59 protein-coding genes (2 of these 59 running past the window's edge) are annotated in these 57,671 nt (G+C 38.4%); 24 read left to right on the top strand and 35 right to left on the bottom strand.

The annotated features are described in order from the left end of the window. The 6 genes from ACN9MR_RS21940 to ACN9MR_RS21915 all read left to right on the top strand — a co-directional run. Positions 1-707 carry the 3' portion of a phosphosulfolactate synthase gene (locus ACN9MR_RS21940; protein ID WP_057930755.1) on the top strand. 61 nt of this gene lie to the left of the window's left edge, so 707 of the gene's 768 nt are visible here — the last part of the coding sequence; the start codon falls outside the window, past its left edge; its stop codon occupies positions 705-707. Positions 708-790: 83 nt separating this feature from the next. Next, positions 791-1,534, top strand: coding sequence for a shikimate dehydrogenase family protein (locus tag ACN9MR_RS21935; RefSeq protein ID WP_426326627.1), 744 nt, complete (start codon positions 791-793; stop codon positions 1,532-1,534). Positions 1,535-1,589: 55 nt separating this feature from the next. Then, positions 1,590-2,177, top strand: coding sequence for a gliding motility lipoprotein GldD (locus tag ACN9MR_RS21930; RefSeq protein ID WP_426326626.1), 588 nt, complete (start codon positions 1,590-1,592; stop codon positions 2,175-2,177). Positions 2,178-2,227: 50 nt separating this feature from the next. Then, a complete protein-coding gene (locus ACN9MR_RS21925) occupies positions 2,228-2,866 on the top strand; it encodes an MBL fold metallo-hydrolase (RefSeq protein ID WP_426326625.1) in 639 nt (212 codons plus the stop codon). An 88-nt stretch (positions 2,867-2,954) separates the two neighbouring features. Continuing rightward, the gene (locus ACN9MR_RS21920; protein ID WP_426326624.1) at positions 2,955-4,190 is read left to right on the top strand and encodes an ABC transporter permease; all 1,236 of its coding nucleotides are present in this window, start codon (positions 2,955-2,957) and stop codon (positions 4,188-4,190) included. A 1-nt stretch (position 4,191) separates the two neighbouring features. After that, positions 4,192-4,572, top strand: coding sequence for a hypothetical protein (locus ACN9MR_RS21915; protein WP_131029427.1), 381 nt, complete (start codon positions 4,192-4,194; stop codon positions 4,570-4,572). A gap of 396 nt (positions 4,573-4,968) precedes the next feature. Here the strand turns inward: ACN9MR_RS21915 and ACN9MR_RS21910 are convergent, their stop codons facing one another. From ACN9MR_RS21910 to ACN9MR_RS21885, 6 genes are all read right to left on the bottom strand, one after another. Continuing rightward, the gene (locus ACN9MR_RS21910) at positions 4,969-5,337 is read right to left on the bottom strand and encodes a transposase (protein WP_426326623.1); all 369 of its coding nucleotides are present in this window, start codon (positions 5,335-5,337) and stop codon (positions 4,969-4,971) included. Positions 5,338-5,340: 3 nt separating this feature from the next. Continuing rightward, positions 5,341-5,967, bottom strand: coding sequence for an IS110 family transposase (locus tag ACN9MR_RS21905; RefSeq protein ID WP_426326622.1), 627 nt, complete (start codon positions 5,965-5,967; stop codon positions 5,341-5,343). A 64-nt stretch (positions 5,968-6,031) separates the two neighbouring features. Then, positions 6,032-6,268: a hypothetical protein gene (locus tag ACN9MR_RS21900; protein WP_426326621.1), complete on the bottom strand. Its 237-nt coding sequence runs from the start codon at positions 6,266-6,268 to the stop codon at positions 6,032-6,034. 143 nt (positions 6,269-6,411) lie between these two features. Then, positions 6,412-8,085, bottom strand: a complete 1,674-nt coding sequence (locus ACN9MR_RS21895; protein ID WP_426326620.1) for a sodium/sugar symporter — start codon at positions 8,083-8,085, stop codon at positions 6,412-6,414. Between the two features lie 283 nt (positions 8,086-8,368). Next, positions 8,369-9,700 (bottom strand): xylose isomerase, encoded by a 1,332-nt coding sequence (xylA, locus tag ACN9MR_RS21890; protein ID WP_426326619.1) that lies wholly within the window; start codon positions 9,698-9,700, stop codon positions 8,369-8,371. A gap of 72 nt (positions 9,701-9,772) precedes the next feature. Continuing rightward, complete coding sequence (locus ACN9MR_RS21885) at positions 9,773-11,257, bottom strand: xylulokinase (RefSeq protein WP_426326618.1); 1,485 nt, start codon at positions 11,255-11,257, stop codon at positions 9,773-9,775. A gap of 192 nt (positions 11,258-11,449) precedes the next feature. On the opposite strand from ACN9MR_RS21885, the gene ACN9MR_RS21880 reads away from it, so the two are divergent. The 5 genes from ACN9MR_RS21880 to ACN9MR_RS21860 all read left to right on the top strand — a co-directional run bounded on the left by ACN9MR_RS21880 (position 11,450) and on the right by ACN9MR_RS21860 (position 14,333). Continuing rightward, positions 11,450-11,785 carry a tRNA-binding protein gene (locus tag ACN9MR_RS21880; protein ID WP_426326617.1) on the top strand — a complete coding sequence of 112 codons (336 nt, stop codon included), beginning with the start codon at positions 11,450-11,452 and terminating at the stop codon, positions 11,783-11,785. 360 nt (positions 11,786-12,145) lie between these two features. Then, a complete protein-coding gene (locus ACN9MR_RS21875; RefSeq protein ID WP_426326616.1) occupies positions 12,146-12,613 on the top strand; it encodes a nucleoside deaminase in 468 nt (155 codons plus the stop codon). Positions 12,614-12,873: 260 nt separating this feature from the next. Beyond that, positions 12,874-13,482, top strand: coding sequence for a superoxide dismutase (locus ACN9MR_RS21870; protein ID WP_293310998.1), 609 nt, complete (start codon positions 12,874-12,876; stop codon positions 13,480-13,482). Positions 13,483-13,580: 98 nt separating this feature from the next. Beyond that, positions 13,581-14,042: a hypothetical protein gene (locus ACN9MR_RS21865; protein ID WP_426326615.1), complete on the top strand. Its 462-nt coding sequence runs from the start codon at positions 13,581-13,583 to the stop codon at positions 14,040-14,042. A gap of 45 nt (positions 14,043-14,087) precedes the next feature. Further along, the gene (locus tag ACN9MR_RS21860) at positions 14,088-14,333 is read left to right on the top strand and encodes a hypothetical protein (protein WP_426326614.1); all 246 of its coding nucleotides are present in this window, start codon (positions 14,088-14,090) and stop codon (positions 14,331-14,333) included. A 178-nt stretch (positions 14,334-14,511) separates the two neighbouring features. Here the strand turns inward: ACN9MR_RS21860 and ACN9MR_RS21855 are convergent, their stop codons facing one another. Further along, entirely contained in the window at positions 14,512-15,444 is a 933-nt protein-coding gene (locus ACN9MR_RS21855) for a LysR substrate-binding domain-containing protein (RefSeq protein WP_426326613.1), read from the bottom strand. A gap of 218 nt (positions 15,445-15,662) precedes the next feature. Here ACN9MR_RS21855 and ACN9MR_RS21850 point away from each other — a divergent pair, with 218 nt between their 5' ends. Then, positions 15,663-16,790 carry a glycoside hydrolase family 130 protein gene (locus ACN9MR_RS21850; RefSeq protein ID WP_426326612.1) on the top strand — a complete coding sequence of 376 codons (1,128 nt, stop codon included), beginning with the start codon at positions 15,663-15,665 and terminating at the stop codon, positions 16,788-16,790. Between the two features lie 173 nt (positions 16,791-16,963). On the opposite strand, the gene fcl is transcribed toward ACN9MR_RS21850, so the two are convergent. Beyond that, the gene (gene fcl / locus ACN9MR_RS21845) at positions 16,964-17,890 is read right to left on the bottom strand and encodes a GDP-L-fucose synthase (protein ID WP_426326611.1); all 927 of its coding nucleotides are present in this window, start codon (positions 17,888-17,890) and stop codon (positions 16,964-16,966) included. A 113-nt stretch (positions 17,891-18,003) separates the two neighbouring features. Between fcl and trmB the strand changes: the two genes are divergently transcribed. Both trmB and ACN9MR_RS21835 read left to right on the top strand, forming a co-directional pair. Next, on the top strand, positions 18,004-18,654 hold the full coding sequence (trmB, locus tag ACN9MR_RS21840; RefSeq protein ID WP_426326610.1) for a tRNA (guanosine(46)-N7)-methyltransferase TrmB: 651 nt from the start codon (positions 18,004-18,006) through the stop codon (positions 18,652-18,654). Next, positions 18,654-18,986: an MGMT family protein gene (locus ACN9MR_RS21835; RefSeq protein WP_426326609.1), complete on the top strand. Its 333-nt coding sequence runs from the start codon at positions 18,654-18,656 to the stop codon at positions 18,984-18,986. Before trmB ends, ACN9MR_RS21835 begins: the two co-directional genes overlap by 1 nt. On the opposite strand, the gene ACN9MR_RS21830 is transcribed toward ACN9MR_RS21835, so the two are convergent. Beyond that, positions 18,976-19,335 carry a hypothetical protein gene (locus ACN9MR_RS21830; RefSeq protein WP_426326608.1) on the bottom strand — a complete coding sequence of 120 codons (360 nt, stop codon included), beginning with the start codon at positions 19,333-19,335 and terminating at the stop codon, positions 18,976-18,978. The two genes, ACN9MR_RS21835 and ACN9MR_RS21830, sit on opposite strands and share 11 nt — an antisense overlap. A gap of 51 nt (positions 19,336-19,386) precedes the next feature. On the opposite strand from ACN9MR_RS21830, the gene ACN9MR_RS21825 reads away from it, so the two are divergent. From ACN9MR_RS21825 to ACN9MR_RS21815, 3 genes are all read left to right on the top strand, one after another. Further along, positions 19,387-19,740, top strand: a complete 354-nt coding sequence (locus ACN9MR_RS21825; RefSeq protein WP_426326607.1) for a carboxymuconolactone decarboxylase family protein — start codon at positions 19,387-19,389, stop codon at positions 19,738-19,740. A 203-nt stretch (positions 19,741-19,943) separates the two neighbouring features. Continuing rightward, a complete protein-coding gene (locus tag ACN9MR_RS21820) occupies positions 19,944-20,507 on the top strand; it encodes a DNA-3-methyladenine glycosylase I (RefSeq protein WP_426326606.1) in 564 nt (187 codons plus the stop codon). After that, the gene (locus ACN9MR_RS21815; RefSeq protein ID WP_426326605.1) at positions 20,507-21,049 is read left to right on the top strand and encodes a GNAT family N-acetyltransferase; all 543 of its coding nucleotides are present in this window, start codon (positions 20,507-20,509) and stop codon (positions 21,047-21,049) included. Before ACN9MR_RS21820 ends, ACN9MR_RS21815 begins: the two co-directional genes overlap by 1 nt. Positions 21,050-21,085: 36 nt before the next feature. On the opposite strand, the gene ACN9MR_RS21810 is transcribed toward ACN9MR_RS21815, so the two are convergent. Together ACN9MR_RS21810 and ACN9MR_RS21805 are read right to left on the bottom strand one after the other, a co-directional pair. Then, entirely contained in the window at positions 21,086-21,766 is a 681-nt protein-coding gene (locus tag ACN9MR_RS21810) for a hypothetical protein (protein WP_426326604.1), read from the bottom strand. Between the two features lie 47 nt (positions 21,767-21,813). Then, positions 21,814-22,584, bottom strand: coding sequence for a hypothetical protein (locus tag ACN9MR_RS21805; protein ID WP_426326603.1), 771 nt, complete (start codon positions 22,582-22,584; stop codon positions 21,814-21,816). Between the two features lie 159 nt (positions 22,585-22,743). Between ACN9MR_RS21805 and polA the strand changes: the two genes are divergently transcribed. Both polA and ACN9MR_RS21795 read left to right on the top strand, forming a co-directional pair. Then, positions 22,744-25,551: a DNA polymerase I gene (gene polA, locus ACN9MR_RS21800; protein ID WP_426326602.1), complete on the top strand. Its 2,808-nt coding sequence runs from the start codon at positions 22,744-22,746 to the stop codon at positions 25,549-25,551. A gap of 150 nt (positions 25,552-25,701) precedes the next feature. After that, positions 25,702-26,046: a hypothetical protein gene (locus ACN9MR_RS21795; protein ID WP_426326601.1), complete on the top strand. Its 345-nt coding sequence runs from the start codon at positions 25,702-25,704 to the stop codon at positions 26,044-26,046. A gap of 108 nt (positions 26,047-26,154) precedes the next feature. On the opposite strand, the gene ACN9MR_RS21790 is transcribed toward ACN9MR_RS21795, so the two are convergent. The 8 genes from ACN9MR_RS21790 to pdhA form a co-directional block, all read right to left on the bottom strand. After that, a complete protein-coding gene (locus tag ACN9MR_RS21790) occupies positions 26,155-26,832 on the bottom strand; it encodes a metal-dependent hydrolase (RefSeq protein WP_426326600.1) in 678 nt (225 codons plus the stop codon). Positions 26,833-26,910: 78 nt separating this feature from the next. After that, positions 26,911-27,216 (bottom strand): YbaB/EbfC family nucleoid-associated protein, encoded by a 306-nt coding sequence (locus ACN9MR_RS21785; protein WP_057930731.1) that lies wholly within the window; start codon positions 27,214-27,216, stop codon positions 26,911-26,913. Positions 27,217-27,240: 24 nt separating this feature from the next. Beyond that, on the bottom strand, positions 27,241-28,224 hold the full coding sequence (locus ACN9MR_RS21780) for a hypothetical protein (protein ID WP_426326599.1): 984 nt from the start codon (positions 28,222-28,224) through the stop codon (positions 27,241-27,243). Positions 28,225-28,228: 4 nt separating this feature from the next. Continuing rightward, the gene (locus tag ACN9MR_RS21775) at positions 28,229-29,461 is read right to left on the bottom strand and encodes a serine hydrolase domain-containing protein (protein ID WP_426326598.1); all 1,233 of its coding nucleotides are present in this window, start codon (positions 29,459-29,461) and stop codon (positions 28,229-28,231) included. A 68-nt stretch (positions 29,462-29,529) separates the two neighbouring features. Beyond that, a complete protein-coding gene (locus ACN9MR_RS21770) occupies positions 29,530-30,081 on the bottom strand; it encodes a cupin domain-containing protein (RefSeq protein ID WP_426326597.1) in 552 nt (183 codons plus the stop codon). A 215-nt stretch (positions 30,082-30,296) separates the two neighbouring features. After that, positions 30,297-32,075: a DUF885 domain-containing protein gene (locus ACN9MR_RS21765; protein WP_426326596.1), complete on the bottom strand. Its 1,779-nt coding sequence runs from the start codon at positions 32,073-32,075 to the stop codon at positions 30,297-30,299. A 145-nt stretch (positions 32,076-32,220) separates the two neighbouring features. Continuing rightward, positions 32,221-33,900: a 2-oxo acid dehydrogenase subunit E2 gene (locus ACN9MR_RS21760; protein ID WP_426326595.1), complete on the bottom strand. Its 1,680-nt coding sequence runs from the start codon at positions 33,898-33,900 to the stop codon at positions 32,221-32,223. 30 nt (positions 33,901-33,930) lie between these two features. Continuing rightward, positions 33,931-34,926 (bottom strand): pyruvate dehydrogenase (acetyl-transferring) E1 component subunit alpha, encoded by a 996-nt coding sequence (pdhA, locus tag ACN9MR_RS21755; RefSeq protein ID WP_029274973.1) that lies wholly within the window; start codon positions 34,924-34,926, stop codon positions 33,931-33,933. Between the two features lie 495 nt (positions 34,927-35,421). On the opposite strand from pdhA, the gene ACN9MR_RS21750 reads away from it, so the two are divergent. From ACN9MR_RS21750 to ACN9MR_RS21740, 3 genes are all read left to right on the top strand, one after another. Continuing rightward, the gene (locus ACN9MR_RS21750; protein ID WP_131029491.1) at positions 35,422-35,979 is read left to right on the top strand and encodes a C40 family peptidase; all 558 of its coding nucleotides are present in this window, start codon (positions 35,422-35,424) and stop codon (positions 35,977-35,979) included. Positions 35,980-36,135: 156 nt separating this feature from the next. After that, a complete protein-coding gene (locus tag ACN9MR_RS21745) occupies positions 36,136-37,233 on the top strand; it encodes a CapA family protein (protein ID WP_426326594.1) in 1,098 nt (365 codons plus the stop codon). 163 nt (positions 37,234-37,396) lie between these two features. After that, positions 37,397-37,579, top strand: a complete 183-nt coding sequence (locus ACN9MR_RS21740; protein WP_426326593.1) for a hypothetical protein — start codon at positions 37,397-37,399, stop codon at positions 37,577-37,579. A 119-nt stretch (positions 37,580-37,698) separates the two neighbouring features. Here the strand turns inward: ACN9MR_RS21740 and ACN9MR_RS21735 are convergent, their stop codons facing one another. Then, positions 37,699-37,884, bottom strand: a complete 186-nt coding sequence (locus tag ACN9MR_RS21735; protein WP_029274977.1) for a hypothetical protein — start codon at positions 37,882-37,884, stop codon at positions 37,699-37,701. Between the two features lie 110 nt (positions 37,885-37,994). Then, entirely contained in the window at positions 37,995-40,037 is a 2,043-nt protein-coding gene (locus ACN9MR_RS21730) for a M13 family metallopeptidase (protein ID WP_426326592.1), read from the bottom strand. An 89-nt stretch (positions 40,038-40,126) separates the two neighbouring features. On the opposite strand from ACN9MR_RS21730, the gene ACN9MR_RS21725 reads away from it, so the two are divergent. Then, positions 40,127-41,068, top strand: coding sequence for an SPFH domain-containing protein (locus tag ACN9MR_RS21725; protein ID WP_057930724.1), 942 nt, complete (start codon positions 40,127-40,129; stop codon positions 41,066-41,068). Between the two features lie 324 nt (positions 41,069-41,392). Here the strand turns inward: ACN9MR_RS21725 and ACN9MR_RS21720 are convergent, their stop codons facing one another. The 9 genes from ACN9MR_RS21720 to ACN9MR_RS21680 form a co-directional block, all read right to left on the bottom strand. Continuing rightward, complete coding sequence (locus ACN9MR_RS21720) at positions 41,393-43,558, bottom strand: carboxy terminal-processing peptidase (protein WP_426326591.1); 2,166 nt, start codon at positions 43,556-43,558, stop codon at positions 41,393-41,395. Between the two features lie 518 nt (positions 43,559-44,076). Next, the gene (locus ACN9MR_RS21715; protein WP_426326590.1) at positions 44,077-44,658 is read right to left on the bottom strand and encodes a hypothetical protein; all 582 of its coding nucleotides are present in this window, start codon (positions 44,656-44,658) and stop codon (positions 44,077-44,079) included. A 182-nt stretch (positions 44,659-44,840) separates the two neighbouring features. Continuing rightward, the gene (locus tag ACN9MR_RS21710; RefSeq protein ID WP_426326589.1) at positions 44,841-45,398 is read right to left on the bottom strand and encodes a hypothetical protein; all 558 of its coding nucleotides are present in this window, start codon (positions 45,396-45,398) and stop codon (positions 44,841-44,843) included. A 1-nt stretch (position 45,399) separates the two neighbouring features. Next, complete coding sequence (locus ACN9MR_RS21705) at positions 45,400-45,585, bottom strand: hypothetical protein (protein ID WP_426326588.1); 186 nt, start codon at positions 45,583-45,585, stop codon at positions 45,400-45,402. 164 nt (positions 45,586-45,749) lie between these two features. Beyond that, positions 45,750-46,313, bottom strand: a complete 564-nt coding sequence (locus ACN9MR_RS21700; RefSeq protein WP_426326587.1) for a hypothetical protein — start codon at positions 46,311-46,313, stop codon at positions 45,750-45,752. Position 46,314: 1 nt separating this feature from the next. Further along, positions 46,315-47,700, bottom strand: coding sequence for a hypothetical protein (locus ACN9MR_RS21695; protein ID WP_426326586.1), 1,386 nt, complete (start codon positions 47,698-47,700; stop codon positions 46,315-46,317). A 106-nt stretch (positions 47,701-47,806) separates the two neighbouring features. Next, positions 47,807-48,487 carry a hypothetical protein gene (locus ACN9MR_RS21690; RefSeq protein WP_426326585.1) on the bottom strand — a complete coding sequence of 227 codons (681 nt, stop codon included), beginning with the start codon at positions 48,485-48,487 and terminating at the stop codon, positions 47,807-47,809. A 29-nt stretch (positions 48,488-48,516) separates the two neighbouring features. Beyond that, positions 48,517-49,359, bottom strand: coding sequence for an isoaspartyl peptidase/L-asparaginase (locus ACN9MR_RS21685; protein WP_426326584.1), 843 nt, complete (start codon positions 49,357-49,359; stop codon positions 48,517-48,519). Positions 49,360-49,434: 75 nt separating this feature from the next. After that, positions 49,435-50,310 (bottom strand): cyanophycinase, encoded by an 876-nt coding sequence (locus tag ACN9MR_RS21680; protein ID WP_426326583.1) that lies wholly within the window; start codon positions 50,308-50,310, stop codon positions 49,435-49,437. Between the two features lie 294 nt (positions 50,311-50,604). On the opposite strand from ACN9MR_RS21680, the gene cphA reads away from it, so the two are divergent. Next, positions 50,605-53,220 (top strand): cyanophycin synthetase, encoded by a 2,616-nt coding sequence (gene cphA, locus ACN9MR_RS21675; RefSeq protein ID WP_426326582.1) that lies wholly within the window; start codon positions 50,605-50,607, stop codon positions 53,218-53,220. A 203-nt stretch (positions 53,221-53,423) separates the two neighbouring features. Here the strand turns inward: cphA and ACN9MR_RS21670 are convergent, their stop codons facing one another. The 5 genes from ACN9MR_RS21670 to ACN9MR_RS21650 form a co-directional block, all read right to left on the bottom strand. Next, positions 53,424-53,879: a PA2169 family four-helix-bundle protein gene (locus tag ACN9MR_RS21670; protein WP_426326581.1), complete on the bottom strand. Its 456-nt coding sequence runs from the start codon at positions 53,877-53,879 to the stop codon at positions 53,424-53,426. 103 nt (positions 53,880-53,982) lie between these two features. Continuing rightward, on the bottom strand, positions 53,983-54,900 hold the full coding sequence (locus tag ACN9MR_RS21665; protein WP_426326580.1) for a sugar transferase: 918 nt from the start codon (positions 54,898-54,900) through the stop codon (positions 53,983-53,985). 186 nt (positions 54,901-55,086) lie between these two features. Beyond that, positions 55,087-55,848: a class I SAM-dependent methyltransferase gene (locus ACN9MR_RS21660; RefSeq protein ID WP_426326579.1), complete on the bottom strand. Its 762-nt coding sequence runs from the start codon at positions 55,846-55,848 to the stop codon at positions 55,087-55,089. A 13-nt stretch (positions 55,849-55,861) separates the two neighbouring features. Further along, entirely contained in the window at positions 55,862-56,509 is a 648-nt protein-coding gene (locus tag ACN9MR_RS21655; protein WP_426326578.1) for an FkbM family methyltransferase, read from the bottom strand. After that, positions 56,506-57,671, bottom strand: the 3' portion of a protein-coding gene (locus ACN9MR_RS21650; protein ID WP_426326577.1) for a flippase. The gene runs 154 nt beyond the window's last position; 1,166 of the gene's 1,320 nt are visible here — the last part of the coding sequence; its start codon lies beyond the right edge, outside the window; the stop codon is at positions 56,506-56,508. The genes ACN9MR_RS21655 and ACN9MR_RS21650 overlap by 4 nt, the downstream gene beginning before the upstream one ends.

Here is a 57,671-nt window from a genome sequence, read left to right as displayed (position 1 = left end):
CAATGGTTATGGATAAGGGATTGAGCCTACGCCAGGTTGAAGATTTTATTGAAGTTGCCGGCGTACATACAGATATCGTAAAATTAGGTTGGGCAACATCACACGTAACGCCAAACCTTAAAGAAAAATTAGCTTTATATAAAAGTGCTGGCATTCCTACCTATTTCGGAGGAACGTTATTTGAAGCCTTTATCATTCGTAACCAGTTTTCAGATTACCAACGTGTTTTAGACCAGTATGGAATGGAGTATGCAGAAGTTTCTGATGGTTCCATCGAAATTGAGCACGATAAAAAATGTGAGTTTATCCGCGAACTTTCTAAACAGGTAACCGTAATTTCGGAGGTTGGAAGTAAAGATGCCGCTAAAATATTTGCCCCATATAAGTGGATTAAATTAATGCAGGCCGAAATTGAGGCAGGATCGTGGAAAGTAATTGCCGAGGCCCGCGAAGGTGGTAATGTAGGTATTTACCGTGGAAGCGGTGAAGTCCGTGAAGGATTGGTTGATGAAATTTTAACCCAGATTCCCGAAGAAACCATTATTTGGGAAGCACCTCAAAAAGAACAGCAAGTTTGGTTTATTAAATTAATCGGTAGCAATGTAAACCTTGGTAATATTGCTCCCGCAGAAGTAATTCCTTTAGAAACCATTCGTTTAGGTTTACGGGGAGATACTTTTGATTATTTCCTGAATCAAACTAAATAACTCAACCCGCTATTGCGGGGTGCATAGTTAAATAAACCTTGCAGGTTTCAAAAACCTGTAAGGTTTGCTTTTTTATATAAATAATGAAAACATACGGCTTAATCGGATATCCACTTTCTCATTCTTTCTCGAAAAAATATTTCACGGAAAAATTTCAAAATGAGGGCATAGCCGATCATCGGTACGAGCTTTTCCCTATTGCCGATATTAAATCACTGCCCGATCTGCTGACTGAAAATCCATCACTTTGTGGGCTTAATGTTACGATTCCGCATAAAGTTAACGTGCTTTGCTATTTAAACGAGGTAGATGAAGCTGCAGAAAAAATTGGGGCCGTAAATTGTATTTCGATCAAAAGTTTTGAAGATAAAAATTACTTAAAAGGCTACAATACAGATGCATATGGCTTTGAAGAATCGCTAAAGCCATTATTGGGACCTCAACACACAAAGGCACTTGTTTTTGGCGATGGTGGGGCGGCGAAAGCGGTAAAGTACGTTTTAGAAAAATTAAATATCCAATATCAGGTTGTGGTACGAACGGCTGTTCAGGGTGCTATTCTATATTCAGAAATTACACCAGAGATTTTAGCCTCGCACCAGTTATTGATCAATACCACGCCCTTGGGGATGTCGCCAAATGTAGATACCTTTCCCGAAATTGATTACAGTTTAGTTGGGCCAGGGTATTTAGCTTACGATTTAGTGTACAATCCGCTAGAGACCGTGTTTTTGGCTAAAGCTGCTGAGCGCGGTGCAGCAATTAAAAACGGTTTGGAAATGCTGTACAAACAAGCAGAAAAAGCTTGGGCAATCTGGAATAAATAATTTAACCTATCGTCAAAGCAAGGAGGAACGACGACGCAATCTTTGATAAAATGTTATGAAACTAAAACAACTGATCTGCCTTCCCTTTGTACTGCTTTTGTTTATAACAGCTTGTCAGAACCACGATTATAGTCCAAAGCCAAAAGCTTATTACAGGATCGTATTCCCTAAAAAAGATTATACTGCATTTACCAAGCCTGTCCCCTTTACTTTCAAATATCCAACTTATGCGGCGGTCGAACAAGATCAAAGCCGCGATGCCCAAAAGAACTGGTACAATTTGCACTTTAAACAGTTTAATGGCTTTTTGCATTTAACGTATTACGATGTTTCGGGTAAAGGCGAATATGATGAAATGGTAGAAGATGCCCGAAAATTGGCTTTTAAACATACGATAAAAGCCAGTGCAATTGATCAAAAGCTCATCAATTACCCCGATCATAAAGTTTACGGCATTTATTACGCCATTGAAGGGAATACCGCGTCATCAGTCCAGTTTTTTTTAACCGATAGTGCTAAACATTACTTTAGAGGGGCTTTATATTTTAATGAGCGCCCACAATACGACTCTATTGAACCCGTTGTTAAATTTATTAAAAAGGATATCGATACCTTGATTTCTACCTTTAGGTGGAAAAATTAATTTATTATTTTGTTATCCTGTTTTTGTAAACAGGATTTTTTTGAAATTTTATGATTACAATAAAAACCTTCACATTTAACGCCTACAGCGAAAATACCTATGTGCTTTATGATGAAACCAAAGAATGTGCCATTATCGATCCGGGCATGTATGAAGGTTTTGAGCAAAATGAATTGGTAGCTTTCATTAAAAATGAAGGGTTAAAACCGGTCTTATTGCTCAATACACATTGTCATCTCGATCATGTTTTCGGCAATAAATTTGTGTTCGAAACCTATGGCTTAAAACCACAGTTTCATGCAGGCGAATTGCCAATTTTAAATGCAGTTCCTGGTTATGCACCATCAATGGGTTTTACCCGTTATGATGTATCTCCGCTGCCCGATACCTTTTTGCCCGAAACAGGAACAATTTCTTTTGGTAATAGTACACTAGCCTTAATTTTTGCTCCGGGGCATTCGCCGGCACACCTGTGTTTTTACAGCGCGGCCGATCATATTTTAATAGGTGGTGATGTGCTTTTTTATGGAAGTATTGGCCGTACCGATCTGCCTGGAGGTAATCATCAGCAATTAATCCAAAACATTTCCGATAAACTTTTTGTCTTACCTGATGAAACCAAAGTTTATCCTGGCCATGGACCAGCCACGAGCATTGGTTTTGAAAAACAACATAACCCATTTTTTTAGCAGGATTAAAGGTTCATAATTGTTAAAGGGTTTACAACCTTAAGCCTTTTACCTTTAAACCCCCAACCTTTTATTTATCTTTGCCGCTGTGAATACATCGTTTTATATTGCCAAAAGGTATCTTTTTGCCAAAAAATCTACCAATGCCATTAACCTGATATCGGGCATATCGATGGTAGGCGTAATGGTTGGTAGTGCTGCATTGATTATTATCCTTTCGGTATTTAACGGTTTAGAAACAGTGGTGTTGAATATGTTCGATACCATTACACCACAAATTGCCATTACACCAGCTAAGGGGAAAACTTTTGATCCGAATACAAGCTATTTTAATCAGCTCAGAAAAGATAAAGATGTTGCCGCTTTTACCGAAGTGCTGCAGGAAAATGCTTTATTAAAATACAACAACAAACAAGCTGTTGGAATGGTTAAAGGTGTAAGTTTAGATTATTTAAAAAACACCAGATTAGATAGCACTATAAAAGAGGGCCATTTTATACTCCACAACAGAAGCGGCGATAATGCGGTAATTGGTTCTGCCTTACAAAGTTATTTAGCCGTAAATACTGTCGATCCCTTTACAGAATTGGAAATCTATTCGCCAAAGAAAGATATCGCGGCAAATAGCTTAAACCCTGCCGACGATTTTGTGGTAAAGAACATTCGGGTAAGTGGTGTTTTTGAAGTACAACAAGATTTCGATAATGGCATTATTGTGCCATTGAATTTTGCCCGCGAACTTTTAGGCGAAGAGAAAAATGTGTCTGCTATAGAGATCAATCTCCAGCCTGGTGTTGATGTAGACGATTTTCAAAAAGAGGTAATCGAAAAAGCTGGTAAAGATTATGAAGTCAGAAATCAGGCCGAGCAAAATAAATCACTCTACCACATTTTAAATACCGAAAAATGGGCGGTATATATTATTCTTACTTTTATCCTGATTATTGCTATATTTAATATCATAGGGTCGTTAACCATGTTAGTAATCGATAAAGTGAAGGATGTAGCCATTCTGAGCAGTTTAGGCGCAGGAAAGAAATTAATCAAACGGATATTTTTATTTGAAGGAATGATGATCACGATGTCTGGCTGTGTGCTGGGCTTAATTATCGGCCTCATATTTTATTATTTTCAGCACACTTATGGTTTTATCAAAATGGGTGATGAAGTAAATAAAACGCTGGTAAGTTCCTATCCCATCGGATTAAAATGGAAGGATTTTGTTTTAGTTTTTGTTACAGTAGGCATCTTCTCATTTTTGGCATCTGCTTTGTCATCCAATTTAAGTGTTAAAAAGATAGATCAAATTAATCAAACTATATAAAATGAAGTTATTTAAACAAGCAATTGTATTTGTTGTGCTCCTTGGCGTAGCCGCTACAGCTTGTAGAAACGATAAAGCCGAGGGAGAAAAAAGTAATCTGAAAACGGTTAAAGGTTTGTATAGTTTTGGCCCTGAAATGAAGTCTTTTACCTTATGTGAAGATGGTCGTGAGTATTGGGTTAAAGACAGTGTAAAAAACTTAGAACTCTCTTACAGTAACCTGGGGTTCGAAAAACCATACGAGCCAGTATATGTAGAATTAGAAGGTTATTTCGCGAAGTCTGATACCGCTACGGTTTCTCCTGATTTCGATTCTACCCTGGTGGTGATGAAAGTGCTTAAAATCAGTAAAGAAATCCCTGACGGACCTTGTTCGCAATAATTCATTCAAAATCTACAGGAGTCGTCATGCTGTTCCGAATCTTCGGCATCGCACGCCTTGGTTCGTGGAGACACGAACCAAACCAATGGTAAAAGGAAAATATCGTGTAACGATTGTTAGCCTTACGATTTAATATTTTTTTCTTGGAGCGCAATAGTCGTGCTTATCGGTTGTTATAGTCCTGCTTTCCGTTACAAGTCCTCGCTACGCTCCGGGCTTTACACTTCAATCAGGGCTATTTAGGGCATTTTTCTACAGCTATTAATGGTTTGGGTTTCATCGCGTAATTAGCTATGCCCCGCAGCCACAAATAGTTGCACCTTTTAGCCACCTAAACCCGTATTCTATGGTTTATGCAAATAAAAAGTTTTTTTTCTGAGAATCATTACTTTAGATTTATGCGGCAGGCTCCAGGAGGTATGGCGTACCTCTTTTAACAGCAGCAAAAGCTCTGCTCAGTAGCTTATTTTTTATCACATTCAGTACACACATAGCGTTTTTTCCCTCAGCTTTTTTTCGATCATAGTATCGTTTGAATTCGTTATCTTTTTTTATCGTGTTTAGCGCACACATGGTCAGTAACGCCTTTAGTTTTTTATTGGCGAGGTTGCTTACCCGGTTTCTCCCTCGTATACTCGTCCCCGAGCTATGTGGAAATGGGACTATTCCACAATAGCTCGCAAACTTTCTGTAGTCTGAAAATGCAGCGAAGGCTTCAGTATGGATCAGGATAAACATAGCCGTCTGCTTTCCGATCCCATGCACGCTCTACACAAGGCTGAACTGTTCGTTTAGTTCCTGGTCCTCTGTTATTAAGGCTGCCAACTCGATATCTACCTTTTTTATCCGTTCGGCGTAAAGGGCAAGCATTTCCTGGCTATCGGCTATGCAATAGCCAGCGTTCTCCCTATCAAATCCTTTAAGCGCTGAGCAGGTGCATTTAAAAGAGGTCTGGTGTCTTACCAACTGTTCGCGGTGTGCCAGCAGGTGTTTGAGTTTTGAGCTTGTTGCCGAAGGAAGGAGGTAAGGACGGGCTTTGTGCTGATTTGAAAAAGCATAGCTTGCGATTGCCTGTGCGTCAGCCTTATCAGATTTCCCCCGTTTAAGTCCAATGGAACGCTTAATGTGCAGCCCGTTTTCAACCCATATAGATAAATCATTTGCATGCATAAAGTTGGTTATGGGGCAGATATAAATACCTGTATGCTCGCAACAGAAAAGAACCTTCTTAAGCGCGATACCATGTATGGAAAGCCATTCCAGCATTAGGCCAAAGCCATCATAGCTGTTCTTAAAAACATGGTGGAGGGGCTTGTCGAAACAGGCCTGTGTAACAACAGCAACATCGATGGTTGATTTGGAAATATCTATTCCAACAAATAGTTCATAATTCATAACTTTACGGTTAAGTGAAATGGAAATCCTAAAGTTGAATAAAACTGAATCCCTTAATAGTCCGCTAGACTAAAATTCTATATGGTTCTTGTTCAACTAAAAAGCAGAGGTCTGTTACAGGTTCTAGATCGTAAGTCTGGATCGCAGCATAGTTCACCTCTGCTTTTAAGGTTTCCTTTGTCAAATTTAATTCTTTGATAATCTTTCTCAAACCTAAGGGATCGGAGTGGTTCTGATCCTTCATCTGAAAAAACGCAGAGCAAGGGCTGTGATGACCTAATGCTGCTGTATCTGCTTTCAAAAAAAATAGCGCCTTTATAATTTGCTTAGATAAGCTTTTTTGGAAAAATTTAATTCCCTGTTGTAAATGATTAATTCGAATAAAAACAAAAAAGCTTTCCTGTTTCCAGAAAAGCTTTAGAAATTATAATAGAAAGATATCTTCTACCAGTATATACTGTAAAGGGCTACCAATAAACCGATAATAATCAACGAACCAACAGCAAAGCCTGTTGTGGTTTTGAACATTTTCGAATCGATTTCCAGTCCTTTTGGATTAACACCGTTTTTGTTTTCGAACAAGCTGATAATTACCATACCGATAATACAGAATACGAACACAATACCCATTCTATCTAAGAAAGGGATTTCGTAAATACCAGCATTTTTAACCGAGAAGCCCACTCCCGATAACCAGGAAAGATCGGTCCATGTTGGAAGAACCTTTAGCAATAACGATAATCCGAAACCACCAATTGTTGCAAAAAGTGCTGCATTTGAGGTTGCTCTTTTCCAGAAGAAACCCAGAATAAACATGGCAAATATACCCGGAGAAACAAAGCCTGTATACTCTTGGATATATTGGAATCCGCCTTTTTTATCAATACCTAAGTGTGGTGCAATAACAACGCCCAACACCATGGCTACAACTACAGCAATTTTACCTGTAAAAACGAGGTTCTTTTCAGAAGCATCGGTTTTTAATACTTTTTTGTAAATATCAAGCGTGAAAATGGTTGCAATACTGTTTGCTTTACCAGCTAATGAGGCTACAACCGCTGCAGTTAATGCTGCAAACGATAAACCTTTTAATCCGGCAGGTAATAAGTTTAACAGTACCGGGTAAGCACGGTCTGGATTAACAGATCCATCCTGCAGCATTTCCGATTGGAAAGCCCCGTCTTTATACAGTACATAAGCTGCAATACCTGGTAATACCACAATAATTGGCATTAACAATTTTAAGAAAGCTGCAAACAAAATACCCCCACGGGCAGTTTTTAAATCTGCACCTAAAGCACGTTGCGTGATGTATTGATTACAGCCCCAATAGTTAAGGTTTACAATCCACATACCACCTACCAATACGCTTAATCCCGGTAAATCAATGTAATTCTCATTATCAGGTTTTAAGATCATGTGGAAATGCTCTGACGCTTTTGAAGTCATCAGGCTATAACCTTCAAAAATACCTGAGGTTCCGTAATGGGTAGAAACCAGGTTTAATGCCAGGTATGTTGTGGCCAAACCACCAAGAATTAAGAAAAATACCTGAATAACATCGGTATAGCCAATTACTTTCATTCCGCCCAGTGTAATTACGATGGCAAAAGCTGCAATGGCATACATACAGAAAGTCAAATCGAATCCAGAGATACTGCTAACAGCTAAAGCACCTAAATAAAGAATCGACGTTAAGTTTACCACTACGTACAACAATAACCAGAACACAGCCATAATCATGGCAACGGTTCCGTTGTAGCGTTGGTGTAAAAACTGCGGCATTGTGGCGATCTTGTTTTTCAGGTAAACCGGAATAAAGAAAACAGCAACAATAACCAGTGTAAGGGCAGCCATCCACTCGTAAGTTGCAATTGCCAATCCCATCTTAAAGCCCGATCCGCTCATGCCGATAAATTGTTCTGCAGAAATATTCGATGCAATTAATGATGCACCGATTGCCCACCAAGTAAGTGAACCTTCAGCTAAGAAATAATCTTTTGAGCCTGTGGATGCGGATTTTTTCTTATTGTAGATGTACAGACCGTAAGCAGCCACAATAACGAAGTACACCGCAAATACAATGTAATCCTTCGTGTCCAATAAATTGTTTTTCATTAATATAATAGTGGTTATTTGGTTTAGAAATCTAAATGTAGTAAAATCATAAATTAATCTCTGCTTTTTTTTGAATTAAAAAGTGTTAAAGTAACGTTTATTAATTTTCGCAGCTAAAAATTAACAGATATTCTACTTTCCAAACACTATTGGGATGGGTTAAATTAATGGAGATCGCCCAGTTCTTATTCATGGTCTGTGTCTCCACAGATCATTCTAATTAAATCAAATGCTAGTGGTCTGTGAGGACACAGACCACGGAGATTAAATCTTATGAAATAAATTAAATATACCTGTTAATTAAGTTTTCCAGATATTCTTGCTTTCCGCTGCGTACTTCTGGTTCGCCATTTTCTGCAGCGTAATTTCTCAAATCTTCTAAACTTAGTTTGCCTTGCTCAAATTCGGCACCCTTTCCACTATCAAATGAAGCATAGCGGTCGGTTCTTATTTTTTTGTAATCAGATTTTTGAAGAATGGCATCTGCAGTAATTAATGCCCTTGCGAAGATATCCATGCCACCAATGTGTGCATAGAACAGGTCTTTCGGGTCGGTAGAGTTACGACGGATTTTTGCATCGAAGTTTACACCTCCACCCTGTAAGCCACCACCTTCTAAAATGATCAACATGGTTTCCGTTAGTTCATTAATATCATTCGGAAACTGATCAGTATCCCAGCCATTTTGATAATCGCCACGGTTTGCGTCGATAGAACCTAATAAGCCATTATCTACTGCAACCTGTAATTCATGCTGGAAAGTATGACCGGCCAAGGTAGCATGGTTAACTTCTAAGTTTAATTTGAAATCGGCGAGCAGATCATATTGCTGTAAAAAGCCTTTCACTGTTGCCGCATCGTAATCATATTGATGTTTAGAAGGTTCGCATGGTTTCGGTTCAATGAAGAATGTACCTTTGAAACCCTGTTTGCGTGCATAATCTTTAGCGGTATGTAAGAATTTTGCCAGGTGTTCCTGCTCACGTTTCATGTTGGTGTTCAATAAACTCATGTAGCCTTCTCTTCCTCCCCAGAACACATAATTTTCGCCACCAAGGGCAATGGTCGCATCTAAAGCTGCTTTAACCTGTGCAGCTCCGTGTGCCAGCACATGGAAATCGGGATTGGTAGATGCACCATTCATGTAGCGCTTATGGCTGAATAAATTGGCTGTTCCCCAAAGTAATTTTACACCGCTATCTGCTTGTTTTTGCTTGGCATAGTCAACAAGGGCCTGTAATCTGCGTTCGTTTTCGGCTATATCGTCGCTATAATCTACCACATCCACGTCATGGAAACAATAATAAGGGATCTGCATTTTAGTGATAAATTCAAAGGCTGCATCCATTTTATCCTTTGCCCTTTCTACTGCATCTTTTTTTTCATCCCAAGGGAAAATGTGCGTTGCACCTCCAAACGGATCGGCACCGTTGCCATTAAATGAATGCCAATACGCGCAGGCAAATTTAAAGTGCTCGTTCATGGTTTTGCCTGCCACTACTTTGTTGGCATCGTACCATCTAAATGCTAATGGATTGTCGCTTTGCAGGCCTTCAAACTTGATCTGCTCAATGCCTTTAAAAAATTCTTTTGCTCCTGTTACTACTTTTGTCATGTTTTTTTGTTTTTTGGTTGGTGGTCTGTTGGTCAATATTTCATAGTCGATCCCGTTATGGACGATCAACCATTAACCAATTGCTAATTGTTTCTCTAATATTTTTTTCCAATCCTGATAAATGGGTTCGTATGCTGCCGAATGTTGCGGGCTTAAAGTTTTAATTACTTCGTGGTTGTTAAAAGCTTCCTCTGCACTTTTAAAAATCCCGGCCCCTATACCGGCACCTAAGGCTGCGCCTACACTCCCGTCGTTTTCGTAAAGTTCTACCGGAATGCCGGTAACGTCAACAAAGGTTTGTGCAAATACATCACTTAAAAAGAGGTTGGCCCTCCCAGCGCGGATTACATTAGGTTTCATGCCGTTTTCTCTCATAATATCCAATCCATAACGGAAAGAAAAGGCAATCCCTTCTTGTACAGCCCTAAAAATATCTGATTGATTGTGGAGATTTAAGTCGATACCTAACAACTGGGCGCCAGTATATTTGTTGTTTAACATCCGCTCGGCACCATTTCCGAAAGGAAGCACTTTTAAGCCATTGCTGCCTATTGGCGCTTTTAATGCCAGGTTATTCAGTTCAGGATATGTAGACTGTGGTGCGAAATTATATTTTGCCCAGCGGTACATGCTGCCGGTGCCATTGATACAAAGTAAAACGCCGGTGTGTTTTTTCTCCTCCGAATAGGTTACATGCGCAAAGGTATTCACCCTCGATTGTTTATCGTAGGTAAGATTACTGCTTACCCCGTAGATCACACCTGATGTTCCGGCCGTTGCAGCAACTTCTCCTGGCTTTAATACATTCAAAGAAAGTGCATTGTTGGGTTGATCGCCGGATTTATAGGCTACCGGGATGCTGGCTGACAGGCCCAGTGACGCTGCAATATCGGCCTTTAAATAGCCGTGTTCCGAAAACAAAGGTTTCACCTGTGGAATAAGGCTGCGTGAGATGCCGTAATAATCCATCACATCTTTGGAAATCTCATGATTTTCAAAATCCCAGAAAATGCCCTCAGATAATGCAGAAATACTGGTTGTGATTTCTCCTGTTAATTTCATTGCGATAAAATCGCCTGGCAGCATTATTTTATCGATGCGGTTATAGATCTCTGGCTCATTTGCTTTTACCCAGGCTAGCTTTGAGGCTGTAAAGTTCCCCGGAGAGTTTAACAGGTGTTTTAACGATTTTTCCTCTCCAATGGCCTCAAAAGCGCTATTGCCTAGCTCAACTGCCCTGCTGTCGCACCAGATAATACTATCGCGGAGTACGTTTTGATCTTTATCTACTACAACCAGACCATGCATTTGGTAAGCAATACCAATGGCTTTAATCTCTTTAGGATCAAATAAGCCGGTTGCTTTTAATTTAAGGATTGCCTGTTGAACATTTTGCCACCATTCATCCGGCGATTGCTCTGCCCAGCCCGATTGTAAAGATTTAATTGCTGTTTCCTCTTCCGGGTATTGTGCTGTCGCAATGTTTTTTTGTGTAGCTACATCAACAACTGCAACTTTTATAGATGAGGTTCCTAAATCAATCCCTAATAAATACATGGTTTTAAATTATTTTAATATTTGGTTATGCAAACGGTTGCATAAAGATAGTGCTTAAAATATAAATCGCAAATTTTTTGTAAAATCTATTCCATTTAATGCAATCGGTTGAATTGAATGTTAACGCTGATTTAAATTACAATCGAAATATTTTAATAATTTATATTTTTGCCGTTACATTAAAATTAAGCTATGGAAGAGATAACCTGGAATGACTTCGAAAAGGTAGAATTGAGGGTAGGCACCATTTTAGAGGCCTTCGAATTTCCTGAAGCCCGACGGCCTGCCTATAAAGTTAAGGTAGACTTTGGAGAATTCGGTATTAAAATGAGCAGTGCGCAGATTACCAAACACTATTCCTTGGACGAATTACCAGGAAAACAGATTGTAGGGGTGATCAACTTCCCTAAAAAACAGATCGGAAAATTTATGTCCGAATTTTTGGTTACCGGCTTTGCCGACGAAAACGGTGATATTGTATTGACTGCCGTACAAAGTAAAGTTCCTAACGGAAGTAAGTTGATTTAGCCGGCTTCTGAAGTTTAGCGGAGACTCTTTCCCGCAGATTCAAAAAGATTAAAACGTAGATTTATGTAGATATAATAACATGAAAATCTTTTTAATCTGCGAGATTAATCAGCGCCGATCTGCGGGAAATAGGCAGTACACTTACCCATTGCGGTTCTTATTGTACGCAGGCTTTTTTTAATAGCCCTGATTGAAGCGGAAAGCGCGCAAACGAGGAACGAGTGCGTACTTGGAACAGAAAGCAGGACTGAAGCTGCCGATAAGCGCTGAAATTACGCTCCAAAACCTCGACTAGACTTCCGAAGTTTCCAAGAGTAAAGGGCTAGTAAAACTTCGAAAGTGTTACCCTATATTTGCCACATGAGTTTTTACAATTTCGAAAATACCGCCCCAGAGGAAGAAGACATTCATTACATGAAATTGGCCCTGGAAGAAGCAAAAAAAGCTTTGGCTGAAGATGAAATTCCAATCGGCGCAATAGTGGTTAGTAAAAACAGGATTATTGGTCGGGGCTACAATTTAACTGAGCGCTTTAATGATGTTACTGCGCATGCAGAAATGCAGGCATTTACCTCTGCAGCGCAAACCATAGGCGGGAAATATTTAAGGGATTGTACCTTATATGTAACCATCGAGCCTTGTGTAATGTGTGCCGGTGCAAGTTATTGGACACAGATTAGCCGTATTGTGTATGGTGCCAGAGAAGAAAAAAGAGGCTTTATCTCCAAAAATGCCAATCTGTTGCATCCTAAAACGATATTGAAAGGTGGGGTAATGGCAGAGGAATGTGCGGCGTTAATGAAAGATTTTTTTGCGAAGAAGAGGTAGAGGAGATGAGTTAATGGCTCATGGTTTATAGTTCTAGCCAAATGGGCTATTTTACTATTGACTATCAATCATTGACTAAAGATCAGTTTTTTCATTAAAAACCACTTGGCTATCGCCCTGAACCTTACAACTTTCAACCCTTCCAACTTTACAACAACTGAGCAGAAAACGATTTGATGATAATAACATGAACAAATCTTAACGTTCTAATGTTATATTTGCTACAAGAAACATTTTTAAATCTTTAAACATAAAACATTATGGCTTTTGAATTACCTGCGTTACATTACGCAACCGATGCATTAGAACCGCATATTGATAAAACTACCATGGAAATCCACCATGATAAACACCATCAGGCTTACGTTACCAACTTAAACAAAGCGTTAGAAGGTAAGCCAGAAGCGACTTCTAGCATCGAGGAAATTGTAAAACACATTTCAAAATTCCCAGCTGCTGTGAGAAACAACGGCGGAGGTCACTATAATCACTCTTTGTTTTGGAACATTTTAGGTCCAAATAAAGGTGGTGAGCCAACTGGCGATTTAGCTAAAGCAATTAACGAAACTTTTGGTTCATTTGCTGATCTTAAAACTAAATTACAAGAAGCCGGCGCTACCCGTTTTGGTTCTGGCTGGGCCTGGTTATCAGTTGGTGCTGATAAAAAACTTCAGGTTTCTTCTACACCAAACCAAGATAACCCTTTAATGGATATTGCTGAAGTTAAAGGAACGCCAATTTTGGGTATCGATGTTTGGGAGCACGCATATTACTTAAAATACCAGAACAAACGCCCTGATTATTTAGCGGCGATCTGGAATGTAATTAACTGGGATGCAGTTGCTGAGCTTTACAAAAAAGCTTTATAGGCTATAACATCCAATAAAATTTAGGAAAGTCCCGATGCAAATCGGGACTTTCTTGTTTTAAGATAATTAAGTAACTTCGCAGATATAAAATGTTCAAAATGAAAAGGCTTGTAATTTTATTTTTAGTTATTGTTGGTGTAAATGGGTTGGTGCGTGCACAACAGAATAAAGTACCTACTCCAGGGGAAATTGCACAGAAGAATGTGGAGGATCTGGATAAGCGGTTAAAGCTAAATGGAACGCAAAAAAGCGTAATCTACAGCTTTACCTATAACCAGGCGAAAGAACAGGCTGATTTAATTAAAAGACAACAGGCAGGCAACTCGCGCGAAGAGGATGTAGATAAATTCTATAAACTACAGAACGAAACATCAAAGAACATCCGTAATGTTTTAAGGCCAGAGCAACAAACCGAATACGATAAAATCATTGAGGAACGTTTAAGTGGTAAAGGCTTAAAAGCGAAAAATAAGAAAAAGAAAAAAGGCGAAGAAGAAGAGGTTGAAAGCGATATTAAAGGATTGTTATCTGCACCGCCGGTAGAAAAACAAAATCAGTAGTGTTTTTTAGTAAACTAGGTTTTGTAATCGATTAATCAATAACAAATGCCAGAGATAATCTTAGGCACTATTGTACTCGGACTACTATTGTCGCCACAGTTACTTGCAGGTTTTCTGGCAAAGCGAACAGGCCGTAATTTTTGGTTCTGGTTTTTTATTTCATTTTTAATCCCCATTATTTCATTAATTATTTTGATCTTTTTAGAAGATAAAAATCCTATTGCATCAGGCTATAAGTTGGCTGATCATGTAGATAGGGACAAGGAATTGGTTCCTGAGGCTCTGAAATAATCAATTTTATAGAAAAGTCGTCATCTCGACTGAAGTGCAGCGAAAGCTACTGAATAAATTTATTTCAGGCTCTATTTAGCTGAAAGATGCTGAAATAAATTCAGCATGACGACCGCGCTGGTGAAATCGCTAAGATGTCTGCTTTGTCCAATCTCCCCTTCAGGCTTGGCCATACCGTCTAAATCCCAACTATATCTTTTTTCTTTTTCTGCTTCATGGCTTTTGGGATAATTTCTAAAATCTCATCTTTTAAAGCATTAAGCATCCGTTTTTTAATAAAATTTTTATGGGTTACCAGGCTGATTTCGCGTACAGGCTCAGGCGATTTAAAATGACGGATCTTATTGGTCTGCTTTGCATTTAATTCTGCTATGGCCAGCTCGGGCAATAGTGTTGCACCTCCATTTAAATCAACCATACGCACCAAGGTTTCTACACTGCCTGTATTGTATTCCAGCCCCTGTAATCTGTTGTTTTTTGTAGAACGGCAAATGTTCAATACCTGATTGCGCATACAATGACCTTCGTTCAAAAGCCAGATGTTTTCATCGTTCAGATCTTCAGCGTCAACGGCCTTCTTTTTATAAAGCTTACTGTTTTTGCTGATATAGCTTACAAAGTTTTCGTAATATAATGGGATTTCGGTAATGTTCGGATCGGTAAGTGGCGTAGCTAAAATACCGCAATCCAGTACACCTGTTTTGAGGTGGTGAATAATATCTTCGGTGGTATATTCCCAGATTAAAAGCTTTAATTCAGGATATTTATCCAGCATGGCAGAAATTACTTCTGGGAGCAAATAAGGTGCAACAGTTGGAATTACGCCTATTCTTAGCTCGCCAAGAACATCCTGCTGCTGACTGCTGATCAGTTCTTTTATTTTTCCGCTTTCCTGTAAAATAATCCGGGCCTGGGCAATAATCTGGGCGCCAATTTCGGTCGGGCTTACGGGTTGTTTGCTCCTGTCGAAAATTTTAACGCTGATCAGTTCCTCCAGTTTTTGCACCTGCATACTTAAAGTAGGTTGCGTTACGAAACATTTATCTGCAGCAGTAACAAAACTTCTGTAAGTATCTACAGCAACGATATATTCTAGCTGAACTAAAGTCATATAGGTAAATCTTATTTATATTTTCAAATATATAAATTTTACCTATAATAAAAAATGATCTGAGAGGCTAAGGAATGAGGTATTAATTTAGATGATAAATTCTTTATTTAATGAGACATTTAAACAAAAGGTTGAATAGAATATTTAAGTATCATTGATTTAATTAGCGATAATCTAACCATCACCTGTTTGCCAGATTAATTAGGTATTTTAGCTTTATGAAAAGAATCGCTTTACGTTTATTTCTTCTTATATTTTTTCTTCCGCTGGCCTTTACAGCAAATGCCCAGAGTCAATTTCCCGAATGGGCACTAGGGCCATTTTTACGACCGGAAAATGTTAATCCCATTATTTCTCCAAAAACCGAAAGTCTTTTCTTCGACCCAATGAGTAAACAAAAAATTGCGTGGGAGGCCGGTGATGTTTTTAATCCTGCTGCTGCGGTAAGCAAAAATAAAGTATATGTACTTTATCGCGGAGAAGACCGGTCTGGCATTGGTATTGGTAAGCGTACTTCAAGAATAGGCATTGCCGAAAGTATTGATGGCATTAAAATGAAGCGGAATCCAGAACCTGTGCTCTATCCTAATGAAGATAATCAGAAAGCGTATGAATGGCCGGGTGGCTGCGAAGACCCACGCATTGCGGTTACTGCAGAGGGTGTGTATGTGATGCTGTATACCCAATGGAACCGAAATATATTCCGCTTGGCTGTAGCCACTTCCAAAGATTTAAAACACTGGACCAAATACGGTGCTGCGTTTAGTAAGGCCTATGGTGGTAGATTTCGGGATCTCAAATGCAAATCTGGTTCCATTGTAACCAGGGTAGAAAATGGTAAACAGGTAATTGCCAAAATAAACGGCAAGTATATGATGTACTGGGGTGAACGTTTCATGAATATTGCAACCTCGGTCGATCTTATCAACTGGGAGCCAACTTTAAATACAAAAGGTGATTTAGACTTAATTGTGAAACCCCGAAAAAATTATTTCGATAGCGACCTGACCGAATGTGGTCCGCCGGCAATTGTTACCGATAAAGGTATTTTAGTTTTATACAATGGTAAAAACAGGAGCGATGCCGAAAGGGATACCAATTATGTGGCCAATACCTATTCGGCCGGGCAAGTATTATTCGATCTGAAAAATCCTTCAAAAGTGATCGCACGGCTCGATCAACCTTTTTTCGTGCCTACTGCACCTTTTGAAAAAAGCGGGCAATACCCGTCAGGCACGGTTTTTATAGAAGGACTGGTTTATTTCAAAAAGAAATGGTTTTTATACTACGGCTGTGCCGATAGCCGGGTCGCAGTAGCGATTTATGATCCCACTGTTAAAAAATAAGCTGTAAATATAAAGAGGCTGTATCATAAATATAGAATTGTCATCCTGAGCTTGTAAAAGGGCCTGTTTTAAATGTCCTACAAGGCGTTTCGACAACTTATCTCGATTCTTCGGGAGGCTCAACGTGACAAATTCAATTGCAATTTATGAGACAACCTCGTTGTAAATTTATTTTAGTATCGGCTTTCAAAATCCTGATAGGCCAGGGCAATACCTTCTTTAAGTTCGATTTTATGTTTCCAGCCTAAATTATGAAGTTTGCTTACGTCCATCAATTTACGTGGCGTTCCATCAGGTTTGCTTGCATCGAATACCAATTCGCCTTCAAAGCCCAATACGTCTTTGATTAATAAAGCTAGATCTTTAATGGTTAAATCGTGTCCCGTACCCACATTAATCAAATGTGGCTCGTTGTAGTTTTGCATCAGGAAATAACAGGCATCTGCCAGGTCATCTGCAAACAAGAATTCGCGCATAGGTAATCCTGATCCCCAAACCACAATCTCTTTTTCGTTGTTAGCTTTTGCTTCGTGTACCTTACGGATCAAAGCAGGTAAAACGTGAGAGTTTTGAGGGTGATAATTATCATTAAAGCCATACAAATTTGTTGGCATTACCGAGATAAAATTACAGCCATACTGATCGCGGTAGGCATCGCACATTTTGATCCCTGCAATTTTTGCAATGGCATAAGGCTCGTTGGTGTGCTCTAATGTTCCGGTTAAAAGGTAATCTTCTTTTAAAGGCTGTGGGGCCATTTTAGGGTAAATACAGCTCGAGCCTAAAAACATTAATTTTTTAACGCCATTTACATAAGCATTGTGGATCACATTATTTTGTATGGCTAAATTCTCGTAGAGAAAATCGGCCCTGTATGTATTGTTGGCTACAATCCCACCAACTTTTGCTGCAGCAAGAAATACATAATCTGGTTTTTCTGCTGCAAAGAAATCGGTAACTGCTTGTTGGTTGCGTAAATCTAGCTCGCCCGAAGTTTTAGTTATGATATTCTCGTAACCTTCTTTTTGCAGTTTGCGGTAAATGGCCGAACCTACCATACCACGATGACCTGCAACATATATTTTAGCGTTTTTTTCCACGGTATTTTTTATAGGTTACAAAAATACAATTCCTAAATAAGAATGACATTAATCTTTCTGGTAAAAGAAACTTTGATTATTGATTTAATTGTATTTTTGCAGAAAAAAAACTTTTGGGTAAAGATAAACTTAGGCGTTTTGCAGAAATCGAAACATTTGCAAACGTATATCAATTAGAACAAGGAAAAACTTTAAAGGGAAACTGGGCTTCTGCACATTTTAAAAATACGAATCCTATTGTACTCGAACTGGCGTGTGGAAAAGGCGAATATTCGGTGAACTTAGCCAGGTTATTTCCTAAAAAAAACTTTATAGGTGTTGATTATAAAGGTAACCGCATTTGGAGAGGGGCAAAAACAGCTATTGAAGATGGAATTAACAACGTTGCTTTTTTAAGAATCCAGATTGAAAATTTACTGGAGTATTTCAGTGAAGGAGAAATTGATGAGATCTGGATCACTTTCCCCGATCCACAACCACAGGATAGCCGTGAGAAAAAACGCTTGACTTTCCCCGCATTCCTGAACCGTTATAAACTTGTTTTAAAACCAGGTGGCAATGTTAATTTGAAAACAGATAACGACCAACTGTATGCTTATACTTGCGAAAAGGTTGCAGAATTAGGATTGCCTGTACATAAAAACACCGATCATCTGTATACTTCTGAACTGGTTGATGAAGTATTGTCAATCAAAACCTATTACGAGAAAAAATACTTGTTACACGATAAAAATATTAATTATATTCAATTTTCTTTTGAATAATGGATACCAACTTTTACGAACAGGTTTATGAGATTGCCCGGTTAATTCCGAAAGGAAGGGTTACATCTTATGGAGCTATCGCAAAAAGTTTAGGTGCGGCAAAATCATCAAGAATGGTTGGACATGCCATGCTTTATGCCGGAACGGCCCACCCTAGTGTACCTGCCCACAGGGTAGTAAACAGTAGTGGCTTGCTAACCGGAAAGTTTCATTTCAAACCGCCCGAACTGATGGAGGAGCTGTTAAGGAAAGAAGGCGTTGAAGTGAAGAACGATAAGGTGGTAAACTTTAAAAAAGTATTCTGGAATCCGCTCGAAGAAATTACAGTATAACGGGCAAACTTCGTTTATAATCAGTAAGGGTAAAAATAATCAGAATCAATAAACCTAAGCAGGCATAGAAAATTTCGTCGGTTAAATTTCCTTTAAAAAGTGTAAAAGCTAAAATAACAAGAACAATACTGACGAAAAACTCGATAAGGCCGTGAAGTTTAAGGTTGATGACTTTAAAAATACCCCCACTAAAATTAGTGCTTACCGTTAATAAGAAATGAATAATGCCCAGCGCGTATGCCACTGTTGAGGCAGTTTTAGAAAGACCAAAAATATCAGGCGAAGCCAATAAAAGCATTACCAATAGGTAATCTAAAACGGCATGAAATTTTGGAGATATCATTTTCATAATCAAATGTTTATATCACTAACAAATAACAGTTAAAAAAGATTTTAAAATATGGGAAAGCTTGTAGAAGAATTTAATGATTATCGTGAAAAAATGAACGATAGGATTATGGAAACAGCGAATACAAATATTAAACGATTTTTTGCGCTCGATACAACCTCCTATGCCGACGGAGCGTTAGATGTTAAAACGAAAGAGATGTTAGGCCTGGTAGCCTCAATGGTTTTGCGGTGTGATGATTGCATTAAATACCATTTGGGCAAATGTTTCGATGCTGGTGTAAATCATGATGAGATGAACGAAATTTTCATGATCGCCAATCTTGTGGGCGGCAGTATTGTAATTCCGCATTATAGAAGAGCTGTGGAGTATTGGGATGAGTTGAGTCTGGAGGCGGGAGTTTAGGCGTATATCACCGAGAAGAATCGCAATACACAAAGTCGTCATTTCGAGCGGAGTGTAACGCAGCCGAGAAATCTGCCTAGATAGATCTCTCCATTTCGCTGCGCTTCAGTCGAGATGACGACCCCATTATATAAATCAGTCATTGTTAATTATTTCAGCATCTTATCTAAAAATATTGAAATAAAATCTCACTTAAATACCGTATGCAAAACTCAATAACCCGCTGCAGCTGGGCCGGAAACGACCCACTTTACATCAAATACCACGATGAAGAATGGGGAAAGCCTGTTTATGATGATAAAATTTTATTCGAATTCCTGATCCTCGAAGGTGCACAAGCAGGCTTAAGCTGGATTACTATTCTTCGCAGAAGGGAAAACTACCGTAAAGCCTTTGCCAATTTTGATGTTAACAAAGTGGCGGACTTTACCGAAAAGGATGTGGAAAGACTGATGAACGATGAAGGCATTATCCGCAATCGTTTAAAAGTTAACGGTGCCATTACCAATGCTAAACTGTTTATCGAGATCCAGAAGGAATTTGGCAGTTTCTCTAAATACATGTGGGGCTTTGTTCCAGGTGGTAAACCGATTCAAAATAAAATTGAAAAAATGGGCGATGTTCCGCCAAGAACCGAACTCTCTGATCAGATCAGTAAAGACATGAAAAAACGTGGCTTCAAATTTTTCGGCACCACAATCTGTTATGCACATATGCAGGCAACCGGAATGGTGAATGACCACTTATTAAACTGTTGTGCAAGATAATGTTTGCTTCAGCTACAATACACACGAACAGGTTTTTATTGAGGCAGTTCTGTTCTGAAGATCTAACATTTGTTTTTGAAGGATTATCCCATCCTGATGTGATCTGCTATTACGGGGTGAGTTATTCCTGCCTTGAGGAAACCAAAGAACAATTAATCTGGTTCAACCACCTTCAGAAAAATGAAACGGGTATCTGGTGGGCAATCTGTGATAAAGAAAACCTTGGTCCATTAGGTGCCATAGGATTTAATGATTTAAGTAAAACGGATCAAAAGGCCGAAATAGGTTTTTGGCTCTTGCCCGAACATTGGGGAAAAGGCATCATTAAAGAGGTAGCAAATCCCATTTGCAATTATGCCTTTGAGAAATTAGGCTTAGGAAAAATCGAGGCTATGGTTGAAACTCAAAATGAAAACAGCAAAAAGGTGCTGCAAAAACTTGATTTTGATTATCAGAAAACAATGGAGAACTGTGAAATTAAAAACGATAAACTTATCAGTTTAGCCATTTATGTAAAGCTAAAGCGCGAAGATATTATTTAAGCGATCTTGCAATCCTGAAATCAGTTAATCCTAGCGCTATTTCTTTGTCGCGTTATATTCCTTAACCCATTCTATTACATCTCTGCTATTAAAATCTGTTCCAGCTTCAACTTTAGCTTTTAAAGCAGGTTGGTCGCCCATTTTTTGCAATAAAATATTTTTAACTTCAGCTTTTTTGGTGTCATCGGTTATTGCTTTCATCGGCACTTCCTGTAAAGGACCAGCACCTGGTTTTTCAATAAAGTAACGGATAACTGGCGCACCGGCAGGTCTTTCTGGGGCCGCATTACGGCCACCACCGATGCTAATGCCTCCACCCATACCCATGCCACCATAACCGCCGGTTCCTGTTCCAATACCAATTGATGGCCTGAATTTTACTTTTTTCTCTTTAACTTCAGGAACTAAGGTACCTCCGCCAAAAGAATAAAGATTAACCGTTCCCATTTCGATTACCTTAACAAAACGATACTCGAAATTGCGCCCATTTGCAAAACCCTTGCTTACAAAGCTATCACCATTCCAGAAGAAGTTCTTAACATCCTTTGCAGGCAAAATTACATCAGCTTCATCATTGGCACTGATAAAAACCGAAAAATAATCGGTGCCTTTTATCGTCCCACGGATGACATCATCATTGTTTTTGACGATAAAATCCTGAGCTGAAAGTTGATTTAGCGTAAATAAGAAAAGGAAAACAAATAATAGAAATTTCATATGATCAATTGCTTTTCACAAATAACGGAACTTAATTCCAAAACATACTAATTCAGATTAATTTTGATATTGCCGGTTGCTACATCAGGATGCTCTTTTTGGAAATTAACAAACGATTCTTTCATTTTATTTAAAGCATAAGCTTTTGTATTGGCGATATTCTTGCCCAAAGCATAGAACTTATTCAAAACATAAAGCTTAAACAAATAATTCTTTAGTTCTGGATCAGCTTGAGTATCAGTCATCACTTTGCGCAAATTTTCCCGATCAATAAAATTAACAAGTCCTACATTACCGGCAATGTAATTGGCAATCTTGTTAATGTTCTCCTGCTCATTACTAAAAGCATCTTTAGCGGTGTTGATATCCTCGATTGATTTTAGCTGTACTGCAATTTCTTTTGCCAAAACTTCTTTGCTAACAGCAACCAATCCCTTTGGGATATAAAATGTGGAATCGGTTTTATAAGGATCAACAAAGAGGAATACAGTATCTTTTGAGTTGGGATTTATCAAAGTATAGCGATCTACAATGCCAGTACTTGAATGCTGACTATTTCTCTTAGTAAAGTCGATTTTTGATCCATCTGGCCAGCGGTAAGAATTTTCGAGTTTGGCCATTCTTACTTTTAAATTATCTCGGTCACTTATGTTTTTAAAAGCCCCACTACCTATTGGCCGATCCATTGATGCACCATAAGCATTATCTGGCCCTTTTAGGTTTTCGAAAGTGATGTAGGTCATCAAGGTATCAGATGGGAGTTGGGCCTTGGTTAGGCAAGCTATCAAGCAAAGGATTAAGGTGTAGCATATTTTCATAAAAAGCGTTTTTATTTAGATGATGCTTAAAATAAGAGATTTCAATAAATAATTTATTTTTTTTGTTGAAAAAGCATTTTAGTGATATGACTAACTTTGGTTACTTTTATCACTCGATAAATTTATTTGTCGGTGTAATCATTAAACCGGTGTAATCACATGAATAAAAAACTCTTTCTCCTAGATGGTATGGCGCTGATGTACAGGGCGCACTTTGCATTAAGTAAAAACCCTCGTTTTACCTCAACAGGCATTAATACATCGGCAGTAATGGGCTTTACCAATACTTTGTTAGATGTTTTAAAGAAAGAAAAACCAACACACATTGCTGTTGTTTTCGATACTGAGGCGCCAACTGAAAGGCATACTTCTTTCGAAGCGTATAAAGCACACCGGCAGGCTATGCCCGAAGATCTGGCTGCGGCAATGCCTTATGTGATTAAATTAATTACAGGTTTTAATATTCCCGTAATTACCTCTGATGGTTACGAGGCCGATGATATTATTGGTACACTGGCTAAAAAAGCCGAACAAAAAGGCTATCAGGTTTACTGTATGACCCCGGATAAGGATTTTGCGCAATTGGTTTCCGAAAATATTTTTATTTACAAACCTTCCCGTATGGGTAACGATATGGAAATATTGGGCGTAAAGGAAGTATTGGCCAAATGGGAGATAGAAAATGTGTTACAGGTAATCGATATTTTAGGATTATGGGGCGATGCGGTAGATAATATACCGGGAATTCCAGGCATAGGCGAGAAAACGGCGAAAGCTTTGATCAAACAATATGGCTCTATGGAAAACATTATTGCAAACTCCCACGAACTAAAAGGCAAACAGCGCGAAAACGTAGAGAATTTTGCAGAACAAGGTTTAATCTCAAAAAAACTAGCAACGATTCTGTTGGATGTTCCGGTTGAACTGGATGAAGCCAGTTTAGAACTCTGCGATCCAAGCCGCGATTTATTAGAACCGCTATTTACCGAATTAGAATTCAGGACTTTAGGGCGCAGGGTATTTGGCGATGAATTTTCGGTTACTACAGCACGCTTTCAGGAAGGTACGCAGACAGATTTATTCGGTAACCAAACTGGCGAAGCCATTCAATACACCAACACACTTGAAGAAGAACCGGCAGAAAAGCTTCCGGCTAAAACCATCGAAAATACAGAACACGATTATCAGTTGGTTGATACTGCCCAGCAACGTGCAGATTTAATTAAATTATTGCTTGCCGAAAAACGCATCTCATTTGATACGGAAACTACAGGTACTGACGCAAATATGGCCGATTTAGTTGGTTTATCGTTCTCCATAAAACCTGGAACAGGTTATTATATTCCGGTTCCTGCAGAGAGAGAAGCGGCTCAGGTTATTGTTGACGAATTTAGGGTTGTATTGGAAAATGAAGAAATTGAAAAAATTGGTCAGAATACCAAATATGATATTTTAGTGTTGAAATGGTATGGTGTTCAGGTGAAGGGGAAACTTTTTGATACCATGCTTGCGCACTATTTAATCGACCCTGATACCCGCCATGGTATGGATGTTTTATCAGAAAACTACCTGGGTTATTCACCCATCTCTATTACTAAATTGATTGGTGCAAAAGGCAAAAACCAAGGCACCATGCGTGATGTGCCGGTAATAGATGTTGTAGATTATGCAGCCGAAGATGCTGATGTGACGTTGCAATTAGCGCACATCTTTGAACCGAAATTAAAAGAACTAAATGCAGCCAAACTAGCCGAAGAAATTGAGAACCCCTTGGTTTATGTTTTGGCAGATATAGAAAAAGAAGGTGTTCGTATTGATATGGAAACCTTAAAAGCTTATTCTAAAGAGCTCGAAACTGAAATTATCAAGTTCGAACAGAATGTTTACGATAAAGCAGGAGTTAAATTTAACCTCGCCTCGCCAAAGCAATTGGGAGAGGTTTTATTTGATAAACTTCAGTTAGATCCGAAAGCAAAAAAAACAAAAACCGGTCAGTACCAAACCGGAGAAGACGTTTTAATGGCCTTAGCCAGTAAAAGTGATATTGTACAGGATATTTTAGACTTCCGCCAGTTACAGAAACTTAAATCGACCTATGTGGATGCATTACCATTGATGGTTAACCCTAAAACAGGGAGGGTACATACTTCCTATAACCAGGCCGTTGCGGCAACTGGAAGATTAAGTTCCAACAATCCTAATCTACAGAATATCCCAATCCGTACCGAACGAGGCAGAGAGGTACGTAAAGCTTTTATTGCAAGGGATGAAAACCACATTTTATTATCAGCCGATTATTCGCAGATAGAATTGCGCATTATTGCCGAAATAAGTAAGGAAGAGAACATGCTCGATGCTTTTAGCAAAGGGATCGATATCCATACGGCAACTGCAGCTAAAGTATATGGCGTAAGTATCGAAGAAGTAGACGGAACACGGCGCAGAAATGCCAAAGCCGTTAACTTCGGAATTATTTACGGACAGTCTGCTTTTGGTCTATCGCAAAATTTAGGTATTCCACGTAAGGAAGCTGCCGAAATTATTGAACAATATTTTACGCAATATCCGGGTATTAAACGTTACATGAGCGATACCATGAACTTCGCACGTGAGAACGGATTTGTAGAAACGATAATGGGCAGAAGACGTTATTTAAGAGACATTAACTCTGCCAATCAAACTGTAAGAGGTTTTGCAGAACGGAATGCCATTAACGCGCCCATTCAAGGTTCTGCGGCTGATATGATCAAGATTGCGATGATCAACATCCATAAAGAAATGAAAGCGCAGAATTTACAGTCAACCATGACCATGCAGGTGCATGATGAGTTGGTGTTTGATGTGGTGAGATCGGAAAAGGAAGCGATGAAGGCAATTATTCAGGATAAAATGGCCAATGCCATTAAACTCACTGTACCCATTGTAGTAGAAATTGGTGAAGGAGATAATTGGTTAGCTGCGCATTAAAAAAATAAAAATATTCGTTATCTTCATTAAAACTTCATATCAATTAATCAATTTTATATCAACAATTAACGAGTAAACAAAAATTAAAGATTATGAAACCTCTGAGTGAACGAAGAAGCTTCATGATAATTAAAAAAAAATCTAAAAAACATGAAAAAGTTATTGAGTTTAATCGCAATCGCAGCATTTGGTTTAACAACAGCATTTGCTCAAACACCAGCAACAACAGCCCCAGCTAAAGCTAAAACAGTTGCTAAAAAAGAAGTAAAAACTACAACTGCACCAGTTAAAGCAGGTGTAAAACAGGAGGCTAAAAAAGTAGAAACTAAAACAACTACTACAGCTGCTAAAGTAAAAGCAGATGGCACGCCAGATATGCGTTTTAAAGAAAATAAAGCAAAAGCGGTAACTAAAGTTGCTGGCCCAACTAAAAAAGACGGAACAGCAGATATGCGTTACAAAGCAAACAAAGCTGCTGCTGCTAAAAAGAATTAGGTTCAGGTTTATAATTTGAAGGGTCTCCAATGAAAATCGGAGGCCCTTTTTTGTTTTGGTATACGCTCCTAAAACGTTATTGTGGGCGGATTTGTCATCCGCACGAGCCTATAAGTTTATCGTTTCACCAATTTCTGGCAACAATAAGGTTTTGTTTTCGCGTTTAAATTTATCCAAAGCCGCTTTGGTATCAATTTCGATTACCGGAAAAGTATTATAGTGTACGCCGATTACATTATCACAGTCGAAATATTTAGTCGCAACCAGAGCATCATCAACATCCATGGTATAATTTCCGCCGATCGGTAAAATGGCATAATCCAGGTTGTAAATATCAGCCAAAACCTTCATCTCAATGGTTAAACCTGTATCGCCTGCAAAGTAAATCTGTTTGCCATCCACTTCAAGTACAAAGCCCGCAGGGTTTCCGCCGTAACTTCCATCTGGTAAACCCGATGAGTGGGTTGCAGGCACCATGCGTACAGTTCCCCAATCAAACGTAAATTTGCCAAAATTCATTCCATGTACTTTTTCTACACCTTGTTTGCTTGCCCAATCTATTACCTCTGGCATGGCAATAACGGTGGCTTGCGTTTGCTTTGCCAGTGCTATCAGATCGCCCACATGATCGCCATGGCCATGGCTAACCAGTATATAATCGGCCTCAATGGCTTTGGTATCTATATTTTTAGCTAATGGATTGTGCGATATAAACGGATCGAATAGCAGTTTTTTGCCGGCTGCCTCTAACAGGAAGCAAGACTGGCCGTAATAAGTGTATTTCATAATAATAGTATCAGGATTTGAGTCTCAAGTAGCAAGATCGATTGTTCTTAGAATAAACAGTTAAGTTGCCTTATGGTTTTATTGCCCAAACATACCGCCTAAGCCGCCAAGCATATCCTGCGCCGATGCCTGCATTTCGGCGGCACTAACTTGTTCAGCACTTGCCATAGCTTTATTAATAGCTGTTAATAAAAGTTCTTCTAATTCTTCCTTATCGGCATTTTTCAAAAACTCCTCATCAATGGAAATTCCGGTGATTGCCTTGTTTGCTGTAGCAGTGATTTTTATCGCACCATTTTCAACTTCGCCAAATACCGAGATCGTATCCAGGCGTTTTTTAATTTCTTCGGCTTTTTGTTGAGCCGCAAATAATTTATCAAACATAACGTTGTAATTTTTATAATAAAACTAGATTCTGCCTAAAATCGTATTGGCTTCATCAAGAAACCGCTCAATTCTTTTAGTACCTGTAAAGTGTTTAAGGTTTAAGGTGGTTGTTTTGTTTTTGGCAGGCAGTAAAATTTCTGCCCTAACTTCGGTGCCTGAATAAATAAGATTGGTTGTTTTGCGGATCACCTGAAAACGGATCAGGTCGTCAAACGGATATTCTTTTACCACGCGGCCCGCAAGAGTAGAACGAATAATTTTCCTTTGGCTTTTATCAAAGCGGATATTGGAGGTCGCTGCAAAAAGAAGCGCTAAGCCGATCGCCGCTGGAAAATAGGTGAGGAGTATTTTTTGAATAGACCCTTCATTTGCCAAAAAATCTGGACTAAACAATATCGCAATGGTAGCACCAATCAAAATTAATCCGACAATAAAACTTCCTATCTTATTATCCCGCAACAGGTAAATGCCCCCTTCTTCTTTAAAAAACCGAAAATCGTAAATGGTCTGTTTGGGAATTACAGGTGCATTGGCGAAAACAAGTTCATCAATTTTTGGCAATACCTCCTGCTGAAAAGCGATCAGATTGACATCGGTGGCTTTGCTATATCCGGAAGAAACGAGTAAGCCTCTGCCATGTCTGTTACTTTTTTTAAACAGTTTATAATTGAAACCGCTTCCGAGTACTTCGTATGGTTCTACTGAAGCGATATCATCAAAAGGGATTGACCCCGTTGGCAAAAACGCAATTCTTTTATATAAAATCCTGCTGTTTCCATCAAAAATAACTTTCGTTTCGGCCATTAAGATCAGCAGTAAGGGAATTAATAATAGGAAGCTATAATATCCAAAAGTAAGGCCAGCCGAATAGCCCTGTACCGATCTCGATAAAAAGAAAATAAAGGCCCCAATCAGTACAAAAAAAATAACGCCAACTACCCTTAAATTTCTTTTAGGATAGATGGTTAATGTTCCTGGTCCGATAATCCACTTTGTTTTTGCCATAAATTTAATCCTCGTCGCTTCCCGGCAAACTTCCATTGCCATGGTAAGCCCCTTTACGGATAACCGGCATATTGAAATGTTTGTACAGCTCATCAAGATGCATCAAACTTCCATTAGTAAGATTGCCTAAAAATATGATTACAATGTTTTTGTTTAAATCTCGCACATAAATATGGCGGAAACCATGCCACCAACCTGTGTGGTAAACTACTTTGTCCATGTTTTCGCCGTCGAACATCCTCCAGCCATAGCCATAGTTAAAATGACCGTTTATAGGTTTATTGCGACCTACATACGCCGAATCGAGACTCTTTTTGGTCAGTAATCTTCCGTTTTTCAAGTATTTATCAAATAATACCAGATCGTGTACCGTGCTATAAATGCCTTTATCCCCAACCGGGCCATCTAAAAAATTCTGCGCAACAGAATATCTGAAACTATTACGGTCATGACCAACCACATCAACCGGAATTTTTTCATACTCAGTGGTGCTATATACATGCGTGTGCTTTAATCCGGCTGGTTTAAACACATGCTCCATCATATACTGCGAGTAACGTTGTCCGGTAACCTTTTCTATAATGGCACCCAAAACCATAAAGTTTGAGTTGTTATAGTGAAAACGGTTATCTGGTTTAGTATATGGGTTTGGTTTTCGTTCAGCGATAACATTCATTACTTCCTGATTGGTTACGCCTTTTTTCATATTGCGTTTTTCCTTACGCCAGATATCATCTATAAAATACACATAGTTCATCATGCCGCTGCGGTGAGAAAGCAATAATTTCACAGTTATGCCCTCGTATGGGAAATTAGGATAGAATTTTTTTACATTATCGTTTAACGAAAGTTTTCCGGCTTCTACCAATTGCATAATGGCTGTACCGGTAAAGGTTTTGGTAATTGAAGCCAGCTCAAATTCTGAGTTTATGGTTAAACTATCGCGGTGCAGGTAATCGGCCCATCCAACAGCTTTTTCGTAAAGAATTTTTCCATCTTTGGCTACCAGCATATTTCCGTTGAAATTGAATTTTCGATGAAGGTTATCTACAAAATCAGCAATCCATTTATCACCTTTTTGCGGATTATAAACCAACAAGAGGCTATCAGCTTTGTCGTCGTCTTTGGTGCGGATTTTTTTTTCAGCGGCCTTTTTCTCTTCAGATTTTTTGCTTGAACATGCAGTTAGTAAAGTTACAGAGAGGGCTAATGCTGAACATATATATCGAAAATTCATTTATATTAGGGATAGTGTATTTAAAACCCGAAAATTAAAGAATTTTAGACGGTTAAAACGAAAGAGTTTTACACATTTTCGCAATTTTGGTTGTACCAGCATTCAAATAAGTGACCTTTACTTCCATAAACGGGGTCGCTGTCCGGATTTTTCACTTTGGCAATGGTTTCATCTGCTTCAGGACGCTCTTCGGCTTCGCCATATTTAATATCGTAGTCTGAACCATTCGGGTATGCACCAACAACGGTGAAGTCGTCGGTTGAGTTCAGTTTTTTATGTGCTACACCTGCGGGGATGATAATTACATCGCCTTTATCGAGCTCTATACAAACACCATGATCGCCTCCAAACTGTACATCGGCCTTGCCACAAAATACACCCATTACTTCGTGCGTATTGCTGTGGTAGTGGTGGTAATCAAAAATACCATCAACCCAGGCGTTGGTATATCCGTTCTGTGCGAAAACTTTCTTGATTACTTCTTCGGTATCATCAGGATGCAACCTGAATGTACCTTTGTAAATCATTAACGGTAAAGTAGGATTGTTCGGGAAGTTACCATTCTCCTCTATTTTATGTGCAACCAAGTAGGCTTCTTGTATCAATTTTTCTTTGTCCATGGTTTGGGGGTGTTTTAATAGTTAACAAAGTAATTGGAAAAGGGTTTCGAGATTTAATGAATTCGGCGGTTAGATTCCCGCAGATTATTTACATAGTCGTCATCTCGACTGGAGCATCGCGGAATGGAGAGATCTATCTAGACAGATTTCTCGGCTGCGTTGCACTTCGCTCGAAATGACGACTTCTTGAATAACGATACACAATACAAATAGTTCTACTTCTGGCTTTCAGCCCAGGTATCCATCTTCGCTTCAAAAACAGATAATGGGAACGAACCATCTTTTAAAACCGCAGTATGAAAAGCTGCCAGTTTAAATTTCGGGCCTAATTCTTTTTCATATTTGGTTCTCAATTCTCTTATTTTCATTGCACCTGTTTTATAGCCTAGAGCTTGTGCAGGTATACCCATATACCGTTCAATTTCTGCCGTTGCACCCTCGGTGCTAATGGCTTCATTGTCTGTCATGTATTTTATGGCTTCCTCTCTGCTCATGTTTTTGGTATGGATGGCCACATCAACCACTAAACGGATGGCCCGGTGCATTTCATCGCCCAAAGCGCCCATATGTTGGTAAGGATCTTGGTATAGGCCTAGTTCTTTACCTAACGATTCGCAATATAATGCCCAACCTTCTACATAAGCATTATGGCCACCAAAACGGCGGAAATTAGGAAGTGATTTATTTTCTTGCGTTAAAGAAATCTGATAATGGTGACCTGGAATTGCCTCATGAAGAAAAAGAGATTCCATGCCTGAGGTAGTGTTAAATGTTTTAGCGTCTAAAATTGGCACATAAAAGATCCCTGGGCGAGACCCGTCTGCCGAACCTGGATTATACTCTGCACTGGCCGATGCTGCTCTGAAAGCTTCTGTTTGGCGGATTTCGAAAGGTGTTTTAGGCTCAACCTCAAACATTTTTTTCAAATTGGGTTTCATCCTCTGGTGGATATTCTCGAAGGCCGCTAAAACTTCTTTTGGTGTTTTATAAGGCATGAATTTTTTATCTGTTTTCATGTATTCGAAAAAGGCCTTCAAATCGCCCTTAAAGCCTACCAGGTTTTTGATGCTATCCATCTGGCCTTTAATCCTGGCAACTTCTTTTAAACCTGTTTGATAAATCTCTTCAGGCGTTTTATTGGTGGTAGTTTGTTGCTTAACCAGATAAGTATACCATGCCAAGCCACCTGGCATAGCCGAATAACCAGATGTAGTTCTGGTTTTTGGCAGATATTCATTCTGAAGATAATCGCCCAGTTTTTTATAGGTAGGGACAATTACTTTAGTGATCGAATTGCGGTAAGCTTCTGTTAACTTTTGCTTATCGGCTGAAGAAAAACTTGCAGGCATTAATTTGATTGGCCCATAAAACAAACTTTCCTCAGGCGTGGCCACAACCATACTCTGCATTTGAGGGATCATTTTAATTACCAATGCTTTTGGTAATACAATACCGGCAGCAGCACCTTTTTTAAAATTGCCAATAGCGGTGTCGGCCCATACCGAAAATGCATCAATACGTTTTAACCAATCTTCATAATTTTTTACGGTTTTAAAAGGCTGGATGCCCGTACCGGAACCAAACTGACCAATGGTTAAAGGCAAAGCAAACATCTGGTTGAACGGCAGGTATTCAAAGTGGTATTTAAGCCCTTCGATATTGATATCTAACTGATCTTTTAAATAATCGAAAGATAATTTGTCGTTAGCACTTAGGCTTTCCCTATCGTATTTGCTCAGGCTATCTAAATAACGTTCGTTATAGCTCCTGAATTCTTTCATATAGGCTTGCGATCCATCGTTGGCTAAAAGGTCGTTATAGCGCTCGTCGCCGATATAGGTGGCGTTAATGGGATTTAGTTTTAATCCTTCCTGATAGTATTGTTCGCACAAGGCTGCAAAAGCCTTGTTTTCGGAGGTATTGTCTGAACTGCTTTTTTGTTTACAGGCAGCAAACGCTGTAATACAGGCAGCAACAAGAAATATCTTTTTCATTTATTTTGGGTTAAGGTTCTAATCAAAAATAGCAAATTATTAGCCATTTACGAGTAGCGCTCCTTAACGCAAAAAGCCATCCTTTTTTAAGGATGGCTTTAATATATAATCAGTATTAAACTGAAAACTGCGAATTGCTAACTGATTATGCTAATAACCTGATCGGCTCCTCTAATAAACCTTTTAAGGTTTGTAAGAACTGTGCTCCTGTTGCACCGTCAACTACACGGTGATCACAACCTAAAGTCAATTTCATTACGTTGCCAGGAACAACAGCACCGTTTTTAACAACTGGAACTTGCTGTATAGCACCTACTGATAAAATTGCACCATCAGGAGAGTTGATAATTGAAGTAAACTCATCAATACCAAACATACCTAAGTTAGATACGGTAAAAGTAGAACCTTCCCAATCTGCCGGCTGTAATTTTTTAGCTTTTGCTTTACCACCAAAATCTTTTACTTCTGCTGAGATGTGTGATAAAGATTTGCCATCAGCGAAACGCACTACCGGTACCAATAAACCATCTTCAACAGCCATCGCTACACCAATGTTAGTATGTTCGTTAAATCTGATTTTATCGCCACCCCATGATGAGTTAACAGCTGGGTGTTTTTTCAATGCAACAGCAACCGCTTTAATTACGATATCGTTGAAAGAAACCTTAACTGGAGCAACAGCGTTGATTGCCGTACGGGCAGCCATTGCATTGTCCATATCAATGCTGATGGTTAAGTAAAAGTGTGGAGCAGTAAATAAACTTTCTGCTAAACGTTTTGCAATTACTTTACGCATTTGCGAAACCGGAGCTTCGGTAAATTTAACTTCACCAACAAATTGAGGAATAACTGGTGCTGGTGCAGCAGCTTTCTCGGCAGCCGGAGCTGATGCAGCTTCTGCTTTTGCCGGCGCTGCAGTTGGTTTGAAGTTTTCGATATCTTTTTTAATGATACGGCCACCCTCTGCGCTACCTGCAACCTGTGCTAAATCGATCCCTTTATCTTTAGCAATTTTCTTAGCTAAAGGAGATGCTTTAACACGGCTATCTGAAGAGCTTTCTGCAACTGGAGCTGATGTACTTACATCAGCGTTTGTAACTTGTTTTTCTTCTTTAGGTGCTTCTGCAGTTTCGGCTTTTGGAGCCGGAGCTGAACCGCCTGCTAAAATTCCGCTTACATCGGTTCCTTCCGGACCAACAATGGCGATAATTCCGTTTACCTTAGCAGCCTGGCCTTTTTCTACACCAATGTGTAATAAAGTTCCTGTTGCGTAACCCATTACTTCCATAGTAGCCTTATCGGTTTCTACATCAGCAAGAACATCATCATCTTTTACTTTATCGCCAACTTTTTTATGCCATTCAGCAATTACGCCTTCAGTCATGGTATCGCTTAGCAAAGGCATGCGGATAACTGTAACACCTTTTGCTGCTAATTCTTCTTCGCTTAAGCCACCGCCTTGAGCAGGTGCAGCTTCTTCTTTTTTCTCTTCAGCTTTAGGAGCTTCGTCTTTGCTCTCAGATTTCGGACTTCCCGACTCTTGACTTCCCGACTGTTCTGCTTCTAATGCTGCTTTATAATCTTCGCCTTCTTTACCAATAACGGCCATGATTGCATCAATGGGAACAGCTGTTCCTTCTTCTACACCTACGTATAAAAGCGTACCATCCCAATAAGATTCCATATCCATTGTTGCTTTGTCAGTTTCTACTTCTGCCAAAACATCACCGCTTTTCACTTTATCGCCCACTTTTTTATGCCACTTTGCCAAAACCCCTTCGGTCATGGTGTCGCTCATTTTGGGCATTTTAATTACATCAGCCATTATATCTAATTAATTGAAATCTTATTAATATTAGTCCATTACGTAAGGATAGTCCTGTTGCATATATACATCTTTGTATAATTCAGATGCATCAGGCCAAGGAGATTCTTCAGCAAATTTTACAGCTTGATCTACAATTGCTTTTACTTTAGCTTCTACTTCTTCAATCCAGGCTTGATCTGCATACTTTTCTTTAAGAATCGTTTCTCTTGCATGTTCAACAGGATCTTTTGCTTTATAATCTTCTAATTCTTCTTTAGTACGGTATTTTGCCGGATCTGACATCGAGTGACCACGGTAACGGTAAGTTCTCATTTCTAAGAAAGTGGGTCCTTCACCTTTACGTGCGCGTTGGATCGCTTCGTCCATTGCATTGTGAACAGCAACCGGATCCATGCCATCAACTGGTGCACATGGCATATCAAAACCTAAGCCTATTTTATAAATGTCGGTCATGTTGGTAGTACGTTGTACTGAGGTACCCATTGCATAACCGTTGTTTTCGCAAACAAAAATAACAGGCAATTTCCAGAGCATGGCCATGTTAAAAGTTTCGTTTAATGCACCCTGGCGCACAGCACCATCGCCCATATAACAAATGTTAACATTATCGGTCCCTTTGTATTTTTCTGCAAAAGCAACGCCAGCACCTAATGGAATCTGACCGCCAACAATTGCATGACCACCGTAGAAGTTATGCTCTTTACTGAACATGTGCATTGAACCACCTTTACCTTTAGAGCAACCTGTAGCTTTACCATACATTTCTGCCATAATACTATCAGCACTAACTCCTAAAGCTAAGGCATGAGCATGATCACGGTATGTTGTAATCATTGAATCACCTTTTTGCATTGCAGATATTGCACCTGCAACTACAGCTTCTTGTCCAATGTATAAATGACAAAAGCCACGTATTTTTTGTTGTCCGTATAACTGGCCAGTTTTTTCTTCGAATTTGCGCATAAGCAACATCGACTCAAACCACTTTAACCAGGTATCTTTATTTATTTCTACTGCACTCATTTTAGGGTATTTGTTTTTTGCGACAGCAAATCTAATTTTTTTATTGTAATTTTTGGCACTTTTTAGTGTAAAAACATCATAGTATTAGGGTTGTAATCAGATTTAACAGTTGTTTTACAATTAAATATAAACTTGGTCTGCCGATATCGATTTAACAGCGATTTCTTATAATTAAATCAACACCCTTTATCATAATATGGAATCAATTTATTCTGAAATTTAATTCTGTATATATGCTTATTCTCATAATTTAAAATAAAATCGATTTATTCCTGTTTAGCGTATCGAGGTAAATCGTTTTTTTAGAAAAAGACGAATTTTAGGATAGTTTTATGAACAAAAATGAAGCGTGAAAAATTAAAATGTTAATAACTTTCGTTTTTTAACGTCTAACATTTGGATAACATTTGTATAATTAATACTTTTGGCAACCAACAATAAGCCCATGTGGTGTACGTTAATGTGTAAGTGAATACCCAAACATAACTGTATAACATGATTAAAAAAATTTTGTTTTCCACTCTAATTGCTATTTGCACGCTCTCAGCCGCATTTGCGCAAACAAAAACAAAAGAATCTGGTAAAGAATTAAATGATCCCGACAACCTAGCATCGCAATATTTTTCACAGGTTATGGGTGTTGCAGTAGACGCAACTTCGAATTTAAAACTGTACAAGTTTATTTACGAATGGATTGGAACTCCTTATAGTTATGGTGGAAACACCAAAAGAGGTATCGATTGTTCGGCTTTCACTAAAGCAATTTACGATAAAGTTTTCAACACTACCATCAGAAGAAATTCCCGCGATATTTTTAGCATGGTGGATCCATTGTCTAAAGAAGATTTAAAAGAGGGCGATTTAGTTTTCTTCAAGATTAAAAGCAGAAGTATTTCACATGTTGGTATTTACCTTGGCGATAACAGATTTGCACATGCATCAAGTTCTCGTGGCGTAGTAATCAGCAACTTGAATGAGCCTTATTACAGCCGTTATTTTTACAAAGGTGGCCGCGTTTTAGAATCGTTTAAGAAAGAATTTACAGTAGAATAGTTCAGTTAACAGTTAGCCATTTTCGGTTGACAGTAAAAAAAGATATACAATCCTCCTAAAGAAATTTTGGAGGATTTTTTATTATTTAGCATTTTAATCACTGGATAGATGCTGCAATAAATTCGGCATGACGTTGCTGTAAACCATAAAAACCCAATGAAGTTTATCAATACGCTAATAATGCCCGCTCTTGCGCTAATTATTCTAATCAGTTGCACGAGTAATAATGCACAGATTACAACGCATGTAGCCCGGCAAGATACGGTGATCAGAAAAATAAAAGATACCATATCTATCACTGCTGTAGGCGATATTATGCTCGGCTCTGCTTTTCCATCTAAAACCAATCTTCCCCCTGACGATGCCGTAAACAGCTTCCAGGCGGTTGATAGTTTATTGAAAGGAGATATTGTTTTTGGTAACCTGGAAGGCTGTTTTCTCAACTCAGGCAATTCGAACAAATGCAATGGAATTAACCCGAACAACTGCTACGCTTTTAGAATGCCCGAGCGTTATGCCCGGATATACAAGGATGCTGGATTTAATGTTTTAAGCATCGCCAATAATCACGTGGGTGATTTTGATGCCAGGGGAAGAAAAAATACTGCAAGGATTTTAGACTCACTGCAAATCCATTACGCCGGACAGGTAAACAAACCTTTTGAAGTTTTTGAAAAAGACAGTGTAAAGTACGCATTCTGTGCCTTTGCACCGAACGAGAATACGGTATCGATTAATAAAATCGACAGTGCCAAGGCTTTAGTTGCCCGCTTAAAATTGATGGCAGATATTGTGATTGTTTCTTTTCATGGCGGTGGTGAAGGCGCAAGGTTTGAACATGTTCCGCGTAAAAACGAGATTTTTTATAAAGAGAACAGAGGTAATGTTTATGCTTTTGCACATGCGGTTATTGATGCCGGTGCCGATATAGTGCTGGGGCATGGCCCGCATGTAACCAGAGCCGTTGAAGTTTATAAAAACAAATTCATCGCTTACAGTTTGGGTAATTTTTGTACCTACGGTATGTTCAGCTTGAAAGGCAATAACGGTATTGCGCCTTTGCTTCAGCTAAAAATAAATGCGAAGGGCGATTTTCTATATGCCGATATTGTATCAGTTAAACAGGATAAGGTTAACCGTTTAACCCTCGATGAAAATCATGCCGCCTTTAAACGGATTAAAGAATTGACAGATATTGATTTCATTGGCCATCAGCTGAAATTCGCAGATAACAGGATTAGTTTAAAAGATTAATCTTCTCCGACATCAATCTCAATTTATTTCAGAATATTTGTTGGATGAAAGCATCATGATTTTTTAAATCACCTAGTGACAGAATAAACGGCTCAAGCCTTCTTGAACACCGTACCACACTAGTCATGATAGCTTCATCACCGATTAAAACAACATTATACGGATGAAAAAAGGATTAATACTTCATTATATTATAGGTATAGCAGCCGCAATTTTAGTACTGGTAGCAGCATACTACATCAACCAAAACCCTGACAACTTACTGTCGGCAGGGATTATTATTCTGGCGGGTTGCCTGGTTGCTTTTAGCCAGTACCAAATCATTAAACACAAAAAGAAGCAATAGCATGGTTGCTGTTATGCAAACATGCTATTAGGGTTTAATAACGCTGTTAATACCGGATCTAACATGTTTAGCCATCTGTATAGCGACCGTACCATTGTTAAAGTTAGAATAAAACCTGGTTAGCTCTCGTCTTTCGTATTCTTTACCAGGCCAATTCCCGAAACAAAGAATATAAGTCCGATAATACCATAAACCATTAATCCCCTTGTATTTTCGCTGTGGCTTACAAAGCCATAACCGGCGTATATCAATCCAATTATACCGAGCACGGTTAATATGGTTCCAAAAGTGCGTTTTACATTCATATGGTTATCTATTAATAAGATTAAGACAAAATATCATCGCTTTTGTTTTAAACAAATAAAGAAGCCCATTTCTATAATTGAAATGGGCTTTCTTTTATTTGAAAGGATAATTACCAGACACCTAGTCTGTTTGCCGGAGCGATATACATTTTTGCTGTTGCAGGAATGTTGAACGCCTTATAAAATGCTTCCATATTGTACACGGGGCCGTTTACGCGAAACATCTCTGGACTGTGTGGGTCTGTTTTTAATCTTACACGCATACTTTCATCGCGGGTTTTAATTCTCCATACCTGGGCAAAGCTTAAAAAGAAACGTTGATCAGGCGTAAAACCATCAATCTTTTTATCGCCTTTCCCTTGTTCAGTTAATTTAAAGGCATCGTAGGCAATGTTTAACCCGCCAATATCGGCAAGGTTTTCGCCTAGGGTTAACGAACCGTTTACATGCTGATTATCTAACAGCGAGAAGTTGTTGTAAAATGTTTCTACTTTACCTGCTTTGGCTTTAAATTTATCGGCATCAGTTTTTGTCCACCATTCTTTTAAATTACCTACGGCATCGTACTGGCGACCCTGATCGTCAAAACCATGCGTCATTTCGTGACCAATTACAGCGCCTATTGCACCGTAGTTAATGGCATCATCAGCGGCGAATTCAAAGAACGGAAACTGTAAAATTCCTGCTGGGAAAACGATTTCGTTAAAAGACGGATTGTAATAGGCATTAACTGTGGGTGGAGTCATTCCCCACTCGGTTTTATCAACATTTTTGCCGAGTTTATCCATCATTTCTTTGTAGGCATGTTTACTTGCCGACTGAAGGTTTGCATAATAAGTATTCTTCGAAACCTCAACATCATCATACTTTTTCCATTTATCAGGATAGCCGATTTTTTTGATAAATGCGTTTAGTTTTTCTAAAGCTTTCTTCTTGGTTTCAGGTGTCATCCAGTCTACCTTCTGGATTCTTTCTGCATATACTTTCTGTAAATTGTTTACCAGCGTTAACATGCGCTCTTTAGCCTCAGGCTTGAAATACTTTTTGGCATATAACTGACCTAAAAGCTCACCCAAGTTGCGATCAGTAGCATTTACAATGGCTTTCCATCTTTCTGTCGGCGCCTGTTGGCCATATAGTGTTTTAGAGAAAAAATCGAATTTAGCATCTCTGAATTTTTTGGTAAACGCATTGGCCGATCTGTTTAAAGCATCAAATTTTAATTTTTCTTTCCAGATTTCGATAGGCTGGCTTTTTACCAGGGCCGATAGACTTTGATAATATTTTGGCTGCCTAACAATAACAGTATCGGTGCTTGCCCCCAGTTTACTTAGAACAGATTTCCATTCAATGTTCGGCGTCTGCTTTTGAAAGTCAGCCACCGTCATTTTGTTATAATTTTTCTGTGGATCGCGCAGTTGGACAGGAGTTGAATGCGACTGTGCAATCGCTGTTTCCAGCTTTAAAATATTGTCGGCATATTTAGCTGCATTCACAGAATCGCCTGACAGGCTAAAAATTTTTGTGATGTATTTAATGTATTCAGCTCTGATTTTTTTTGCCTTATCATCCTGCTCTAAATAATAACTACGATCAGGCAGGGTAAGACCAGCCTGCGAAAACGACAAAGCATTTTTAGTGCTTAATTTATCATCTGGTTCTACACCAAAGCCCAATAAATCTCCCTCACCATCTTTATAGCCGTCGGCTATAAAATTGATTAAATCCTTGTCGTTTTTAATTCCGTCTATTTTACTTAAGAGCGGTTTTATAGGTTCGATGCCCAATTTCTCAATGGTAAGTGTATCCATCCCACTGGTATAGAAATCGCCAACTTTCTGTTCGGTACTTCCTTTGGCTGCATTAGCTTTTGAAGCATTTTCGAGAATGCTGTTCAGATTTTTCAGGTTATCGTTATATAATGTATAAAAAGAACCCCAGCCTGTTTCTGTTTTAGGAATTTTGGTGTTTTTCATCCATTTCCCATTGGCATACAGGAAAAAGTTATCACCAGGTTTTACTGTGGTATCCATGCCGGCCTTATCGAAAAATTCGGTGCGTGCATTCGCCGCATCGGCATCTTGATGGCTTTTATTCTGGCAAGCAGCAAAAAGCAATACGCCGGCTGCCGGAAGAAATAATTTAATTTTCATTGTATATAAGTTAGTTAGAAAAGCTTAAAGCTACAAAATGCCTGATGTAGTTTGTATGAATTTTTATAACTTCATAAAAAAATCTAATTATGCAATACACCATTTACATTATAGCTGTTGTAGGATTTATTATCCTGCTGAGCTCGTTCGTTACTGTTAAACAGGGAACCATTGCGGTGGTAACCGTTTTCGGTAAGTACCGCCGCCAGTTAAGGCCAGGCTTAAATTTTAAAATCCCATTAATAGAGCAGATTTATTCTCGTATTTCCATTCAAAACCGCTCTGTAGAGCTATCGTTTCAAGCGGTAACACAAGATCAGGCCAATGTATATTTTAAGGCGATGTTATTGTATTCTGTGGTGAACCAGGATGAAGAAACGATCAAAAATGTAGCTTTTAAGTTTGTAGATGCAACCAACTTAATGCAGGCATTAATCAGAACCATCGAAGGTTCGATTAGGGCATATGTTGCCACACAAAAGCAGGCAAATGTATTGGCACAGCGTAACGAAATTGTGCTCCATGTTAAGGAACAGATCGATCAGGTCTTAGATGGATGGGGTTACCATCTTCAGGATCTTCAATTGAATGATATTACCTTTGATGAAGAAATTATGCGTTCAATGAGTCGTGTGGTAGCTTCAAACAATTTAAAAGCGGCTGCAGAAAACGAAGGACAGGCATTATTGATTACCAAAACCAAAGCTGCTGAAGCGGATGGTAATGCAATCAAGATTGCAGCTACAGCCGAACGCGAGGCTGCACAGTTGCGCGGACAGGGTATCGCTTTATTCCGTGCAGAGGTGGCTCACGGTATGAGTAAAGCCGCTCAGGAAATGGAGCAGGCCAATCTGGATATTTCGGTAATCTTATTTACCATGTGGACTGAATCGATTAAACATTTTGCTGAGAACGGAGATGGAAACGTTATTTTCCTTGACGGAAGCAGCGAGGGCATGAACAGGACCATGAAAGAAATGATGGCTATGCAGTTAAACAAACAAACTGAGCCAACGGCGAAGAAAGGGTAGTGCTTTTGCAGTGCAGTCAGATGTTACCATCTGATAGTTATAGATTAAAGATAAATATTGTTTAGTGTCGGATAGGAATATCCGACACCACGAGGCTTTCAAAGTCAAACGGTATTTTGCTCTCCAGTGCTGTCAGATGTTACCATCTGACAATTATAGATTAAAGATAAATATTGTTCAGTGTCGGATATTCCTATCCGACACCACAAAAGAAAGACTTCCGAAGTCTAACAGGTATTTTGCCCATTAGACTTCGGAAGTCTCTAACAAAAAAGGCCGCTTTAGTTCTGCTAAAGCGGCCTTTCCATTGAAATATATTTCTTCTTAGTTATTCTTTTGCATCACGCCTAAGTTCATCACATAGTTACCAGATTGTTGCATAAAATCGCCCATTACTTTTAACGATTCATCTTCAATAAAATCGAAAGCATCTTGCTTGGTAATCTTATCTCCTTTTTTAATGGCAGGTAATCCTCTTAATGCCCTTAAATCATTCTGTCTGGCAAGTGTTTTGGCTTCTTGCGCATCGCGTTCAGCTTTAAGTTTTGCCTCATTTAAGGTTACAGAAACTTCATTGTCACGTTTTTTAAGATCGGCAATATCTTGTTTCAGGTATTTAAAATCCAATGAGTTTGCGATACGTTGTTCGCTGTTTTTAATCAATTGTGCTTTAACAGGAGTCAGATTTGCAACTGCTTTAAAGCTAGAGCTTGGAATAACGTCCCATGGTAAGGCAGATGATTCAGTATCTTCTCCAATTTTATCCATCGGATAAACTGAAGGAAAAACAACATCTGGTGTTACACCTTTATGTTGAGTGCTGCTACCTGCTACACGGTAAAATTTAGCCATGGTTAGGTTAATCTGGCCTAAGTTAATATCAGCAGGGCTCGCTCCGCTTGGAGATGTACCAACGGTTTTATCTTTAGAAATTAATCCTGCTACCCTTTGCAACATACTTGGGTTTACCAATTTGTTTAAATCGATAGAAGATTGAACAGTACCTTTACCATAGGTTTGGCTACCCATAATAATACCGCGGCCGTAATCCTGTATGGCACCGGCGAAAATTTCTGACGCAGATGCACTTAAACGGTCTACGATAACACCAAAAGGCCCATCCCAGGTTACACCGCTATTTTCATCCTCATCCACTTCAATTTTACCGCGTAAATCTTTCACCTGAACTACCGGACCTCTATCGATAAATAAACCGGTTAATGAGATGGCTTCAACTAATGAACCTCCACCGTTACCACGTAAATCCATTACGATTGCATTTACCTTATCGTATGTTTTTAATGAGTCGATTAATTTTCTAACATCGCGTGTAGTGCTTTTGTAGTTTTTATCACCTGCATTTGCTGCTTTAAAATCAGCATAGAAAGCGGGTAAGGTAATAATCCCGATTTTATAATCTTTACCATTGCTGTTAATGGTTTTAACTTTTTTCTTGGCAGATGTTTCTTCCAACACAATTTTATCGCGAACCAATTCGATAATTACTGGTTTAGACGACATTTCTTTTCCCACAGGGATCACTTTTAAACGCACCTTGGTTCCTTTCGGGCCTTTAATTTTCGATACGGTGTTATCCAATCTCCAACCTACAACATCAACAAATTCTCCATCGCCCTGGGCTACGGCAATAATACGATCGCCAGCACTTAATTGTTTCCCTTTAAATGCAGGTCCGCCGGCAATAATTTCAGAAATTTTAACTACTTCGTTTTCTAATTGTAAACGGGCACCGATACCTTCGAAAGAGCGGGACATATCTTCATTAAATGCCGCTGCGTTGGTTGGGTTAAAATAATTGGTATGTGGATCAATAGATTCGGTAAAAGCATCCATCAAAATCTGGAAAACATCCTGATTGTTGGTTTTTGAAGTTTGCGACTGTAGGTTTTGATAACGTTTAGTTAATGTTTCTACATTCTTTGCTTCAGCTGTTCCGGCTAAATTTAAATTGATCAGTTCGTATTTAACACGTTTTTTCCAGGTATCGTTTAGTGCAGCTGAAGAAGTTGCCCATGGCTGCTTCTCTCTGTCATAAACATAACTATCGTTTTGATTAAAATCATATTTAGTTTTAATCTGTGCTAAAGAATAGGTAAAATATTCGTTTAGTCTTTTGGCATAAACATTATAGATGTAAAACGGGCCGCTTAGATCGCCATTTTTAAAATCATCATCCAAAGTATATCTGTATTTTTCAAATTCCTTGATATCTGAAGCCAAAAAGTAATTTTTGCCCTGATCTAGCGACTTGATATACTTATCTAAAATGATCGACGATATCGAATCGTTGATCTGAATTTTTTTATAATTATAACTCTCGATCAAATTTACAACCTCTTTTATCACAAGTTGTTGTTGCTCGTCAGGTTTCACATTGGTAACCCCCTCAACCATTGGCTGAGTTTTAGGTGCAGCATGACAAGCAAGTACTGCCGCAGTAAAAATTACAAAAAATATTCTCTTTAACATCTCTTTAAATGATTTAAAATCCATTTCCAATTCTATATAGCCAATATGATACCATTTTAGCAAAAAAACAAAAAAGAGACAGCATTATTACCGTCTCTTGTTAAAACTTTATCAAATCTAACTAAAAGCTTTTTATTTAACAATTTCTAATGTAGAACGTTGAGCGTTATTTTTTGTTTTGATCGATACTCAAAATTTGACCAATTACAGACCTTTAAAGGCTATACTCCCAGTGATATAAGAAGACTTACAGAAAAATAGGTATTTAGATTAGCTTGGGTTTACCTTTTTACTGGTGGTTTTGCTGGCAATTATTTCCCTGGCATCTTTGATTTGCGTTTTGTACTGGGTGGTTTTGATCGAGTTGGCAAGCCATTCGGCCGATTTTAAATCTCTCAGTGCAAGTGTAAAGTCTTTCTTTTTAATTTTAACCTGAACTTTCCATAAAGTAGAAATATTGTCCTCTAAATATTATCAACAAAAAAGGTTAGCTATTGAGCCAATCTTTACTTTCATTTCTACTTACCTTCTTTGGCTTTTAACATATCGCCATATGTAACAGGTATATTTATATTGAAGTAATTAGCACCTTTAAAATAACGTTCTATACCGTTTAAAAAAGTAATCTTGAAATCACTTTCTTTAATATTTTGTTCTATTTGTTGTAAATTGCTTGCCGTGATAAGGGATGTATTGCGGACAATAAATTCCATTTCAATTGGAAATCCCCTTTCAATTGGAAATCCCCTTTCATTTACCTTTAAATAAATGCTTAATCTATCATTAATACCTAATGGCATTTTTTTTAATATATCGTATGAGATTGCATCGGCGCATATTTTATCAATAAGTTTTTTATCAAATTTAATGTTATAACTTATTTTGACGTCAGAAGGTAAATTAGGTGCAATTTGATTTACATCAGTTAGTTTATTTGCCTTGTTTTTTATTTCGACATACTTATCACCACTTTTTTTGAGATGATATGTTTGTGTTGAGGTCTTAACTGTATTACTGCTAATTTTTGTAATTGGCTGCTGCGCCTTACATGACATTATAAATATTGTTATAATATAAAAGGTTGTGATCATATTTTTCATGTTATTTACAGTTAGAAGTTGAAAATAGGTTAAGTAAAGTTGTTGGATTTAAATCATATTTAATATTGCCTTTATTGGAATAGCCAGAATACTGCTTAAATTTTTCTAAGAAATAAAAATATCTTCCTCTAAATATTACCAACAAAAAAGGCTAGCTATTAAGCCAACCTTTAATTTCATTTCTAATTACCTTCTTTCGCTTTTAATATATCACCATACCTAACTGGTATATCTATATTAAAATAATTTATTCTGCTAAAAAAACGTTCAATGCCATCAGTAAATGTAATTTTAAATGAACTGTTTTTTATCTTCTCTTCAATTTGTTGCAATTCACCAGCAGTAATTAATGATGTATTCCGAATTAAGAACTCCATTTCGAGAGGTATTCCTTTACTATCGACTTTAAATCTTATAGACAACCAATCTCCATAGCCCTTTGGTAATTCTTTTAATGTTTTTAAAGGTATAACATCAGCACATATTTGAATAAGTTTTTTTTCGTCAATCTTCATGTGCTGCACCACAACAATGCCATTTGATAACTTTAATTCTGCTGGCTGTACATTTGTTAATTTATTATTTGAATTGATAACTTCAGTATATTTATCTGTAAGTTTTTTTATGTAAAAGCTTTTTCCCGCTATTTTAACTTTTCCCTCCTTAGTTTGCGAAATTGGCTGTTGGGCTTTGCAAGATGTTAATAAAACGAGCAATACTAGAAATACTAAGTTTTTCATATTATTTACAATTAGAAGTTGAAAATAGGTTTAATAAAGTTGTTGGATTTAAATCGTATTTAATATTGCCTTTATCGGAATAGCCTGAATATTGTTTAAATTTCTCCATAAAATAGAAATACTGGCCACCAAAATCGGCAAAGGTTTTTGGATATTTAGTATTATTAACAGTGATGTATTTACTCAATCTCTATATTCATTCCTAACATCATCTGGTACAGTGGGATTGACAAAAATATTCTACCATTTCTATTCAGAATGTCTACAAAGAATATTTCATAAAAATTTAAACAGGCCCTAAACATTTTCAATAAAAAAGGTTAGCTATTACACCAACCTTTACTATGATTTCTAATTACCTTCTTTGGCTTTTAACATGTCGGCATAACTTACGTATAAATCAATTGGGAAATAATTTGCATCTTTTATATAATGTTGTATTTCTTTATCAAATTTTATTTTAAATTGTGCACTTTTTAATTTTTCTTCAATTTCTTGCAATTCATTCAGTGTAAGTAAAGAATTGCTTTCTAGTACAAATTTGATCTCTAATATAGCACCCAAAGGATTGACTTTTGATATTAGTAATAGAAAACCATTAGCCCCTATCGGGAGTTTTCTTAAAGTACTTAGAGGTATCGCATCAGCACATATTTTTGTAAGTAATTTTTTATCAACAGTCATGTGATAATTGACTCTTGCTTCTTGAGGTAAATGTGGTGCATATTGCTCCACATCAGATAGTTTATTTGTAACATTTCTGATTACAGTTAATTTATTGTTGTCTTTTTTTACATTAAATGTTTCTCCAGAAACTTTGATTTTTCCTTCGCTAATTTTGGCAATTGGCTGTTGTGCTTTGCAAGCAGTTATTAAAAGAATGAAAATTGTAAGTATTGATATTAAATTTTTCATATTATTTACAGTTAGAAGTAGAAAATAGATTGATTAAAGTTGTTGGATTTAAATCATATTTAATATTGCCTTTATCGGAATAGCCGGAATATTGTTTAAATTTTTCCATAAAATAGAAATACTGGCCACCAAAATCGGCAAAGGTTTTTGGATATTTAGTATTACTAGCTGTAATAATATTTAACCATAATAAATAATCTCTCTTGATTTCTTCAGGTACTGCAGGGTTAATAAAAGCATTCTGATCACCTCTATCCCTAATAATATCCTGATACAATGCCGTTTCAAACTCAATGTTTACAAAACCATCCGGGTAGCCACCACTACTTGTTCGGGTAGCGTATTGCGCAGAACCACCGGTAATGGAAAAATCCTGAAAACCATGAAAAAACTCGTGTTCAAAGAAATTGGTGTAGTTTAAAGTATTCTCATCCTGAAATTTAAAAGTTCTTGATTGCGGATTGTAGGATTGTAGTGTAGATAGGTTATTATCTATACAGAAGCCAAATTTAGCACCTTTGCTCACCAAAAAGTCGTATTGCTTTTTACGTAAACAACCCCAGTCTGCGTTTCCATCGCCCATAACATACTTGCTTACCATTGTTTGTAAACTTTCAAGCTGCGCTGCGGTTAAACAATTATCCCTCATTATTTTATTTAAGCTATCTTGCTTTGGGCTGGGCGCTGGTGGGTTTGTATTCCCGGCTCCTCCACCTCCATTTCCGTTGCCACCGCCGGTAGTTCCTTCGCACAATGTATACAGGTAGGTCATGCTTAAAATTTCCCCGGTGTGCGCATCGGTTTCAATGTAATACCATGGTGCACAATCGTACATTTCGTTATCTAAAGACATTTTTAACCTGTCTTTAAGTGTTTTTGGATTTTCCTTAAACTTACCAATCAAGATATTGCCACTTGCATGCCAGCCATCAATAAACTCGTGTCTTGGCGTAAACAGCAAGGCATTTCCATCAAGATTCTCTTTTATCTGCTGATTATCCCTGTTAATTAAACTTTTGTACAAACTTGCCTGGCTGTAATCGTTATCAGAGATTTCTGTGTTGATAAATTCTACCAAATAACCTTTAGCTGTCCGATCGGTAACATCAACCAGTAGCAAACTGGTAATCTTATCCTTACCGCTATAAGACAAATTTGTTGACACAGCCAGGTATTGGTTATCGCCAATAGTTAGGTTTTTTGAAGAAGGCCAATCAGGATAGTAAAATTTGATATTCTGCTGAATAAACCAATTTTTTGCCAGATCAATGGCTTCGGTTTTAAGAAGTGCTTCCTGCTTTTTACAGGCATTAAAAGTAACTGCAGTTGCAATTAAAAATGTTAAAACAGGCCAATGCCATTTTAAACGGGCATAAAATTTACTCATTTGGTTAATTTAGATATGATATTTAAGAACTTGTGAGAGATGAGTGAAGTAAATATAATTAAATTTCCGTATTTGAACGGCAAATCTTAAAAAATATTTGCTCCTTTTAAGATTTTTTCAATGAAGTTTTGCTGGCGATCATTTCCCTGGCATCTTTAATTTGCGTTTTGTACTGGCTAGTTTTGATCGAGTTGGCCAGCCATTCAGCCGATTTTAAATCTCTCAGTGCAAGAGTGAAATCTTTCTTTTTAATTTTAACCTGAACAATGCCTAAAATAGATTCGATGTAAGCATTATTGCTTTTTAACTGTTTTGCCAGGATTCCTTGCTGCGTATAAAACCACATGGATTGGGTGTACTTGGTATTGGCCAGATATACTTTGCCTAAAAGATTATAGGTGTTCATTACGCCTGCCCTGTTCCCGGTTTTAGAATAGTTTTTTAAAGCCACATTTAAGAGAATCTGCTCCGCATCAGTGAAACGGCCAAGTTGATAATGCATACTGCTCATCTTGATAACGGCCTGTCCGTACCTGTTGAAGTTTTTTACAGCATTGTATTCGAAAGCGGCTTTGCCAAATAAGGTGAGGGCTTCGTTGTAATCGCCTTTTCGCTCTAAATCTTCTGCTTCCTCAAAAAAAGAATTGCCATCCTCCAGGTCAAATTTAGATACGGCTATATTTATAGCACTGCCATTAGGTTCCTGGATCTCAGATTTATCAATATTTTGAGCTTGTAGTTGTAATGATGCAAAAAGGCCAATTAAAGCCAATACAATTTTGGTCATGCAACAAAAATAATACTTTAAATCTAATTTCAGCTAAATACCTGTAAATTAACATCAAAAGATGCCCAAACCATGTAGGGGTGTGAGTCGCAATGGTACACTTCTCCGGCTGCAGAAATGCCTACAATGCCTGCAAAGCCATCAAAAGCTTTAAGTTCGGCAAAGGATTTGTCTGCTGCTTCTTTTAAAGAAAATCCATCCGTAACACGGGTTACAATTTTTGCGGCCAGGGCGCCACTTACAATATCTTCACCTACCCCGGTACAGGAAATACCTGCGTATTGGTTCGCATAGTTGCCTGCCACGGTTGCCGAATCGCTAACCCGGCAAGGGATTTCGAAACCTTTCCCTCCGGTAGAGGTGGCCGCTGCTAAGTTGCCCTCTGCATCAAGTGCCACACAGCCTACAGTTCCTTTATTGTTCTTTTGGTTTAGTTTAGCTTCGTACTCTGATTGGCGTTGTGGGGTAACCGGATTGAAATATTCAAATCCATTTGCTCTTGCAAATTGCCGGGCGCCATCACCACTGAGTACCCGGTCATCATAGGTTAAAAGGTTCTGCGCAATCTGTATCGGATTTTTAACATCTTCAACATTAATTACACCACTAAACTTTTCTGTTTTACCATCCATTAAGGCAGCGCTTAACCGCACTTTTCCATCGCTTTGAATCTGTGAACCAATACCCGCGTTAAAAAGCTCATTATCTTCTAAAAGCGCAACCGTATAAACCACGGTTTCTAAAGCAGTGTGTGTTTTTAGATATTCGTGTCCGAGTGTAACAATCGAAGCTAAAGCATCTTGTTTAGCCTTTTTCGTTTCCTGGTTGGTAGACGATTCGCTGAAAAAGCCGCCATGAATGATAAGTTTCATCTGTTAGATTTGAGTATTGAGACATTTGATATGAGATTTTAGGCCTTGAACCCTAAACCCTCCACCTTAAACCTTTTAGGCTATTGGAACAACCTTTGGGTGGTGGATCACTAAGCTATGGTCTGTTAAGTCATAAACGTCGCCATCGCACATTACGTGTACCACCATGTTTTTAATGGAAACAGGTTGTCCCATTTCTACATCAGTTAAATTGGTATCGGCCATATTGCGGCCATCTACTAAAATTACCATGCCAGAACCAATGGCTTCCATGGTATGGCCATCAGAAATGAAAAGCCCGGTATCTTCACCAAGGCCAATCCCTAAAATACCAGGATTGCTGGCAGCAGCATATAACAAGCGGCCAATTCTTCCCCGTTGAACAAAATGTGTATCTACAATAACATCATCAATAAAGCCTAATCCACCGGTAATTTTAACTTCTCCTTTAAGTAAAGCATCTTTACTGCTGCCCTGATAGATCATGTTTTTAGAACTTGCTGCGGCTCCGGCCGAAGTACCGGCAATCACTACGGGTTCATTCCTGTATTTTTCCAACAGGATCTGATGAATTTTTGTTCCTCCAAAGATGGAAGAGAGACGGAGTTGATCGCCGCCGGTAAAGATAATGACCTCCGCTGCTTTGATACGTTCATAATTTTCTTCAGAATTGGCTTCTTCACGGTTGGTGATGTTAAGAACACCAACATTATGCACGTCTAATTGTGCATAAGCCTTGATATATTCTTCACCAACTTTTTCGGGCATTAATGATGCTGTGGTGATAATCTCGAAGCGAGATTGAGTATCTCTTAATGATTCTGTAGTAATCCGTTTTAAAATTCCACGCTCAAAAAAATTCATGTTCTCAGGCAGTCCAAATTGCGTTTCTGCGAAGCTACCTGTGTTTATTGCGCCACCAATGATGATGAGTTTACCTTTCGGAACCATTCTTTGTGTATTATAATTGTATCAAAAAACCCAAATATATAGGCTTAAGATAAAAAACACGACTTTTTTTGTCAAGAATATTCAATTTATTAACAAACGTTAAAATATTATAACATAAAATTAACGCTGTTCTGCTTGAAAATAAAACAAATAGGCGCTAAAATTGATTTAGGTAAATGGGATGTCTAATTTCAAAATAAATGCATAATTTACAGTCATCAATTTTATTCTAAAAATTGAGTTAAAAAGGCTGTCCCAAACGCTTGTTTAAATAAAAAACGAACAAAACATTACATGAAGATATCAAACATACAAGTATTAAGAGGGCCAAATATATGGTCAATAAGCCGAAAAAAATTGATCCAGATGCGTTTAGATCTGGAGGATCTGGAGCAAAAACCAACCAACGTAATAGAAGGATTTAGCGAAAGGATTGAGAAACTATTGCCTAGCATGTTTACACACCGCTGTTCTAAAGGTGTAGAAGGAGGTTTTTTTACACGGGTGAAAGAAGGAACATGGATGGGGCATGTAATTGAGCACATTGCTTTGGAAATCCAAACATTGGCCGGAATGGAAACAGGCTTTGGCAGAACTCGCCAAACTAAAACTGAAGGTATTTATAACGTGGTATTCAGTTATCTGGAAGAAAAGGTTGGTGTTTATGCTGCTGAAGCTGCGGTTAAAATTGCCGAAGCCCTGATTAATAACGAGGAGTACGATTTGGAGCACGATATCCGTAGGATGAAGGAAATACGTGAGCTGGAAGCATTAGGGCCGAGTACAGGTTCTATTGTAGAAGAGGCAGTGAGCAGAAGTATTCCATGGATCAGATTAAATAAAAGTTCTTTGGTGCAATTGGGGTACGGTAAAAATCAGGTCCGTTTTAGGGCAACCATGACCGAAAAAACCAGTAGTATTGCTGTAGATATTGCCAGCAACAAGGAAGAAACGAAACGTTTACTTACTGAAGCTGCTATTCCGGTAGCCTCCGGAGTAACCATTTCAAATCCTGACGATCTTGAAGCATCGGTTAAAAAAGTTGGATTTCCACTCGTTTTTAAGCCGCTTGATGGCAACCACGGCAAAGGCGCAACCATTAATGTGAAAACAATGGAAGATGCTTTGGCAGCTTTCGAATACGCCAAAACCTATTCGAGAAAGGTTATTATAGAAAAATTTATTACAGGATTCGATTTTAGGGTGCTGGTAATCGATCATAAAGTTATTGCTGCTGCACAACGCGATCCTGCACACGTAAAAGGAAACGGAATTCATACCATTCAGGAGTTAATTGATAAGGAGAATGAAGATCCACGCCGTGGTTATGGCCACGAAAATGTGTTAACAGAAATTGCTGTAGACCGGGATACCTTGGATCTGCTGGCCAAAAAAGAATATACCTTAGAAACTATTCCCGAAAAGGGAGAAGTGGTTTATTTAAAATCTACTGCAAATTTAAGTACAGGCGGGACATCTATCGACGTAACTGATATTGTACACCCGCAGAATATTTTTATCTGTGAAAGGATTTCGCGGGTAATCGGATTGGATATCTGTGGTATCGACATCATGGCGCAGAATCTTACCCAACCCTTAACCGAAAACGGTGGTGTAGTTTTGGAAGTTAATGCAGCACCAGGATTTAGGATGCACCTGGCACCAAGCGAAGGTTTGCCTAGAAACGTGGCTGCATCGGTTATTGATATGCTTTATCCGCAGGGAAAATTATCACAGATCCCGATTATTGCGGTAACCGGAACAAACGGAAAAACCACTACTACACGGTTAATTGCGCACATCATCAGAAGTAATGGTAAACGTGTAGGTTTCACCACCAGCGATGGAGTGTATGTACACAACACCATGTTGATGAAGGGCGACACCACCGGTCCGGTAAGTGCCGAGTTCATTTTAAAAGATCCGACAGTTGAGTTTGCCGTACTGGAAACTGCCCGTGGTGGAATTTTAAGGGCAGGACTGGGATTTAATGCATGTGATATTGGTGTAATAACCAATATCCAGGAAGATCACCTGGGTATTTCTGATATCCACAATCTCGATGATTTAACCCGGGTTAAAGCCGTTGTGATCGGAGCGGTACGCCGTAAAGGTTGGGCAGTATTAAATGCAGATAATGGTTATTGCGTTCGCATTGCCAAAGATGCGCGTTGTAATGTTGCTTATTTTAGTATGGATGAAAATAATCCTGTAATTAAAGAGCATTGCCGAAAAGGAGGAATTGCAGCCATTTATGAAAACGGATATATTACCATTAAAACAGGCGACTGGAAATTAAGGGTAGATAAGGCCACTCATATTCCTTTAACTTTCGGTGGCTCTGTAAACTTTATGATCCAGAATGTACTGGCAGCAACACTGGCAACCTATTTATGGGGCTATAAACCTGAAGATATCCGTTTATCGTTAGAAACATTTATCCCCTCTGCAGCACATACGCCAGGAAGGATGAATATTTTTAGGTTCAAAGATTTTAAAGTACTGGTCGATTTTGCACACAACCCTGATGGATTTAATGGCGTAAAAGGTTTCTTGCAGGGGGTAGAGGCTACCGAACATGTAGGTATTATTTCGGCAACCGGAGATAGAAGAGATGAGGATATTATCGAAACGGCACGTATTTCTGCACAGATGTTTGATAAGATTTATGTTTGTCAGGAGAAATATCTCCGTGGCAGACAACAACAAGAACTGGTTGACCTGCTGGTAAAGGGCATTAAGGAAGTTGATCCGGATAAAGAGATCATCATCAACAATAAAAGTACCGAATGTTTACAGATCGCGATCGAAACCGCAAAAAAAGGCTCTTATTTAACGATCCTAAGTAATACTATCGATAATACAATCCAACGTGTTACCGAACATTTAGATCGGGAATTGGAATCTTAGTTTCATTAATTTACTTCGCCACCAATCGTCATTTCGAGCGGAGTGCAGCACAGTCGAGAACCACGAAGTGCTCAGCGAAGCTAAATCTAAATAGATAGATCTCTCCGTTCCGCATTGCTCCAGTCGAGATGATGGAAACACTATAAAAAAACCTCCTCCGATAATAAATCGAAGGAGGTTTTTCTGTTTTATGTCTCGATCATTTATGCTTGAGCATCACGTAGTCTTTTAATTTCGTCATGCGATACCCTTAACGATGCTTTTTGGTCAGCAATTAAATCTCTGATGTTTGAAGGGATATCTTCTTCCTCTAATGCCATTTTATACGCATTTTGTGCGGCATCTTCCCCAAATTCACAATTGCTTAAAACAGTTTTGCGGTCATGGCCGGTAAATAAAGCTTTAACATCCATCCATGCCCTGTAAATTTTTCCGGAGTTTGTTGTTCCGGTTTCAATGTCTTCACCCAAAGCCGATATTTCGGTCGCCAAAGCCATTTTATATTTTTGACTTTCGGCAATCATATTTAAAAATAGCGTTTTCAGATCGGCATCTCCATCCTTCAATTCCTGACGTGCTTTTTCATAACCTTCAATACGATCGTTATTAATCTGAACCAGATCGTTTAATACCTCTGCTGTTGCTGTTGTCGTTTTCATGTTTTTTATTTTTATAGTTTCGATGTATAAAAGCAACATGCTCAATTAAAAAAGGTTTGTCATTTTTTTTAATTGTCTACAACAGTGAGCTATATCAGCATAATTATTTCTTTGAAAAGTATTGTGCCAGCTTCTCTTTTACAAAGCGCCTAACACGGGTTACCATATTGCCTTTCCGTTTAATCAAAAAGCTTTTGATGGCTTTGTATGCGATGGGGTCTTCAGCTATTACGGTAGGAAACTCGACAATAGGTTTGGGGTTGATAATTACGTTATAGATATCATTTATTCCTGAGTGCACGCCAGTGCCATCATGGCCGATATTGTTAACGAGTGATTGCGATGGGTTAAGTGTGATGCCTCCTTTTAAAAAGATAGAAGCATACCATCTAATAGCCCAGCTATTGTTTTTTCCTTTCTTAAATTCTAGCATCTGTTTCCAGAAATTCATTTTATTGTCGATGGAAAACGCGGCTCTTTTCTTTTTATCAAACTGTTTGATAAGGACATCAATATCCGGTTCAAAGTTTTTCCATGCCCTGCCCCACGTGGCCCAGCCCCAACTTGTGGCGGCCCTATAAAAAAATGATTGCGAAAGGTTATCTGACTTTAAAGGATACATATAGGCGCCAATATGCATTACTTTTTCCTCTTCGCGATAATGGTTTAAAGCATTGTTGAAATAGGCTAAAGTATGGGGTGAGGTAACCAGGTCATCTTCAAAAACAATTACCTGATCGTATTCTACAATTAATTGAGTTACCCCAGCAATTACCGAATTGGCTAAGCCAGCATTGGCCTTACTTTCGATTACTTTAACCGATTTAAAACCATCTGCTTTTTTGATGATTTTTCTTACGGCAGCGACTTTTTCTTCATCCTGAACTGTTTTGGCGCCATCGGAAAAGATATACAAATGGCTTTGTGCTGCCAGTTCATTTTGCTGCAGAAATTGTAACGTACGCTCGGTGTGCTGCGGGCGGTTGTATACGAAAAGTGCTATTGGGGCAAGGTTTTGCATTTTTGTTTTTTATCAATTAAGTCTATCAATAAACTGGCCAGTTGTTCTCGTCATTTCGACTGGAGCAACGCGGAATGGAGAAATCTTTAAATGATGTTAAGAATCAAGCCATAAGATTTAGCTTCGCTGAGCACTACATGGGTCTCGGCTTCGTTACACTTCGCTCGAAATGACGATCCCCTACTCCTAAAATATATGTAGATTATTGTCAGACTTTTTTGTTAATACGGTATAGGCATTGGCAAACTGTTCTTGCTTTTTCTTCCCCAACAAATTGCCCAAGGTTTTTTTAATGCGGTATTCCAGTTCTATTTTTAAATTTTTAGAAAATGTTTTTGGTGCTTTTCTATTGATAAACTCATTAAACTTTACCGTTTCTGGGGCAGTCATCGAAACTTTATCTTCCAGGATTTCTAAACCCTCGCTCTGCAGCAAGAACCTTAAGGAAGTTGGGGTGTACATGTTAATGTGCCCATAATCCAGAAAATGTTTCATTCTTTGGTCTACACCAAAGCGATAATCTTTAGGTACTTCTACTACAATGTATCTTGCTACCCTTTTCAATTCACGGATCAGGATTCTTTCGTGTTCTACATGTTCTAAAACATGCGCAAGAATAATCAGATCAAATGCATCATCTTCATAAGGGATTTTATAACCATCAAAAGTTTGTGCTTCTTTTAAACTAGCGAGGTTACGGTCTCTTATAATGTCGACACCACTCTGTGCAATTTCTAAAGCATACAATTCTGGTGCGAAATGCCATTCATTTAAAAAATGTAAAATACTGCCATCTCCGGCGCCAACCTCAAGCACTTTTTTAGGCTTTAACCCTTTACAAACGTCAACAATGTTCTGGGCTTTATATTTTGCGCCAAGCATTCTCCATGCTACATCGCTATTGGTATAAAAATTATCGTAGGCCGTTTTTACTTCTTCGCTTAACATGATGCTTACTGATTTAAATACCTAAACAATTATCCTGCTTATAAAAAACTGAGGTTGCTTTTTCGTAAAAAAGGCCTGGTGAAATCCCACTGAAGCTGATTTCTTTAAAACCTTGGGTCTTTAAAAGCATACGGGCAGGATTATAAACTTCACGTTCGCTATCATCCAAAACTAATACTCCGCTTTCTGATAATGCATCAACGCTATATTTACAACAGTTTACACGGTCTCGACCATCAACAATAATAATGTCGAATTTTTTATCGAGCAAGGTTGCTTTTTTAGCATATTCCCCATCTTTTTCCAAATGGCAGAATATCATCTCGGCATTGGCCGGACTTGTATTTTTTACTTTATCAAACCAGCCTTTATCGTGCTCCACAGAAGTTACCGAGCCAGCTCTTTCTGCATAAAAAATAGTAGAACTGCCAGAGCCGTATTCGAAAATGTGCTGTGTTTTGTTTATGCGTTCTTTAATAAAATCGATAAACGAATAGGTTACCCATGGCAATGCTTTTCCTTGCCCGTCTACGGCCTGTTTTTTATCAAAAGCCGTGAACCAGCCAATGCTGTTCAGGTAGCCTTTATGTCCGTATGATAATAATGCCTTAAGCCTGCTTGGCTTTGCCATTAATGTGGTTAATGCTTTAAGAGTACTCAACGTTTAAATATTTTTTGAAATGCGGTGACCAAAAATAATGATTTTAACATCATTATACCTTGTTGCCTGGTTTTAGGAATTAATAAAATATAAAATGCCGAACAGGCACAGGCTATTAAGGTAGCAATTGATGCACCAATACCAGCATAGCGTGGTATTAGCCAGAAGTTTAACAGAATGTTTATAATCGCTCCAAAAGCGGTGCGGTAAAAGGAAATCTTTGTAAATCCCTCGGCCAATAAGTACTGGGAGCTGGCACTTCCTAAAAATACAAATACACCAGACCAAATGTGAATGGGTAACATGTGTTCTGCACCTTCAAAACGGTTATCGTAAATCATACGGATAATGAGTGTTGATGCAAAAGTAATAATTATTGCAACAGGCAAACTTATTGCAACCAATAAGTCATATAGATTTTGCAGGCGTTTGATGTAGCGGCTATGATCGGTTTTTCTGGCATTTATCAAGGCCGGAAAAACAGAAGTAACAATAGCAACAGGAATAAAATACCAGGCCTCACTAATTTTGGCTACGGCGCTATAGATTCCAACAGCACTACTTCCTTCTGTTTTTAACATCACCTGGTCTATTTTCATGTAAATAGATACCATAACTGCTGATAGTATTAAAGGAGCTGATTGCTTTAAAAGTGATTTTGCCCGAGCTTTCTTAAAATGCCAGTTAAATAGATTTAATCCCTTATTTTGGTAAAGTAAAACAAGACCAAGAGCTAAGATAAAACCGTCGAAAACCAATGCCCAGGCAAACCAGATCACCGGCAGGTGTAAAACAACTAATAAAATTTTTACTAGAGCTGAAAGTATTACACAGATATTTTGAATGTGGACTACATACTTAGATTGTACCTGTGATTGAAAGTATGAATCAATTACATTAAATGATTTAAAAAATGCGGCAAAAGACAGCAGTGCAACTACATAGGTTAATGGTTCGCCGGGATTGTCTGATAATTTATGAAAAACGAGATATAAACCGATTGAAATGGGGATCAATAACAAGTTAACACCCAATCTTAGTAATAAGGAAGTTCCTAATATCTCATCTTTTTTAGTTGGATCGTTCAATATTTCTCTGATTATGAACGTATCCAAACCTAAGGCGCCAATAGCTGCAGCAATTGCAGTAAATGCATCGGCAA

Source organism: Pedobacter sp. R-06, assembly GCF_049913135.1.
GTDB lineage: Bacteria > Bacteroidota > Bacteroidia > Sphingobacteriales > Sphingobacteriaceae > Pedobacter.
This window is presented reverse-complemented; position numbering and strand designations above follow the sequence as displayed.

Excerpts from the sequence above, each read along its gene's own strand:
- ACN9MR_RS21935 (WP_426326627.1), top strand. The coding sequence starts at position 791 with ATGAAAACATACGGCTTAATCGGATATCCACTTTCTCATTCTTTCTCG.
- ACN9MR_RS21930 (WP_426326626.1), top strand. The coding sequence starts at position 1,590 with ATGAAACTAAAACAACTGATCTGCCTTCCCTTTGTACTGCTTTTGTTT.
- ACN9MR_RS21925 (WP_426326625.1), top strand. The coding sequence starts at position 2,228 with ATGATTACAATAAAAACCTTCACATTTAACGCCTACAGCGAAAATACC.
- ACN9MR_RS21915 (WP_131029427.1), top strand. The coding sequence starts at position 4,192 with ATGAAGTTATTTAAACAAGCAATTGTATTTGTTGTGCTCCTTGGCGTA.
- ACN9MR_RS21905 (WP_426326622.1), bottom strand. The coding sequence starts at position 5,967 with ATGAATTATGAACTATTTGTTGGAATAGATATTTCCAAATCAACCATC.
- ACN9MR_RS21895 (WP_426326620.1), bottom strand. The coding sequence starts at position 8,085 with ATGAAAAACAATTTATTGGACACGAAGGATTACATTGTATTTGCGGTG.
- xylA (WP_426326619.1), bottom strand. The coding sequence starts at position 9,700 with ATGACAAAAGTAGTAACAGGAGCAAAAGAATTTTTTAAAGGCATTGAG.
- ACN9MR_RS21885 (WP_426326618.1), bottom strand. The coding sequence starts at position 11,257 with ATGTATTTATTAGGGATTGATTTAGGAACCTCATCTATAAAAGTTGCA.
- ACN9MR_RS21880 (WP_426326617.1), top strand. The coding sequence starts at position 11,450 with ATGGAAGAGATAACCTGGAATGACTTCGAAAAGGTAGAATTGAGGGTA.
- ACN9MR_RS21875 (WP_426326616.1), top strand. The coding sequence starts at position 12,146 with ATGAGTTTTTACAATTTCGAAAATACCGCCCCAGAGGAAGAAGACATT.
- ACN9MR_RS21870 (WP_293310998.1), top strand. The coding sequence starts at position 12,874 with ATGGCTTTTGAATTACCTGCGTTACATTACGCAACCGATGCATTAGAA.
- ACN9MR_RS21865 (WP_426326615.1), top strand. The coding sequence starts at position 13,581 with ATGAAAAGGCTTGTAATTTTATTTTTAGTTATTGTTGGTGTAAATGGG.
- ACN9MR_RS21860 (WP_426326614.1), top strand. The coding sequence starts at position 14,088 with ATGCCAGAGATAATCTTAGGCACTATTGTACTCGGACTACTATTGTCG.
- ACN9MR_RS21855 (WP_426326613.1), bottom strand. The coding sequence starts at position 15,444 with ATGACTTTAGTTCAGCTAGAATATATCGTTGCTGTAGATACTTACAGA.
- ACN9MR_RS21850 (WP_426326612.1), top strand. The coding sequence starts at position 15,663 with ATGAAAAGAATCGCTTTACGTTTATTTCTTCTTATATTTTTTCTTCCG.
- ACN9MR_RS21835 (WP_426326609.1), top strand. The coding sequence starts at position 18,654 with ATGGATACCAACTTTTACGAACAGGTTTATGAGATTGCCCGGTTAATT.
- ACN9MR_RS21830 (WP_426326608.1), bottom strand. The coding sequence starts at position 19,335 with ATGAAAATGATATCTCCAAAATTTCATGCCGTTTTAGATTACCTATTG.
- ACN9MR_RS21825 (WP_426326607.1), top strand. The coding sequence starts at position 19,387 with ATGGGAAAGCTTGTAGAAGAATTTAATGATTATCGTGAAAAAATGAAC.
- ACN9MR_RS21820 (WP_426326606.1), top strand. The coding sequence starts at position 19,944 with ATGCAAAACTCAATAACCCGCTGCAGCTGGGCCGGAAACGACCCACTT.
- ACN9MR_RS21815 (WP_426326605.1), top strand. The coding sequence starts at position 20,507 with ATGTTTGCTTCAGCTACAATACACACGAACAGGTTTTTATTGAGGCAG.
- ACN9MR_RS21810 (WP_426326604.1), bottom strand. The coding sequence starts at position 21,766 with ATGAAATTTCTATTATTTGTTTTCCTTTTCTTATTTACGCTAAATCAA.
- ACN9MR_RS21805 (WP_426326603.1), bottom strand. The coding sequence starts at position 22,584 with ATGAAAATATGCTACACCTTAATCCTTTGCTTGATAGCTTGCCTAACC.
- polA (WP_426326602.1), top strand. The coding sequence starts at position 22,744 with ATGAATAAAAAACTCTTTCTCCTAGATGGTATGGCGCTGATGTACAGG.
- ACN9MR_RS21795 (WP_426326601.1), top strand. The coding sequence starts at position 25,702 with ATGAAAAAGTTATTGAGTTTAATCGCAATCGCAGCATTTGGTTTAACA.
- ACN9MR_RS21790 (WP_426326600.1), bottom strand. The coding sequence starts at position 26,832 with ATGAAATACACTTATTACGGCCAGTCTTGCTTCCTGTTAGAGGCAGCC.
- ACN9MR_RS21785 (WP_057930731.1), bottom strand. The coding sequence starts at position 27,216 with ATGTTTGATAAATTATTTGCGGCTCAACAAAAAGCCGAAGAAATTAAA.
- ACN9MR_RS21780 (WP_426326599.1), bottom strand. The coding sequence starts at position 28,224 with ATGGCAAAAACAAAGTGGATTATCGGACCAGGAACATTAACCATCTAT.
- ACN9MR_RS21775 (WP_426326598.1), bottom strand. The coding sequence starts at position 29,461 with ATGAATTTTCGATATATATGTTCAGCATTAGCCCTCTCTGTAACTTTA.
- ACN9MR_RS21770 (WP_426326597.1), bottom strand. The coding sequence starts at position 30,081 with ATGGACAAAGAAAAATTGATACAAGAAGCCTACTTGGTTGCACATAAA.
- ACN9MR_RS21765 (WP_426326596.1), bottom strand. The coding sequence starts at position 32,075 with ATGAAAAAGATATTTCTTGTTGCTGCCTGTATTACAGCGTTTGCTGCC.
- ACN9MR_RS21760 (WP_426326595.1), bottom strand. The coding sequence starts at position 33,900 with ATGGCTGATGTAATTAAAATGCCCAAAATGAGCGACACCATGACCGAA.
- pdhA (WP_029274973.1), bottom strand. The coding sequence starts at position 34,926 with ATGAGTGCAGTAGAAATAAATAAAGATACCTGGTTAAAGTGGTTTGAG.
- ACN9MR_RS21750 (WP_131029491.1), top strand. The coding sequence starts at position 35,422 with ATGATTAAAAAAATTTTGTTTTCCACTCTAATTGCTATTTGCACGCTC.
- ACN9MR_RS21745 (WP_426326594.1), top strand. The coding sequence starts at position 36,136 with ATGAAGTTTATCAATACGCTAATAATGCCCGCTCTTGCGCTAATTATT.
- ACN9MR_RS21740 (WP_426326593.1), top strand. The coding sequence starts at position 37,397 with ATGAAAAAAGGATTAATACTTCATTATATTATAGGTATAGCAGCCGCA.
- ACN9MR_RS21735 (WP_029274977.1), bottom strand. The coding sequence starts at position 37,884 with ATGAATGTAAAACGCACTTTTGGAACCATATTAACCGTGCTCGGTATA.
- ACN9MR_RS21730 (WP_426326592.1), bottom strand. The coding sequence starts at position 40,037 with ATGAAAATTAAATTATTTCTTCCGGCAGCCGGCGTATTGCTTTTTGCT.
- ACN9MR_RS21725 (WP_057930724.1), top strand. The coding sequence starts at position 40,127 with ATGCAATACACCATTTACATTATAGCTGTTGTAGGATTTATTATCCTG.
- ACN9MR_RS21720 (WP_426326591.1), bottom strand. The coding sequence starts at position 43,558 with ATGTTAAAGAGAATATTTTTTGTAATTTTTACTGCGGCAGTACTTGCT.
- ACN9MR_RS21715 (WP_426326590.1), bottom strand. The coding sequence starts at position 44,658 with ATGAAAAATATGATCACAACCTTTTATATTATAACAATATTTATAATG.
- ACN9MR_RS21710 (WP_426326589.1), bottom strand. The coding sequence starts at position 45,398 with ATGAAAAACTTAGTATTTCTAGTATTGCTCGTTTTATTAACATCTTGC.
- ACN9MR_RS21700 (WP_426326587.1), bottom strand. The coding sequence starts at position 46,313 with ATGAAAAATTTAATATCAATACTTACAATTTTCATTCTTTTAATAACT.
- ACN9MR_RS21695 (WP_426326586.1), bottom strand. The coding sequence starts at position 47,700 with ATGAGTAAATTTTATGCCCGTTTAAAATGGCATTGGCCTGTTTTAACA.
- ACN9MR_RS21690 (WP_426326585.1), bottom strand. The coding sequence starts at position 48,487 with ATGACCAAAATTGTATTGGCTTTAATTGGCCTTTTTGCATCATTACAA.
- ACN9MR_RS21685 (WP_426326584.1), bottom strand. The coding sequence starts at position 49,359 with ATGAAACTTATCATTCATGGCGGCTTTTTCAGCGAATCGTCTACCAAC.
- ACN9MR_RS21680 (WP_426326583.1), bottom strand. The coding sequence starts at position 50,310 with ATGGTTCCGAAAGGTAAACTCATCATCATTGGTGGCGCAATAAACACA.
- cphA (WP_426326582.1), top strand. The coding sequence starts at position 50,605 with ATGAAGATATCAAACATACAAGTATTAAGAGGGCCAAATATATGGTCA.
- ACN9MR_RS21670 (WP_426326581.1), bottom strand. The coding sequence starts at position 53,879 with ATGAAAACGACAACAGCAACAGCAGAGGTATTAAACGATCTGGTTCAG.
- ACN9MR_RS21665 (WP_426326580.1), bottom strand. The coding sequence starts at position 54,900 with ATGCAAAACCTTGCCCCAATAGCACTTTTCGTATACAACCGCCCGCAG.
- ACN9MR_RS21660 (WP_426326579.1), bottom strand. The coding sequence starts at position 55,848 with ATGTTAAGCGAAGAAGTAAAAACGGCCTACGATAATTTTTATACCAAT.